This window comes from Gordonibacter pamelaeae (assembly GCF_003340385.1).
Taxonomy (GTDB): Bacteria; Actinomycetota; Coriobacteriia; order Coriobacteriales; family Eggerthellaceae; genus Gordonibacter; species Gordonibacter pamelaeae.
In genome coordinates this window covers 56,943-114,613 of sequence record NZ_PPTS01000008.1, presented here as the reverse complement: position 1 = coordinate 114,613, position 57,671 = coordinate 56,943, and the positions used below count along the sequence as shown (strand labels likewise).

Annotated in this window: 47 protein-coding genes, 2 tRNA genes and 1 pseudogene (2 of these 50 cut by a window edge); 33 read left to right on the top strand and 17 right to left on the bottom strand. The window is 66.4% G+C overall.

All coding sequences use genetic code 11. From position 1 onward, the window contains the following. From C1877_RS12820 to C1877_RS12810, 3 genes are all read right to left on the bottom strand, one after another. Positions 1–390 carry the 5' portion of an arylamine N-acetyltransferase family protein gene (locus C1877_RS12820; protein ID WP_015540126.1) on the bottom strand. 441 nt of this gene lie to the left of the window's left edge, so 390 of the gene's 831 nt are visible here — the first part of the coding sequence; its start codon is at positions 388–390; its stop codon lies off the left edge, out of view. 155 nt (positions 391–545) lie between these two features. Beyond that, entirely contained in the window at positions 546–2,117 is a 1,572-nt protein-coding gene (locus tag C1877_RS12815; RefSeq protein WP_015540127.1) for an LCP family protein, read from the bottom strand. Positions 2,118–2,224: 107 nt separating this feature from the next. Next, entirely contained in the window at positions 2,225–4,396 is a 2,172-nt protein-coding gene (locus tag C1877_RS12810; protein ID WP_015540128.1) for a MurT ligase domain-containing protein, read from the bottom strand. A gap of 693 nt (positions 4,397–5,089) precedes the next feature. Here C1877_RS12810 and C1877_RS12805 point away from each other — a divergent pair. After that, the gene (locus C1877_RS12805) at positions 5,090–6,259 is read left to right on the top strand and encodes a polysaccharide deacetylase family protein (RefSeq protein ID WP_156791042.1); all 1,170 of its coding nucleotides are present in this window, start codon (positions 5,090–5,092) and stop codon (positions 6,257–6,259) included. A 201-nt stretch (positions 6,260–6,460) separates the two neighbouring features. Then, on the top strand, positions 6,461–7,735 hold the full coding sequence (locus tag C1877_RS12800; protein WP_015540129.1) for an ArsB/NhaD family transporter: 1,275 nt from the start codon (positions 6,461–6,463) through the stop codon (positions 7,733–7,735). 28 nt (positions 7,736–7,763) lie between these two features. Here the strand turns inward: C1877_RS12800 and C1877_RS12795 are convergent, their stop codons facing one another. Both C1877_RS12795 and C1877_RS12790 read right to left on the bottom strand, forming a co-directional pair. Further along, positions 7,764–8,453: a metallophosphoesterase gene (locus C1877_RS12795; protein ID WP_015540130.1), complete on the bottom strand. Its 690-nt coding sequence runs from the start codon at positions 8,451–8,453 to the stop codon at positions 7,764–7,766. Next, positions 8,450–9,469 (bottom strand): NADPH:quinone reductase, encoded by a 1,020-nt coding sequence (locus tag C1877_RS12790; protein WP_244909860.1) that lies wholly within the window; start codon positions 9,467–9,469, stop codon positions 8,450–8,452. Before C1877_RS12790 ends, C1877_RS12795 begins: the two co-directional genes overlap by 4 nt. A gap of 299 nt (positions 9,470–9,768) precedes the next feature. Between C1877_RS12790 and C1877_RS12785 the strand changes: the two genes are divergently transcribed. Then, positions 9,769–9,844 (top strand) — tRNA-Thr (locus tag C1877_RS12785). 240 nt (positions 9,845–10,084) lie between these two features. Here the strand turns inward: C1877_RS12785 and C1877_RS12780 are convergent. Then, positions 10,085–10,315, bottom strand: coding sequence for a helix-turn-helix domain-containing protein (locus C1877_RS12780; protein WP_114569346.1), 231 nt, complete (start codon positions 10,313–10,315; stop codon positions 10,085–10,087). Positions 10,316–10,387: 72 nt separating this feature from the next. Between C1877_RS12780 and C1877_RS12775 the strand changes: the two genes are divergently transcribed. Both C1877_RS12775 and C1877_RS12770 read left to right on the top strand, forming a co-directional pair. After that, entirely contained in the window at positions 10,388–10,636 is a 249-nt protein-coding gene (locus tag C1877_RS12775; RefSeq protein WP_244909859.1) for a helix-turn-helix domain-containing protein, read from the top strand. A gap of 154 nt (positions 10,637–10,790) precedes the next feature. Further along, on the top strand, positions 10,791–11,042 hold the full coding sequence (locus tag C1877_RS12770; RefSeq protein ID WP_114569345.1) for a helix-turn-helix domain-containing protein: 252 nt from the start codon (positions 10,791–10,793) through the stop codon (positions 11,040–11,042). 38 nt (positions 11,043–11,080) lie between these two features. Here C1877_RS12770 and C1877_RS12765 read toward each other — a convergent pair whose 3' ends face one another. Further along, the gene (locus C1877_RS12765) at positions 11,081–11,842 is read right to left on the bottom strand and encodes a class I SAM-dependent methyltransferase (protein ID WP_114569344.1); all 762 of its coding nucleotides are present in this window, start codon (positions 11,840–11,842) and stop codon (positions 11,081–11,083) included. Between the two features lie 187 nt (positions 11,843–12,029). Continuing rightward, entirely contained in the window at positions 12,030–12,362 is a 333-nt protein-coding gene (locus tag C1877_RS12760; RefSeq protein ID WP_147274557.1) for a hypothetical protein, read from the bottom strand. 122 nt (positions 12,363–12,484) lie between these two features. Between C1877_RS12760 and C1877_RS12755 the strand changes: the two genes are divergently transcribed. The 9 genes from C1877_RS12755 to C1877_RS12715 all read left to right on the top strand — a co-directional run bounded on the left by C1877_RS12755 (position 12,485) and on the right by C1877_RS12715 (position 23,581). Next, on the top strand, positions 12,485–13,321 hold the full coding sequence (locus C1877_RS12755; RefSeq protein ID WP_114569342.1) for a tocopherol cyclase family protein: 837 nt from the start codon (positions 12,485–12,487) through the stop codon (positions 13,319–13,321). Positions 13,322–13,573: 252 nt separating this feature from the next. Next, on the top strand, positions 13,574–14,542 hold the full coding sequence (locus tag C1877_RS12750) for a DUF368 domain-containing protein (protein ID WP_114569341.1): 969 nt from the start codon (positions 13,574–13,576) through the stop codon (positions 14,540–14,542). A 55-nt stretch (positions 14,543–14,597) separates the two neighbouring features. Next, on the top strand, positions 14,598–18,089 hold the full coding sequence (locus C1877_RS12745; RefSeq protein ID WP_181813852.1) for a 5'-nucleotidase C-terminal domain-containing protein: 3,492 nt from the start codon (positions 14,598–14,600) through the stop codon (positions 18,087–18,089). A 65-nt stretch (positions 18,090–18,154) separates the two neighbouring features. Continuing rightward, a complete protein-coding gene (locus C1877_RS12740) occupies positions 18,155–18,640 on the top strand; it encodes a universal stress protein (RefSeq protein ID WP_015540136.1) in 486 nt (161 codons plus the stop codon). Between the two features lie 146 nt (positions 18,641–18,786). Beyond that, positions 18,787–19,479, top strand: a complete 693-nt coding sequence (locus C1877_RS12735) for a response regulator transcription factor (RefSeq protein WP_114569339.1) — start codon at positions 18,787–18,789, stop codon at positions 19,477–19,479. Next, positions 19,467–21,113, top strand: a complete 1,647-nt coding sequence (locus tag C1877_RS12730) for a sensor histidine kinase (protein ID WP_041239619.1) — start codon at positions 19,467–19,469, stop codon at positions 21,111–21,113. Before C1877_RS12735 ends, C1877_RS12730 begins: the two co-directional genes overlap by 13 nt. Before the next feature lie 57 nt (positions 21,114–21,170). Next, positions 21,171–21,932 (top strand): TVP38/TMEM64 family protein, encoded by a 762-nt coding sequence (locus C1877_RS12725; RefSeq protein WP_114569338.1) that lies wholly within the window; start codon positions 21,171–21,173, stop codon positions 21,930–21,932. Positions 21,933–22,159: 227 nt separating this feature from the next. Next, on the top strand, positions 22,160–22,534 hold the full coding sequence (locus tag C1877_RS12720; RefSeq protein ID WP_015540140.1) for a demethoxyubiquinone hydroxylase family protein: 375 nt from the start codon (positions 22,160–22,162) through the stop codon (positions 22,532–22,534). Positions 22,535–22,768: 234 nt separating this feature from the next. Next, positions 22,769–23,581, top strand: a complete 813-nt coding sequence (locus tag C1877_RS12715; protein ID WP_114569337.1) for a family 1 encapsulin nanocompartment shell protein — start codon at positions 22,769–22,771, stop codon at positions 23,579–23,581. Between the two features lie 263 nt (positions 23,582–23,844). Here C1877_RS12715 and C1877_RS12710 read toward each other — a convergent pair whose 3' ends face one another. Continuing rightward, positions 23,845–25,578 (bottom strand): ABC1 kinase family protein, encoded by a 1,734-nt coding sequence (locus C1877_RS12710; RefSeq protein WP_114569336.1) that lies wholly within the window; start codon positions 25,576–25,578, stop codon positions 23,845–23,847. Positions 25,579–25,714: 136 nt separating this feature from the next. Here C1877_RS12710 and C1877_RS12705 point away from each other — a divergent pair, with 136 nt between their 5' ends. The 15 genes and pseudogenes from C1877_RS12705 (at position 25,715) to C1877_RS12640 (ending at position 45,138) form a co-directional block, all read left to right on the top strand. Beyond that, on the top strand, positions 25,715–26,740 hold the full coding sequence (locus C1877_RS12705; protein WP_015540143.1) for a DMT family transporter: 1,026 nt from the start codon (positions 25,715–25,717) through the stop codon (positions 26,738–26,740). Between the two features lie 268 nt (positions 26,741–27,008). After that, positions 27,009–28,475 carry a DUF3375 domain-containing protein gene (locus tag C1877_RS12700; RefSeq protein ID WP_114569335.1) on the top strand — a complete coding sequence of 489 codons (1,467 nt, stop codon included), beginning with the start codon at positions 27,009–27,011 and terminating at the stop codon, positions 28,473–28,475. Beyond that, a complete protein-coding gene (locus tag C1877_RS12695; protein WP_015540145.1) occupies positions 28,475–29,185 on the top strand; it encodes a DUF4194 domain-containing protein in 711 nt (236 codons plus the stop codon). Before C1877_RS12700 ends, C1877_RS12695 begins: the two co-directional genes overlap by 1 nt. Next, on the top strand, positions 29,169–32,576 hold the full coding sequence (locus tag C1877_RS12690; protein ID WP_114569334.1) for an ATP-binding protein: 3,408 nt from the start codon (positions 29,169–29,171) through the stop codon (positions 32,574–32,576). Before C1877_RS12695 ends, C1877_RS12690 begins: the two co-directional genes overlap by 17 nt. Further along, positions 32,573–33,817, top strand: a complete 1,245-nt coding sequence (locus C1877_RS12685) for a Wadjet anti-phage system protein JetD domain-containing protein (protein WP_114569333.1) — start codon at positions 32,573–32,575, stop codon at positions 33,815–33,817. Before C1877_RS12690 ends, C1877_RS12685 begins: the two co-directional genes overlap by 4 nt. A gap of 30 nt (positions 33,818–33,847) precedes the next feature. Continuing rightward, positions 33,848–34,018: pseudogene (locus C1877_RS16040) on the top strand (AlbA family DNA-binding domain-containing protein); the annotation flags it as partial. Between the two features lie 55 nt (positions 34,019–34,073). Next, positions 34,074–34,508 carry a TetR/AcrR family transcriptional regulator gene (locus C1877_RS15805; protein ID WP_049784046.1) on the top strand — a complete coding sequence of 145 codons (435 nt, stop codon included), beginning with the start codon at positions 34,074–34,076 and terminating at the stop codon, positions 34,506–34,508. Between the two features lie 423 nt (positions 34,509–34,931). Next, entirely contained in the window at positions 34,932–36,185 is a 1,254-nt protein-coding gene (locus C1877_RS12675; protein WP_114569332.1) for an FhaA domain-containing protein, read from the top strand. A 54-nt stretch (positions 36,186–36,239) separates the two neighbouring features. Beyond that, positions 36,240–36,653 (top strand): FHA domain-containing protein, encoded by a 414-nt coding sequence (locus C1877_RS12670; protein ID WP_041239204.1) that lies wholly within the window; start codon positions 36,240–36,242, stop codon positions 36,651–36,653. Then, complete coding sequence (locus C1877_RS12665; RefSeq protein ID WP_114569331.1) at positions 36,653–37,873, top strand: Stp1/IreP family PP2C-type Ser/Thr phosphatase; 1,221 nt, start codon at positions 36,653–36,655, stop codon at positions 37,871–37,873. The genes C1877_RS12670 and C1877_RS12665 overlap by 1 nt, the downstream gene beginning before the upstream one ends. Beyond that, positions 37,870–40,668 (top strand): FtsW/RodA/SpoVE family cell cycle protein, encoded by a 2,799-nt coding sequence (locus tag C1877_RS12660; protein WP_114569330.1) that lies wholly within the window; start codon positions 37,870–37,872, stop codon positions 40,666–40,668. Before C1877_RS12665 ends, C1877_RS12660 begins: the two co-directional genes overlap by 4 nt. Before the next feature lie 91 nt (positions 40,669–40,759). Beyond that, positions 40,760–42,748, top strand: a complete 1,989-nt coding sequence (gene pknB / locus C1877_RS12655; RefSeq protein ID WP_015539387.1) for a Stk1 family PASTA domain-containing Ser/Thr kinase — start codon at positions 40,760–40,762, stop codon at positions 42,746–42,748. A gap of 199 nt (positions 42,749–42,947) precedes the next feature. Continuing rightward, entirely contained in the window at positions 42,948–43,646 is a 699-nt protein-coding gene (locus tag C1877_RS12650) for a LemA family protein (RefSeq protein WP_181813851.1), read from the top strand. 190 nt (positions 43,647–43,836) lie between these two features. Then, positions 43,837–44,970 carry a C40 family peptidase gene (locus tag C1877_RS12645; protein ID WP_015539386.1) on the top strand — a complete coding sequence of 378 codons (1,134 nt, stop codon included), beginning with the start codon at positions 43,837–43,839 and terminating at the stop codon, positions 44,968–44,970. A gap of 92 nt (positions 44,971–45,062) precedes the next feature. Continuing rightward, positions 45,063–45,138, top strand: a tRNA-Arg gene (locus C1877_RS12640). A gap of 52 nt (positions 45,139–45,190) precedes the next feature. Here the strand turns inward: C1877_RS12640 and C1877_RS12635 are convergent. Together C1877_RS12635 and C1877_RS12630 are read right to left on the bottom strand one after the other, a co-directional pair. After that, a complete protein-coding gene (locus tag C1877_RS12635) occupies positions 45,191–46,594 on the bottom strand; it encodes a sensor histidine kinase (protein WP_015539385.1) in 1,404 nt (467 codons plus the stop codon). Further along, on the bottom strand, positions 46,584–47,264 hold the full coding sequence (locus C1877_RS12630) for a response regulator transcription factor (RefSeq protein ID WP_015539384.1): 681 nt from the start codon (positions 47,262–47,264) through the stop codon (positions 46,584–46,586). The genes C1877_RS12635 and C1877_RS12630 overlap by 11 nt, the downstream gene beginning before the upstream one ends. A gap of 201 nt (positions 47,265–47,465) precedes the next feature. Here C1877_RS12630 and C1877_RS12625 point away from each other — a divergent pair, with 201 nt between their 5' ends. From C1877_RS12625 to C1877_RS12610, 4 genes are read left to right on the top strand one after another with little or no spacing between them, the layout of a single operon-like run. Further along, positions 47,466–47,693, top strand: coding sequence for a hypothetical protein (locus C1877_RS12625; protein WP_015539383.1), 228 nt, complete (start codon positions 47,466–47,468; stop codon positions 47,691–47,693). A gap of 21 nt (positions 47,694–47,714) precedes the next feature. Next, positions 47,715–48,653, top strand: coding sequence for an efflux RND transporter periplasmic adaptor subunit (locus tag C1877_RS12620; protein WP_114569328.1), 939 nt, complete (start codon positions 47,715–47,717; stop codon positions 48,651–48,653). Beyond that, positions 48,650–49,531 (top strand): ABC transporter ATP-binding protein, encoded by an 882-nt coding sequence (locus C1877_RS12615; RefSeq protein WP_231847594.1) that lies wholly within the window; start codon positions 48,650–48,652, stop codon positions 49,529–49,531. Before C1877_RS12620 ends, C1877_RS12615 begins: the two co-directional genes overlap by 4 nt. Further along, positions 49,509–50,669 carry an ABC transporter permease gene (locus C1877_RS12610; RefSeq protein WP_041239201.1) on the top strand — a complete coding sequence of 387 codons (1,161 nt, stop codon included), beginning with the start codon at positions 49,509–49,511 and terminating at the stop codon, positions 50,667–50,669. Before C1877_RS12615 ends, C1877_RS12610 begins: the two co-directional genes overlap by 23 nt. 125 nt (positions 50,670–50,794) lie before the next feature. Here C1877_RS12610 and C1877_RS12605 read toward each other — a convergent pair whose 3' ends face one another. The 6 genes from C1877_RS12605 to C1877_RS12580 all read right to left on the bottom strand — a co-directional run. Then, positions 50,795–51,748, bottom strand: coding sequence for a 4Fe-4S binding protein (locus C1877_RS12605; RefSeq protein WP_015539381.1), 954 nt, complete (start codon positions 51,746–51,748; stop codon positions 50,795–50,797). Continuing rightward, positions 51,745–52,485: a 4Fe-4S dicluster domain-containing protein gene (locus C1877_RS12600; RefSeq protein WP_227154782.1), complete on the bottom strand. Its 741-nt coding sequence runs from the start codon at positions 52,483–52,485 to the stop codon at positions 51,745–51,747. Before C1877_RS12600 ends, C1877_RS12605 begins: the two co-directional genes overlap by 4 nt. 37 nt (positions 52,486–52,522) lie before the next feature. Further along, positions 52,523–53,203 (bottom strand): TorD/DmsD family molecular chaperone, encoded by a 681-nt coding sequence (locus C1877_RS12595; protein WP_114569327.1) that lies wholly within the window; start codon positions 53,201–53,203, stop codon positions 52,523–52,525. A 135-nt stretch (positions 53,204–53,338) separates the two neighbouring features. Next, complete coding sequence (locus C1877_RS12590) at positions 53,339–54,217, bottom strand: dimethyl sulfoxide reductase anchor subunit family protein (RefSeq protein ID WP_015539379.1); 879 nt, start codon at positions 54,215–54,217, stop codon at positions 53,339–53,341. A 2-nt stretch (positions 54,218–54,219) separates the two neighbouring features. Then, positions 54,220–54,792, bottom strand: coding sequence for a 4Fe-4S dicluster domain-containing protein (locus C1877_RS12585; protein WP_015539378.1), 573 nt, complete (start codon positions 54,790–54,792; stop codon positions 54,220–54,222). Position 54,793: 1 nt separating this feature from the next. After that, positions 54,794–57,671 carry the 3' portion of a molybdopterin-containing oxidoreductase family protein gene (locus tag C1877_RS12580; RefSeq protein ID WP_114569326.1) on the bottom strand. 32 nt of this gene lie beyond the right edge of the window, so the window shows 2,878 of its 2,910 coding nt (coding positions 33–2,910); the start codon falls outside the window, past its right edge; its stop codon occupies positions 54,794–54,796.

Genomic DNA, 57,671 nt, shown 5'->3' with positions numbered 1-57,671 from the left:
CTCGGCGATATAGCGCTCATCGCCCAACGTGACGATGATGCCGCGATGCAGTATAGGGTAGACGTAGCCGCGATCCTTCAGGCTGCGCCCAAGGCAGGCCATGGTCTTGACGCCCGCATCCTGCAGCAGCGCATCGAGCAGCGCGTTGAGCTCGAAGCAGTAGCCGCCGCGATTGCCGACGATGATCTTCTCGAACAGGTCGGGGATGCCGAGCTTGATGGGACGGTGGAAATCGCACACGTCAAGGTTCTCGAAGGGGATGCGGCTCTGGTGCGCGAAGATGATGCGGTCCAGGTCGTCCTTGGAAAGCGGCGCCTCGGGGCGGGACAGGCCCAGCTTATCCCAGTACCGGTTCGCGTCCGGAAGCTTCTCGTACAGTTCCTCGTACATGGCGTCACCCCTCACGTCAGCGCCGCCGGGCCACTCGCGCCCGCAGCGGCGATCCCCATCGCGTGACGCTATTCTAAGGCAGGGGTGTTGGGGACGCTTCCTTCCCCAGGGTCGAATGATCCCGGAGATTCGTCCCCGAAGGCTGATTTTAGGGTTTACCAGTCCGCGCCGAGCACCACGAGGAAGTCGCCGTCGAACACGTACTCGCCGGTGTTCTGCTGGGCCTTGCCCACGCCGATGGCGTTCGCAATCGCGCGCGCCTCGGTGGCCTGGTCGCCCCGCTCGTAGATGACGATGGTCTGCGTGTAGTCGAAGCTGTCGGCGTTGCCCGTCTCCACGGTGTAGCCACAGGCCTCCAGCTTCTCGGCGGCCTCGGCTCCTGCGCCTGCAAGCCCGTTGCCGTTCTTCACCACCACGGTGCTGGACTTCTTCTCGTTCGAAGTGGTGGGCGCGGCGTCCTTCTTCTCTCCCTCGACCGCACCGGAGCCAGTGGTGGCGAGCACGGTTCCCGACGTCTCGTCGATCTCGTCCTCCTCGGTGGGAGGCAGACCCTGGTCGACACGGGACATCATGGTCTTCCACGCCTTGGCATCAAGGTGCTCGTACCAACCCCCGTTGATATAGGCGGAGGTCGTGGGCTCCATGGCCGTGTAGATGTCCTTCTCGGGATCAAGCCCGCGCATGCTCTGGGCAATGGACAGGATGTCGGTGATCTCGAGGTCGGTGGTCACGTACTGAGAAAGCGCCTGCACGGAGCCCACCATGGTAGCGGCATCGGAGGTGAGGATCTTCTTCGCGATGGCCGACAGCACGAGGCGCTGGTTGGCCGCACGGTAGCGGTCGCCGTCGCCGAACTCGTCGTAGGCATGCCGCGCACGGCACAGGATGAGCGCCTGGTCGCCGTTGAGCGTCTGCAGGCCCTCGTCCACATGACCGCCGGCATCCTCGTCATCGATGGTCATGGGCACGTCCACCTCCACGCCGCCCAGCGCGTCCACGATGTCCTTGAAGCCGTCGAAGTTGATCTCGGCGTAGTGGGTGATGGGCACGCCCGCCAGCTTCGACACCGTCTCCACCGTGTACGACGCGCCTCCGATGGAGTGCGCCGCGTTGAGCTTCTGCTGGCCGTACTCGCCCATGTCCACGAGCGTGTCGCGGTGCAGCGACACGAGCGCCACCTTCTTGCCCTGCGGGTCGATGCGCGTGACCATCATGCTGTCCGAGCGGAACTGGTCGCCCGCGTACTCTGCGGACGCCTCGCGGTCGGACGAGCCGTCGGTTCCCATGAGCAGCATATAGAAGGGACCGCCCTCGTAGGGGTGGGCCGCCTCGGCGGCTGCGAGCGTGCGGGCCAGATCGTCGTCGATGCCCTGGTGAAGGTTGTTCGACACCGTCTGGTAGTACGCGAACGCCGCGCCGGCCCCGCCCAGGCACAACACCAGCACCACGGCCACCGCGACGAGCGCGATGCGCTTGCGCTTGGCTCGCTTGCGGCGTTGGGTGTACTCGGCTTGGGAGACGCGGCGGGTGTAGGGGTTGTCATCGTGCGTCGAGCGCGGGGAGGGGGTGCGCGAAGAATCAGAAGAGCGTCCGTACGCCGACGGATCGAACGAATCGCGGCGCGTGTACGCACCGTTGCGGGAGGCCCTGTCGGGGCGGCCGTCGAATTCCGTGGAGTTGGACGACCGGCGAACGGGGCGGCGCTGATTGCTTCTTCTGCTGTTCATGAAGAACTATTTTGAAGGGCGGAACGCACGAGGGCAAGGGCTGGCCGGCGTCTCTAGGAAAAAGCCATAGGGACTTGACGGGAGGCGCGGCACGGCGACGCCCTGCGCTAGCCCGCGTTCAGGCGGTTGCGCACGTACTCGTTCGCCGCGTTCTCCACGGCGTCGTCCAGCGGAGCGAGCTCCGGGGCGGGCACGCCGGCCCGCCGTGCGCGGCGTTCGAGCGCGCGGATGAGCAGGGCGTCGGCCACCTGCGGGTTCTTCGGCAGCAGCGGGCCGTGCAGGTAGGTCCCCACCACGTTCTTGTAGCGCACGCCGTCGCGCTTGTCGCTGTCGTTGTTGCCGTGGCCCGTCGATGACGCCACGTCGCCGAACGCCTCCACGCCGGTGCCGAGGTGCGTGCGGCCCGCGTGGTTCTCGTAACCCACCACAGCCTGATCGGCCAGCGGCGAGCGCAGCGCGATGTTGCCGATAAGCCGGTTGCCCGAGCCGCCGGGTGCGCGCTCGGTGGTCATGTCGACCAGCCCCAGGCCCTTGACCACTTCCTCGCCCAGCAGCCACTCGTGCCCGAGTATCTGGAAGCCGCCGCAGATGGCCAGCAGCACGCCGTCGTCCTCCACGTAGGCGTGCAGGTCGTCGCGCATGCGCATGAGGTCCTCCGAGGCAAGCCGCTGCTCGCGGTCAGGGCCCCCGCCCAAGAACACCAGGTCGACGCCCGCCAGGTCCACGTGCTCGCCGTGGTTCACGCGGCGCACCTCCACGGGGATGCCGCGCTCGCGCGCCCGACGCTCGAGCACCTTGACGTTCCCGCCGTCGCCGTACAGGTTGAGCAGGTCGGGGAAGAGGTGCGCGATCACGAGCGGGGCGGCGTCGTCCTCAGCCGCCTGGACGCCTCCCGACCCGGAAAGACCCTCGGACGGCTTAGGGGAGAGCGGCGCCCCGGCCGCCTGTCCCCCGTCCGCAAGCCTTCCCAGCTCGGCATGCACGGGCGGAAGCGCGGTGTAGTTCGCTATCACGTAGGCGCGCGCGTCGGCCGGCAAACCGTCCAGCTGCGCGAACATGCCGGCTGCGTCGTCAACCAGCGCGGCATCCAGACCGGCGTACTTCAGGCGCACCTGCACGTCGTTCTTGCGGATGCCGCCCGCGAACACGCGGAGGCCGGACTGGCCGGCCAGCTCCTCGAAGTCGATGTCCCACAGCCACGACACGTCGCGACCGTCGCCCTCCTTGTCGTTCACGAAGAAGGCCACCGCCTTCGGCCTCTCGTCCTGCAGGATGATCTTGATGTTCTGGTTGAACCCGGTGGGGTTCTTGGCCAGGTTCAACAGCGTGCGGCGGCCCGCCACCGCGAACTCCTGCAAGCGGCCGTTGCGCGGGTCGAACGCGTCGATGGCACGCTGCAGCGCCTCGGCCGGCACGCTCACGAGATCGGCCGCGGCCCAGGTTGCCAGCAGGTTGTACACCATGTACGCGCCGCTGAACGGCGCCTCGATCTCGGCATCGCCCCGAGGCCCGTGCGCGGCGAACGACAGCCCGTCGGCGCCCAGGTGCACGTCCCGGGCGGCACAGTCCAGCGAGGGGCGCGCGAACCCGCAAGCGGGGCAGCAGTACGAACCCAGCTGCCCGTACTGGCGGTACGCGTATTCCAGCATGGCGGAGCAACGCTGGCACATCTGCGCGTCGGCTACCGTGTTCTGCGGCAGGTGCAGGTCCTCGTCCACGCCGAAGGCGACCGTGGGGTTGCCCACGCGCTCGGCGATGGCGGCGCACAGCGGGTCGTCGGCATTGAACACGAGCGTGGTCTTCGGCGACGTTGCGAGCGCACCCGCAATGCTCTCCTGGATGCGGTCGATCTCGCCCACCCGGTCCAGCTGGTCGCGGAACAGGTTCAGCAGCACCACGTAGTTCGCCTGCAAGTGCGGCAGGATCTTCGCCAGCCACAGCTCGTCGCATTCGAACACGCCCCAGTCGGCCTCGCGGGCGTGCAGCAGCGCCGTGGCCACGCCGGAGTCCAGGTTCGCGCCCGTGCGGTTGCACACCACGCGTTGCCCGGCGGTTTCAAGCGCGTCCGCCAGAAGGTTCGTCACCGTGGTCTTGCCGTTCGTGCCCACCACGCACACGGACCCCTTCTGCAGGCGCGGGGCAAGGTCGGCGATGACGCGCGGGTCGGCGTAGAGCGCGATCTTCCCCGGGAAGTTGGCGGCGGGGCGATGGAACACGTGCTTCAAACCCCACGTGGACACGGCGCTGACGGCGCGCGCGGCGGCGAACTGCAAGCCCATGGGCAATCCTTTCGGTTCGAGACGCGCCCAGTATAACCCTTATCGCCGGCGGGTCCGCAGGCACCGCGGCCCGCCGTCTCGTTCCCTCCATACAAATATCAGTAGAAAGGCCCGCCGACCCTCCGCGACAAGGGTTCGAACATGCTAAGGTGTTAAATTGGAGCATATGAGCGGTTCGCCGGCGGCGAGACGTTCTTCGCGCGCTCGCCGGGCGCGCGTTTCCGGTAGAATGAAGCGGACGACGACAACGACGAAGCACGGCGTTCGATCGCCATGGGGGCAGAGATGTACGACGAATTCGGAGAACACCCCTCGCACAACGCGGACAGCGGGCGCATGCCGCGACCGGAGGGCCGCGAGCACGCGGATGCAACGCACCGCCGCATCCCCGAAGACTCCCCAGCGCGTCAGGCGCGCGCCGGCGTTGCACGCACGCATGTTTCCGCGCGGGACGACGATGCCGCGCCAAGCCAGCGCGCTGCAGGACGCCCCGTCTCCCGCACCTCGTCCCGAGTGGGAGGGCGCCCCTCCCACTCGGGACGCATTCCCCAGCAAAGCCGCAACAGCCAGCGCTACAGCCCGTCGGCTAGCGCAGGGGCGCGGCCGCGCCGGACAGGCGGCGCCTCCCGCGGCAATGGGCGCGGAGCGCAGGTCGACCCCGCCGCGGCCCCCTACCAAGATCACGACCGCTATATGCGCATCGCGCAGAAACCCGAACGCCCCGGCCGGCGGCTTGCGGGCGTGCTCGCCGGCGTTGGCTTGGTGGCCGTTGTCATCATCGGCGTGGTGCTGTTCGTGCAGAGCCTGCCCGCCAACGTCACGCTGAACGGGGCGAGCGTCGAAGTGCACGGCGGCAAGACGCTCGGCGACGCCCTGTCCGCCAGCGGCATCAAGCCCCAACCGGGCGACCTGCTGGCCGTGGACGGCAGCGTGCTGGAGGCAGGCAAGGGGGAGCCGTTCGACGCCACGGTGAACGGCGAGAAGGTCACCGAGCTTGACGCCAAGCTGGCCTCGGGAGACGTCGTGGAGATAGGCAACGGCGGCCCGATCGAGGAACCGTCCGACTCCGTGGAAACGACCATTCCCTGGACGGTTGCGCAAGAGGGCAACGGCGCCATACACCTGGTAGAGGGCGAGGGCAAGGACGGCGTTAAGGCCACGAAGACCGGCAAGGTGTCCGGCATCACGGCCGAGCAGGTCGTACAGGAGCCCAGCAACATCGTGCGCCGCAACGTATCGCCCGACGTGGGCGACGACAAGGTGATCGCGCTCACGTTCGACGACGGCCCTTGGGGCGAACAGACCGGCCAGGTGCTCGACGTGCTGGCCGAGCATGGCGCGAAGGCCACGTTCTTCACCGTGGGCAACCGCATCGAGCAGGACAACGGCGACGCCTTCATCAAGCGTGCGGTGTCGGAGGGCCATCAGGTGTGCACGCATTCCTACGACCACGCCGCCGGCAGCGGCCAGGGCGTGAATCTGGGCTTCATGACGCCCGAGGAGCAGAAAGCCGAGGTGGAGAAGGGGCGCGCCGCCATCGAGGCCGTCACCGGGACCGAGGCGAGCCGCATCTTCCGCACCCCCGGGGGCAATTTCGGCGACGACGTGGTGAAGAACATCGGCCCGCTCATCAAGGCGGAGATCGGCTGGAACATCGACTCGAGCGACTGGCGCAGGCCGGGCGCGGGCGCCATTGCGAACCAGATCGAGGATGCCTGGCCGGGAGCCATCGTCCTCATGCACGACGGCGGCGGCGATCGCTCGCAGACCATCGAGGCGCTCAAGCTGGCGCTTCCCCGCCTGAAAGACCAGGGCTACCGCTTCATCACCATCGACGAGCTCCTCCAATACCCCTTGTCGTAGCAGCGGAGCCGGAGCTCGCCTGCCGCACCTCCAACCGGGCATCGCGGACAGCACGTCGCGGACGCCGTCACGCGCAAGGCGATTTCACCCTGTCGCTTGCTTCCCGATATTGGTATAGTGAGGTGATCTGGCCGCTTGACTGCTTCGAGCAGGCGGGGGCGGGGTGAACATCGTACAGCCCGGTTCGCAGGGGGAGCTCGCATGGACGTAAGCCAAATCGTATCGATCGCGGTGTTCGTCGTGGTCATGTTCGCCATCATGACGGAGAAGCTGCATCGCTCGCTTGCCGCCATCGTGGGCGCCATGCTGGTGCTGGCTCTGCACGTGCTGCCGTTCGACGCGGCCATGGAGCACATAGACTTCAACACGCTCGGCGTGCTCCTGGGCATGATGCTGTTCGTTTCGGTGGTGAAGCTCTCGGGCATGTTCGAGTTCCTGGCCATCAAGGCCGCGCGGCTCGCCAAGGGCGAGCCATGGAAGGTCATGCTGCTGTTCGTGCTGCTCACCGCCGTGCTGTCGGCGTTTTTGGACAACGTTACCACCGTGCTGCTCATCGGCCCCATGACGCTCACCGTGTGCAAGCTGCTCGACGTGAATCCCATACCGTTCTTCATGACCGAGATCCTCGCGTCGAACATCGGCGGCACCGCCACGCTTATCGGCGACCCACCCAACATCATGATCGGCTCTGCGGCCGGGTTCACGTTCTTCGACTTCATCCTGTACGATGCACCCGCCGTCGTGGTCATCCTGGCCGCGGTGCTGGTGGTGTTCTACTTCCTGTACGGCCGGAAGATGCAGGTGAACGAGGAGCATCGCGCGCGCATCATGGAGCTGGACGAGCACGCCATGATCAAGAACAAGCGTCTGCTGAAGCAGAGCTACGTCATGATAGGCCTGGTGGTTGTGGGCTTCATGGCGCACGGCGCGCTGGGGCTGGAGTCGAGCGTCATCGCGCTCGGCGCAGCCGGCATTATCATGCTCATCTCGGGCGAGAGCATCGAGGAGGCGCTCGCGAACGTGGAGTGGACCACGCTCGCATTCTTCGCCGGCCTGTTCGTCATCGTGGGCGCCATGGCCGAGACGGGCGTCATCGAGATGCTGGCGCACGCGCTCATCGACGCGACGGGCGGCAACGTGTTCGTGACGATGCTCGTGCTGCTCATCGGCTCGGCCGTCATCTCCAGCTTCCTGGACAACATCCCGTTCGTGGCCACCATGATTCCCATTCTCTTGGCCATGGAGTCCTCCGGCATGGACGTGACGCCGCTGTGGTGGGCCGTGTCGCTGGGCGCCTGCCTGGGCGGCAACGGCACGCTCATCGGCGCGAGCGCCAACGTGGTGCTCTCCGACATCAGCAAGAAGAACGGCCACGAGATCACGTTCGTGCAGTTCCTGAAGACCGGCTTCCCCATCATGCTGCTGACCGTGGCTATTGCAGGACTGTACCTGGTGGTGAGGTTCCCGCCGGCGTAAGGGCCGCGCACCGGAGGCGCGGGCGGCGTCAGAGCGGCACGATGTCCTTGTGGAGGAAGCGGAGGCGGCCCTCCTGCTTCTCGATGTGGAAGTGGCCGCAGTACCAGCGGCGGTAGCGAAGGCGCTGCTCGATGCGTTGGAGCCAGTCCTCCATGGAGGTGTCCACCGTGGACTGGTCGATGGATGGCAGCAGGGCCTCCTGCGGGACGAACGCGGCGGGGCAGGTGTGGGAGAGCACGGTGTCGATGCGCCAATGGCGGCGATCGAGGGCCTGTTCCACGTGCTCTTTCTCGGCTTCGGTGAGCTGCTCGTCGGGGAACCAGAGATGGCCGTTCGCCAGCCGGTGCCGCTTGTCCACGCTGTAGGCGCCGCCGATGGCGATGGCGGAGCGGCCCTCGAGGTCGAACACGCTGCCGTCACGCGCGAGCAGGAGGGTGGGGTAGGCAGGGTCCACGTACGCCTCGCCGCCGCGCCACGGTTGCAAGCGGTAGTCAGCGAGCGTCGCCGGATTGCGATCGCGGTTGCCGCGGATGCAGAGGAAGGTGACACCCGCCCGGGCGGCGCGGGTTTTCACGGCGTCGTCGCGCTCGTCGCCGAAGTAGTCGAAACCGGTGTCCCCCAGGCAGACGATCACATCGTCGGGGCCCAGGCTGTGCTCGCGCGCGAAAGCGCGGACGTGCCGGTAGCTGCCATGGGTGTCGCCCGTGACGTAGATCATGCGCAACTGCCAGGCATGACGAGCACGATCTTGCCGTCCTTGCCGCGCTCGGCGACGGCGCGATGGGCGTCGGCAGCCTCCTCCAAGGGGAACGAACGCGCGACGATCACCTGCATCCCGCCCTCCAACGCGGCGGACAGCGCGTGCATCGCCAGATCAAGCTCGTCGGGACGCAGGTTGTTCACGCCCATGCCGCGCACGTCGAGGTCGGCCTTCATGAGCGCGCGGGGATCGAAGTCGAACGAGCCGCGGCTGCCCACGACCACGATACGCCCGCGCGTCGCTGCCACTTTCGCATCCTTCATGAGGTTGGCTTGCGCCGCCATGTCGATCACGACATCGACGCCGCGGCCCTGGGTAGCCGCGAGAATCTCATCCAAGTAACCCTCGGCGTGGTGGTCGAAGGCACGCCGGGCGCCGAGGCGCTCCACGAGCTGCCGGCCTCGGACGTCGCCGGCCGTGCCATGCACGACGGCCCCGATGCGATGCGCAAGCTGCACCGCGAGGGTTCCCACCCCGCCGCTCGCACCGTGGACGAGCACCGTTTTGCCGGGACGCACCCGCGCACGCACGAACAGCGCGTCGGCCGCAGCCAGCCCGGGAGTGCCGAGGCCCGCGCCCTGCTCGAACGGAACAGCGTCGGGGAGCGGGGCCACGGCGGAGGCGTCGCAGACGACGAACTCGGCATAGGTGCCGGTGCAGCGGCGGGCGCGTGCCGCCGCCACGAACACGCGCTCCCCCACGTGCGGAGCGCCCGAGGGGAGGTTCGCCCCGCACGCGTCGACGATGCCAGCGCCGTCGTTGCCTGGAACGTAGGGCAGTTCGGGCAGCTGGGCGTACTGGCCCGCGCGCAGATAGGTTTCCACCGGGTTGACGCCGGCAGCGCACAGGCGCACGCGCACCTCGCCCTCATGCGGCTCGGGCACGGGTATGCGCTGCTCCACCAACGCATCCGGCCCGCCGAACGCGCTCACCACGATCGCCTGCATGTCTGGCCCTGTGCTCGGTTTCGCCATCGGACCGCTCCTTCCGCCTTCGTTAAGACCTCTTTGCCGTTCGCAGCCCGATCGTAGCGCGGCATGCGCGCCCTTCTCCGCGTCGAGCGGTCGGCTTGCGAAGGTCGTTACCGGCCTGGCAGCGAGCCGGAACGCCTCGGCCGCGCCCTCTTGAGCCACGCCCCTGGCAGCAGCGCCCAAATGCGCACGAAGGCATGCGATGTTCCAAGATAAATTTAAGGATTGCTCGCAACGGCCTATTGCAGGTCGGAGCACCTTTCGGTATACTGCGTATTCGCGCTTCGCAAAGAAGCCGTGACGCCAACGTGGCTCAGCTGGTAGAGCAACGCACTCGTAATGCGTAGGTCAGCGGTTCGAATCCGCTCGTTGGCTCCAGAAAAAGTGCAGGTCATCGGGGTAAAACCCGGTGACCTGTTTCTGTATCTGGGAGTGGAATTTTGCCGAACTTGACAATCCCGTGAATATCGCAGCATGGCGCTAGATGCCCTGCACCACTTAGCGGTTCGAATCCGCTCGTTGGCTCCAAAAAAGTGCAGACGGTCTTCGTCTGGCCTGTTTCTGTTTGACCATCAACGTATTGCGTTCGGCGCTTTCTTTATTTCAAACTTGGCTATTTCATGCATGTTCAAACATCAAGCTGTCAGACGTTTGCCAGACGAACAGCTCTCCAGGTTCACAGCCTATCGCCTCGCATAGCATCTCGATGGTCGAGATCCTATACCCTTTGTACCTTCCACTTTCAATGCCTTCAAGCTGTTCCAAAGACAAGAGGGTTCTTTCTGATACGTCTTTCATGTCTAGCCCTCTCGACTGAAGAGCTGGGCTGATTTTGAAGGCTAGATTCATGTTGCTCCTTGCATTGCGAGTCAATAGCGCTTTCAAGTCGAAACACTCAATTATCAGTGATCACAGATAAACATGGCTATTTTACCGCATATCTTGAGATTCATGGAAGCTCAAGAACGCAAAGTGAAGCTAGGAGCACGCGTGCGAGAACTGCGAGAGGCCCAAGGACTCTCGCAGAAAAAATTCGCGCTCATGATCGGCACGGGACAGTCGTACTTGAGCGACATTGAAGCAGGGCGGATCAATGTGGGTTATGACCTTCTTTGCCGAATAGCAGAAGGGCTCGACGTAAAAGTTGGCGACCTTACCGACAAAGCGTAACAGCATTTGGGCAGTCCTGCATTGGCGTCGGCGTTGATATCTACAAACGTTCACCCGATCTTACCGGCTGAAGCGTGTCTGTTTTAGATCAATCGGTGCGAATATCAGTGATCGCATATAAAGGATATCGAGTTGCTTCATATCGTGGACGGATATGGATGCTCAATCTCGAAAAGAACTTCTCGGGTCGCGAATAAGAAAATACCGCGAAGCCGAGAATATCACCCAAGAACGCTTTGCCGACATGGTCGGCACGGCTCAATCGTACTTGAGCGATATCGAGGCGGGACGCGTCAACGTGGGATTCGACTTGCTGTGTCGCATTGCCGAAGGTCTCGATGTGTCGCTCGGCGCTCTGGGCGATAGAGACCCGGACAAATGGCAGGAGCGCGCTAAGTCTAAGTAGACGATCCGGCGAGCATGGCCCGCCGGTTCATTATCCCGTTACCTCTTTCTGCCGAGATAGAACACGTAGCCGTAGTGTTGCTTGTACTCCTGGTAGAGCTCGACCTCATGGCGGTTGTCGGCGACGAAGGCCTCCACGGTCTCGTTGCCGGGGTAATTCCGCAGCAGGCCTTCGAGCGCCGCTTCGCGCGGGGTGAAGTACTCGTCCGTCCAGCACGTCTCCGGCAGGGCAAACGCGGCGACGAACTGGTAGCCGCATCGCTGGAGCGCCTCGATGTTGCTGGCCACCGAATCCAACCTGCTCCCGGCGTCGGTCCAAAACCGCTCGATGACGGCGGGGCGCTCGTCCGTGAGCCAGGAGGGACAGGTGACAGCAACATAGCCTCCCTGTTTGAGGAAGCCGCGCCAATACGCCAGACCCTTCTCGAAACCTATGTTGTCGATAGCACCTTCCGACCAGATCAGGTCAAGCGACTCCCTCTGGAATGGCAGGTCGTCCATCGAGCCGACGACGCCCCGCACCCGGTCGGCGACACCTTGCTCGCAAGCCTGCCCGTTCAGGACGTCGACGAAGGCTGGAAACAAGTCCAGGCCGACAACCGACCCCTTCAGGTGCTGCGCGAGCAGCAGCGTCTGGGCCCCGGTGCCGCAGCCCAAGTCAGCCGCGTTCGCAATAAGGTCGAGATCGCCGAGGAAGGCGAGAGCCCTGCCTGTCTCCTCGGCGCAGCCGGGGCCCTGCCTCTCCAGCCCGGTGTGCGCTTCCACCAGCAGGTCGATCGGGGACGGCTGCTTGCTCTCCATGTTGAACGCCTTTCTTCACGTCGGGAACAAACCGATTGCCGGCCGGCTTTCAGCCGCCGGCAGCATGCTCTTCGAAAGCGGCGACCTCCGAACCTGCCGCCGCAACCTACCTTACCACAGGCGTTCCTGGCGGAGCCTCCCAGAGCGAGGGCTTTCCCTTCCGTAACCTGCCTGCGTGCAAGCTGCGCTACCTCCGATGACCGTGATGGAGCTTGCGGGAACGCAGCGTGCTCGCGGCAATGACCAAAGCGGCAACGGTCACGACCGCAAGGGAGCCGATGCCCGCTTGCAAGTTCGCCAGATGAAGCGCGGGCACTCCCTGAAGGATGCCCAGCGTGTAGGGCATGAGCCAGAACAGCCAGACCACGATGCTGAACGTATGGAACCGCTGCTTTGCCCGCTCGCTGCCCCTCAGATAGGTGAAGGTAGCCCAGGTGGCATGGGCCGCCATGAGCACGATGGCCAGCACGCCGGAGGCGGCGTGCATTCCCAGCGCGGCGTTTTTATGAACGTTGTTCACTATTGCCGCCGTCCAACGCCTCTTGCGGTCATCGCTTCGCGAACGGGGGCGTGACGGCTTCGCGACTGCGGCGGAGGCGATGCTATCATCGTCGCTCCCCGATGCCGATGCGAGGAGCGTGCATGAGACCGTACTACGAAGGCTGGTACATGAAGCAGCAGCAGGGCGGCGACATCCTGGCCGTCATACCCGGCCGCGCCCAGGACGAGGCGTTCATCCAGGTGGTCACGGCGGACGGCGCCTATTACCTCCCCTTCCCGCTGGAGGACTTCCGCCAAACGGGAACCCGCAGCATGCGCGTGGGCCGCAGCCTGTTCTCGCCCATCGGCATGATGCTGGACGTGCGGGCGCCCGGCCTGGAGCTGGTCGGGCGCCTGCGCTACCGCGAGCTCACGCCGCTGCGTTCCGACATCATGGGGCCGTTCGCCTACCTGCCCATGGAAACGAAGCACACGGTGTTCAGCATGCGCCACCGCGTGGCCGGGGAAGTAGAGCTGAACGGCCGCACGCTGCGCTTCGAGAACGCCAAGGGCTACATGGAAGGCGACCGCGGGCACAGCTTCCCCCGCGGCTACACCTGGATACAGAGCACCGACTTCGGCTGCGCGGCATCCGTCATGCTCGCCCTGGCCGAGATCCCGCTCGCCGGCCTGCGCTTCACCGGCTGCATCGGCGTGGTGTGGATTGCGGGTGTGGAGCACCGCTTCGCCACGTACCGCGGGGTGCGCATCCGCGAGGCCAGCGACACGGCCGTGGAGGTGCGGCAGGGCGACATGACGCTCCGGGTGGAACTGCCGGAGGCGGGCGGCCACCGCCTGCAGGCGCCTGCGCAGGGCTCCATGGCGCGCCCGATCCGCGAGAGCCCCGCCGTGCCCGCACGCTTCCGCTTCGTGAAGGGCGGCCGCACGCTCCTGGACAGCCCCGATGCCTGCACGAGCTTCGAGTTGGTGGCGCCGTAGCCATCGTTCTGCGCGAACAGGAGCCCCGTCGAAGCCTCGCGCACCGTGCCCGACGCGCGCGGCTCCCCAAAGGCGTCGGCCCAGCAAACTTGTGGGCAGCTTATGGGGAAGCGGCCCCAGCCCCCTCCCCTTTGTAAGATTCTCGCAAAATCCCCCGGTCCTTCGCCCCCTGCCCGCTATCCTGCACCAGACGCAGCGATCGCGTTGCGCCGCCACGCCGCGGCGCCCACGACACGGCGCGAAAGGCCCCTTATGCGCAAGGCGAAAGAGCTCCTCATCAACTTCATCCGCGGGTTCTGCATGGCACTGGCCGACAGCGTGCCCGGCGTGTCGGGCGGCACCGTCGCGTTCCTGCTGGGATTCTACGACCGCTTCATCGGCTCGCTCGACGACCTGTTCCACGGCAAGGGGCCGGCGAAGGTCGCGGCACTCTCCTTCCTGGTGAAGCTGGCGTTCGGCTGGATCATCGGGTTCGGCCTGTCGGCGGCGGCCCTGACCAGCTTCTTCGACTCGCACATCTACGAGGTCAGCTCGCTGTTCATGGGATTCATCGTGTTCGCCATCCCCATCGTGGCGCTGGAGGAGAAGCGCGTGCTGAAGGGCCGCGCGCGCAACCTGGCGTTCGCGGTGCTGGGCGCGGCCCTCGTCGTGGCCGTCACGCTGCTGAACCCCACGGCGGGCAGCGGCATGAGCGTGGCGGTTGAGCATCTTGATGCAGGACTCTCCGTTTACGTGTTCTTCGCGGCCATGGTGGCCATCACCGCCATGGTGCTGCCGGGCATCTCCGGCTCCACGCTGCTGCTGATATTCGGCCTGTACGTTCCCATCATGGGGGCGGTGCGCGCCGTGATGGGCCTCGATATGGCGTACCTGCCCATCCTTCTGGTGTTCGCCGCAGGCGTGGCCGCAGGCGTGCTGGTGTTCGTGCGCCTCATCCGGCGCTGCCTGGAGCGGTTCCGCTCGCAGACCGTGTACGCCATCCTCGGCATGATGGCGGGGTCGCTGTATTCCATCACGCAGGGACCCCTCACGCTGGCGGTGCCGCAGCCGGCCATGGAGCTGGCGACGTTCAGCCCGCTGTTCTTCGCGGCGGGCGGCCTGGTGGTGGGCGGCCTGCAACTGATGCGCAGGCGGCTGGAGGACCCGGCCGATGCCGGGGGCACGGCTCCGGAAACGAAACCGTCCGAATGCGAGCCGAACCGCCAGCCCGACCTTCCTTAAGGCGGATTGGCAGTGTAGGATAGGGGCAACGCTCTCCCTCTGGGAAGGAATGCCCATGAACACGCCGCCGCTCAGCCTGCTCGGCCGCCTTGGCCGCATCGGGCGGGTAGCCCTTGTCCTCGCGTTCGCCTGTGCGCTGATACCGCTCACCGCCCATGCGGAGCCCGCAGTATCCACGAAGCACCCTGCCGGCACCATGGTGCAAACGGAGCGGGGACCTGCGTTCATCCCGTTCGACGGAGCGGCGTACAACGCGAGCGAGGGTGCCGCGACATTCGCCGCGCTACCGGAGAAGTACGACCTTCGCAACGTGGACGGCGCCTCGTTCGTCACGAGCGTGAAGAACCAGGGCGTTTACGGCGACTGCTGGGCATTCGGCACGCTGTCGTCGCTTGAATCGAACTTGCTCAAAACGGGCAAGGCCGCGAACGTCGACCTTTCCGAGCGCCATCTTGCCTGGTTCACCTACAACGGCACGGATATGAGCGACGATGCGAGCCTGTGGGCGGGCAAGGACACGTTCCTCGTCGACGAAGGCAAGGACGCCTACACGCAGGGTGGCGGGCGATTCAAGGCGGCAGCCACGCTCATGCGCGGGTATGGCGCCGTCGAAGAGGCAGCCGCCCCGCATCAGGCGGATGAAGGCATGGGGGCCGTCGACGACGGCTTGCGCACACGCTCGGACGTGCGGGCCCAAAACATCTCCTTCCTGCCGGAGGTCAACGTCTTCACCCGTATCGGGACAACCGAAGCTTACGACTACACGCGTGACGCATCCGCCGTCGACGCCGTCAAGGCCGCTCTCATGGAGCGCGGCGCCGTGGATGCGGCATACTACACCCACTATCAAGGCGACAAGTCAACCTACTACTGGAACTGCGAGGAGAGCGCGTATTACTGCGCATATGAATACGATCAATACGAAACAGCCACGCAAGTGTCGAACCACGAGGTGTCCATCGTCGGCTGGGACGATACCTTCGAGAAGGAGAAGTTCCCAACGACCATCTCCCTCCCCTTCGGCGACTACCAGTACCAAGAGCCGCCTGCGGGCGACGGCGCATGGATCGTCAAGAACAGCTGGGCGGACGACTGGGGCGACGGGGGCTACTTCTACCTGTCCTACTACGACACCACCTTGTGCGACTTCACGTCCTACGAGGCCGAGGACGCGACGTACGCGGCAGGGAGCACCGACCACGCCTACGACGGCATCTACCAGTACGACGGCGCGGGCATGGGCGACGGATGGTGGCACAGCGACACGCCCATGCGGTTCGCCAACGTGTTCGAAGCACGCGGTTTTGAAACGGTAAGTGCGGTGAGCACCCTCGTGAACGAGGCCGGTAGCACCATCGAGCTGACCGCGTACAAGAACCCCTCGTCCACCGTCGACAAGACCGAGCGGCTCGATCCCACGAGCGGCGAGCTCATGTGGAGCACGACCCAATCCCTGGACAACGCGGGGTATCTCACCTTCGAGCTGGGCGATGCGGCGTTCGAGGTGGAGCCGGGCGACACGTTCTCGGTCGTGTCCTCCGTTCAGTTTGCAGACGGCTCGTACCAGATATCCGCCGAATGCGACGACGGCTCGTACGAAGTCGCGTACACGAAGTGCGAACCCGGCCAGAGCTACTACACCGACGAGCTCACCGGCATCGATGCCTGGTACGACCTCGCCCTCGACGACATGGGCGGCGAGGGCGCCAGCGACAACTTCTGGTTCAACAACGCCACGTTGAAGGCCTATACCGTGGAAACCCCCGAGCGGCCCTTCGCCATCCTCCACACCAACGATGTGCACTGCGGCGTGGACGAGACCTTCGACAAGGAAGGCGACGCCACCAGCATCGGCTACGCGGGCGTCTCGACCATCAAGAAGGAGGCCGAGACGACCTACGGCGTGGGCAACGTGGCGCTCGTGGACGCGGGCGATGCCGTGCAGGGCAAGCCCATCGGCACGCTCTCCGAAGGGTCGTACCTGGTGGACATCATGAACCAGGTAGGCTACGACGTGGCCGCGCCCGGCAACCACGAATTCGACTACGGCATGGACCGGCTGCGCTTCCTGGCAAACCGCTCGAACGCGGCGTACACGTCGTGCAACTTCGACAACCTTGCGACCGGCAAAACCGAGTTCGCCCCCTATGTGATGGAATCCTACGGTCCCACGAAGGTGGCCTACGTGGGCATCACCACGCCCGAGACGCTCACCGCGTCGAACCCCGCCCACTTCAAGGATGCCGACGGCAACCTGGTCTACGGCTTCTGCCAGGATGAGACAGGGCAGACGCTCTACGACCGCGTGCAGCAGACCGTCGACGACGCGCGCGCCGCCGGGGCCGACTACGTGGTGGCGCTCGCGCACCTGGGAGAGACGGGCGTCGCAGCACCGTGGCGCTCGAGCGCCGTAATCGCGCACACCTCCGGCATCGACGTCGTCATCGACGGCCACTCCCACGAGCAATATGAGAAGCGCATCGCGAACAAGGACGGCGAGGAGGTGATGCTCGCGCAGACCGGCACGCAGCTGCAAACCTGCGGGAAGATCGTCATCGACCCCGTCAACGACATGATCTCGGCCGAGCTCGTGAAGCCGCCCGTCAAGCAGGACGAGGACACCGCCGCCTTCATCCAGAACATCGAGGACGAGCTGGGCAAAACGCTCGATGCGGTAGTGGCCCGCTCCGAGGTGAAGCTGCGGGCATACGAGGACGACGGCTTCACCTGGGCGGTTCGCACGCGCGAGACGAACCTGGGCGACCTCGTGGCCGACGCGTTCCGCACCGAGCTGGGGGCCGACATAGGGCTCGCGAACGGCGGCGGCATCCGCTCCGACGTGGCGCCGGGCGAGGTCACGTACGGCGACGCCATTGCCGTGCTCCCGTTCGCCAACGCGCTTTGCATGGTGGAGGCCTCGGGCCAGGCTATCGTGGACGCGCTGGAAATGGGCGTGCGCAACCTGCCCGAGCCGAGCGGCTCCTTCCTGCAGACCTCGGGGCTCTCCTTCGAGGTGCGCACCGACATCCCCTCGCCCGTGAAGCTGGACGCGCAGGGCGCCTTCGCCGGTGCGGACGGCGCACGCCGCGTTCAGAACGTGCAGGTGAACGGCCAGCCCATCGATCTTGACGCCACCTACACCGTGGCCTCCATCACGTACCTGCTGCGCGACGGCGGCGACGGGTTCTCCATGTTCGAGGACGCGAACGTGCTGGTGGCGGAACAGGGGCTCGATTACGAGGCGCTCATCTCGTTCATCCAGAACGACCTGGGCGGCGTGGTGGCCGCAGACTCCGCCTACGCGAACGAGAACGGCGCCGGGCGCATCGCGGTGAAGGGCGGGCCAAGCCCCGTGCCAGGGCCGAGCCCCGCCCCCGTACCTGGCAACGCGCACGCGCTGGTTCCCACCGGCGACTCCACAGCAACCACGGCAGTGCTCTGCGCCGCAGCCCTCTCGGCCCTCGCGTGCGCTTGCGGATCGGGCCTTGCAGCGCGGCGTCGCGAACGCGTGGAAAACCCGGCACGGCTGCGGGAGGACCTGCGATAACCGCCCTGCTATACTGAGAGCGACGTGATTGCGCCCCCGACGGGCGCCTGGCGAGAGGAGCGGCCATGCTCTACGACAACATCATGGTTCCCTACGACGGATCGGAATCGGCGCAGGCGGCGCTGGCCGAGGCCGTGCGCTACGCCCGCGAGGACCCGGGAGCCGCGCTTCACATCGTGCAGATCGTCGACACGGAGCAGCTGGTCATAGAGAAGCTGGAGAAGGAAGGCCGCAACACCCCCGACGAGCTGTCGTCCGTGCTGCTGCACGCCCACTACGACGAGGCCCTCGCCGAGGCGGATGCCGCATTGCGCCGGCAGATCGGCGGCCTGCTGAAAGGCCTGATGAACGAGATAACCGTCGACCTCCTGGACGAGACGGTGCCCGGCGAGCAGATCGTGGCCTTCGCCGACGAGCATGCCTGCGACCTCATCGTCATGGGCTCGCGCGGCCTGGGCGCCCTGCGCGGCATCCTGGGCAGCGTGAGCAGCCACGTGCTGCGCGAGGCCGCCGTGCCCGTGCTCATCGTGAAGCAGCGCGCGGAGCGGTAGCGGGCCTTCGCCCGGATCGCATGAGGCGGGATACGGGACGATGGAGGAAGCCGGCCGTTGATGGTTTGTCGACATTCTCGTGCTATGCTCGGCCTCCGAGCGCTCCAACACGAGCGGCCGACCGACATCCCGAAGGAGAACCTGCCATGACCGAGTGCGAGCACCGGGCAACGCTGCTGGTTGCCGACGACGAGCCCGAGATAGTGGAGATGCTGGAGGAATATTTCGCCGGCCGGGGCTTCCGCGTGCTCACGGCCGGCAGCGGCCAGGAGGCGCTTGAGCAGGCCGTGCACGGCCCCGACCTTGTGCTGCTGGACGTGGGCATGCCGCGCTTGGACGGGTTCGAGGTGTGCCGCCGCCTTCGCGAGCACCTGACCTGCCCCATCCTGTTCCTCACGGCGCGCGTGGAGGATGTCGATGCGCTCGAGGGCTTCGCCTGCGGGGCCGACGACTACGTGCTGAAGCCGTTCTCGCTGGCTGTGCTGGGCGCGCGGGTGGACGCCCACCTCGCGCGCGACCAGCGCCAGCAAGTGCGCGCCGAGGTGCGCTTCGATGGCGACCTTGCCGTGGACTACCGCACCCGCACGGTAACGGTGGCGGGCGCCCCCGTCGAGCTCACCCGGCGCGAGTTCGATATCGTGGCGTTCCTGTCGAAGCACCCCGGGCAGGTGTTCGATCGCGACCGCATCCACGAGCGCGTGGGCGGGTGGGAGAACGAGAGCGATTCGCAGGTGGTCACGGAGCACATACGCCGCATACGCAAGAAGCTGGCTGCGGCCGGCACCGAGCACGACCCCGTGGAAACCGTATGGGGCATGGGCTACCGATGGCGCGTATGAGAAGCTCGCGCACGGGGCGCATCGCGCGCCTGCGCGAACGGTGGCATAACGCGTCGCTCAAGACCTCGTTCATGGTGTACATGCTGGGGTTCCTGGTGGCAGCGCTCGGCTTGTCCACCGCCACCGCATCGGTATTCGCCGCGCTGCATAACGAAGTGACCGCCGACGCCTACGAGATATCGGGGCTCTACCTGTACGACGCCGAGGCGAACGCGCTCGTGCCCGCCCGCTCGCTCGCCATCGACCAGGCGGGCAACGAGCTGTTCGTGCAGCGCGCCGACGATGGGCGGGAAACGATACCGATAAGCAACCCGCCGGCGAGCCTGCACGTGGAGAGGATCCAAGCCTACACGTATTCGTACCGGGTGGAGACCGGCGAGGAGGGCATGCTCGTTCTCGAGGAGTACTTCGCAGGCAGCAGCGAGCTTTCCTCCTACGAGGGCGAGGACGGCATAGCGGTGCAGGACGTTCCCGCCTACGACGCTCGTGCCCGCGAGCTGTTCGACGAATGGGCCGCCGAGAACGCCAACAACCCGTACGGCGCGTTCCTCGACGAGGGGACCGGCAACGGAGCGGCGGACGACGGGGCGGGCTCATCCCGTTTCGGCGACCTGCTCGTCTCGCCGATAGGCTACTACGTCCACTCTGCTCCCTCGGAGGGAGCGAGCGTGCTGTCAACGCTGTTCGGACTGCTGATGTTTTTCATGTTCCCGTTGTGGTTCGGCGTGTGCATCTTCGCGGCGGCACGGCGGTTCTACCGCATGCGGCTGGCGCCGGGGCTCTCCACGCTCGACGCGGCGGCGTCGAAGATCGCCGATCAGGACCTCGACTTCTCCGTGGCGTACGACCGGGACGACGAGCTGGGCCGGCTGGCCGCGTCGTTCGAGACGATGCGCGCGTCGCTGGCCGCCTCGCAGCGCGCGCTGTGGCGCACGGCCGAGGAGCGCAAGCGCCTGAACGCCGCGTTCGCGCACGATCTGCGCACGCCGCTTACCATCCTGAAGGGCAAGGTGGAGCTGCTGGAGGCGCACCTGCAGGCCGGCGACGCCACCCCGGGACAGCTGGCGTCCTCCGCGGCCTCGCTCGCTGCGCAGGTGGAGCGCTTGGAGCGTTACGTGACGGCCATGAGCGGGCTGCAGAAACTGGAGGACCGCACCGTGCGGCCGGCTGCCCAGCCCTTCGATGCCGTGGCGGGCGCCGTGGACGACATCGGCCGGTCGCTCTGCGCGCCGAACCGGGCGTTCGCGCTCTCCGTCAGCGCGCAATGCAATGCCGAGCGCCCCGAGCTCGCCGTCGACCGCTCCCTGGTAGAGGAGGTGGCCGAGAACCTCGTGGGCAACGCCGCCCGCTTCGCCGCCGCGCACGTCGAAGCGCGGATGGACGTGCGCGACGGGTTCCTCGTGCTCACGGTGGAGGACGACGGGCCCGGCTTCTCGCCCGCGGCGCTGGAGCAGGGATGCGCGCCGTTCTTCAGCGAGTCGCCGTCGAAGGACCACTTCGGCCTGGGCCTCAACATAGCTGCGCTGCTGTGCGACAAGCATGGCGGCAGCTTGACGCTGGGGAACCGCGCCGAGGGCGGCGCGCGCACCACGGCGCGCTTTGCCTTGAATTTTCCAGCCGTTGACGACCAGTAGATATTTGCCCCGTAGCATCGGAAGCGTACCGAACGCACCCGAGAAACGGAGCATCCCATGGAAGACACCGCGACCTCCTTGGCCCCCGTCGTTCCGCGCCCGGCGCCGGCACCCGGCGATACCGCCCGGCACCAGGCGATCGTGCGGAAGCGCATTGCCGTCGTCGCCGGCCTGCTATGCGTCACCGCCGCCATCGCGGCGCTGTGCGTGCGCTTTGGGCCTGAGCTGCTGGCGTTCGTGGGCGACGCGCCGCGCTTCCGTGCCTGGGTGGACGATGCCGGCGCCATGGGGCGCGTCCTGTTCGTGGCGGCCAACATGGCGCAGGTGGTGTTCGCCTTCCTGCCGGGCGAGCCGCTTGAGCTGGGCGCGGGCTACGCATTCGGCTTCTGGGAGGGCACGCTATGGTGCCTCGTGGCCAGCGCGTTGGGAACCGCCCTGGTCATGGTGCTGGTGCGCGCCTTCGGCATGCGCCTCGTGGGGCTGTTCTTCCCGCCCGAGAAGATAGCGTCGGTGCGGTGGCTGCGCGACGCGCGCCGCTTCGAGCTGCTGCTGTTCCTGGTGTTCCTGATCCCCGGCACGCCGAAGGACCTGCTCACCTACGTGGCCGGGCTGGGAACGAGCCCCGTCTGGCGCATCGTGGCCCTCACCACCGTGGGCCGCATTCCCTCCATCGTCTCGTCAACGCTGGCCGCCGGCGCGCTGGGCGACGGCAACTACACCGTGGCCGCCGTCACCGTCGTGCTCACCCTCGCGCTCGTGGCGGCGGGGGTGGTGGCCTACCGCCGTCTGGCCGCCCGGCAGGCAGCGGAGCAGGAATAGCCGTACGGCATGCGCGCCGGCCCCCTCCGGGCGGCCGAATTGTGCTTATTGAGAGAAGTTCTCAATAAGGAAGATTATTTTTCGAGACTTTTGCCGACTTCCGCAGTACCATATCCTCCAAGGTAAGAGAGACAACCGCCGCTCGGCGGATCGCCTGCTCGCCCGAGCGCTTCGCGCTTCGGACGGTCGGCCGCACCGCCGCGGCACAGCGAAAGAGAGGGACCATCATGCCCAACTTCCCGAACCCGTTCTCCGGCAACGTCGACCGCAAGATGACGAACGCGGAGCTCATGCAGGCCCTGCGCATCGACATCGCGGGCGAGCTCGAGGCCATCTTCCTGTACGAGGCGCACTACCTGGCCACGGACGACCCGGCGGCCAAGGCCGTGCTGGCCGACATCCGCGACGAGGAGAAGGCCCACATGGGCGAGCTCATCACGCTCATGCGCCATCTGGACCCCAAGGAGACGGAGTTCTTCCTGGAGGGCGAGGGCGAAGTGCAGGAGCAGCTGGCGGAGCTCGGCATCGTGACGGACGGCGAGATCGCCCCGGCGCCCGAGGCGCCCGCAGCCGCCCCCACCGTGGGCGACTTGTCCGAGTAGCGAACGCGCACCCCGAACGGGTGTTTCACGTGAAACACCCGTTCGGGCCTGGGACGGCCCTCCTGTCGGACGTTCGCTCGGCGCCTTTTCCGGCATTCGCCCGCCCGACGACTGCCGAATGTTTCACGTGAAACATTCGTTCGTAATGGGGAGGCCGCACGGCGCGCTCGTTCGGCCTCCCGACGCAAGCCATTGTTTCGCACATCGTTTTTTCATTGAGCGAAAGGATCCACCATGGACTACTTGGCACGAGAATCAGCCGACCTTTCGGTCGAGCTCTGGAACCGCATCGACGACACCGTCATCGGCACGGCGCGCAAGCAGCTTTCCTGCCGCCGCTTCCTGAAGGTGTTCGGACCGTTGGGCCCCGGCGCCACCACCGTCGCGGTTGACGGCGTGGGCAAGGAAGAGGTGCTGGAGGACGGCATCGGCCGCATCGTCGGCCGCACGCAGCTCGAGCTGCCGCTGTTCTACGAGGACTTCACCCTGCTCGGCCGCGACCTGGAGCTGGCCGCGCAGACCGGCCTGCCCGTCGACCTGTCCGCCGCCATCGCCGCCGCCAAGAAGGCCGCGCGCCGCGAGGACGACCTTGTGCTGAACGGCAACAAGGCCCTCGGCGTGGACGGCCTGCTCACCGTGAAGGGCTCGGCGAAGGTGAAGAAGGGCGACTGGAAAACCGGCGAGAACGGCTTCTCCGATGTGGCCGCCGCCGTTTCGCAGCTGGCCAAGACCGGCTACCTGGGCCGCTACGCGCTGGTGGTGGCGCCCGATTTGTTCCTGGACCTGCAGCGCCTGCAGCCGAGCACCGGCATGCTGGAGATCGACCGCATCCAGAAGCTCATCGGCGACAACGTGTTCATGACGAGCGCCCTCGCCCCCGGCAAGGCCGTGCTCGTATGCGCCGAGCCCGAGTACCTGGACCTGGCCGTGGGCCTGGACCTCTCCGTGGGCTACCTGGAGCTCGCCGACTTCAACCACACGTTCCGCATCATGGAGACGGCCGCCCTGCGCGTGAAGGACCCCGCCGCCATCGTCGTGTTCGCGTAACGCGCGATTCGTGTCAAAACCCTACCACATTTGGGAGGGTTTTGACACTCTCGGGACAAGGGAACCGTCCCCTTGTCCCGCTCCAAAAACGCACAGGTTGGCGCAGTAAGTCAGCGAGAAGGGCCGTGGTGCCCGAGATTCGCGGGATCGCAAAGGCGAAGCGTACTTCGGTACGCGAGCTTTTGGGATCGCGCGAAGATCGGGTGCCACGACCCTTCGCAGCGTCGGCAGGTTCCGCCGGCCGCCAAGCCGGCGGAACCCCCTCACTCCACTTTCTCGTCGTTGCGTTGCTGGTGGCGGGTGAGCAGGACGCGCCAGATGACGTAGACGCCCAGCACGAACGCGCCCAGGTACCCCAGGATGCCCAGCAGCGGCACACCGAGCAGCTGGGGCTGCATGGCCGTCTGGGCGATGAGGCTCGATCCCACGAACAGGCCGGCCGAGATGAGCGCCATGGCCACGATGCCGCTCACGGAGTACAGCGCCGCGGTGAAGTCGGCCGGCACATGCAGGTCGGCGCCCACCTTCACCTGGCCGCGGTCGAGCATGTCCAGCGTGTGCGACACCTGCGTCGGCAGGCGCGTGGCCGCCTCGGCGGAAGCGGCCGTGGCGGCGAACAGGCTCTTCGCCTTCGCCTCCAGTGCATCGACGTTGAACACCTGGCGCTTCACATGGTCGGAGATGATCTCCACCACGCTCGTGTCGGGGGCGATGTCCACCAGCACGCCCTCGATGGTCACCATGCCGCGCGCGAGCATGGTGAGCGACGGCGGCAGCGTGAGGTTCTGCGTGCGCATGACCTCTATGACGTCGAGCAGCGCCGTGCCCACGTTGATGTCGGCCAGGTCGACCGATGCGTACGAGTCCAACAGCGCGCTTATCTGGCCGAGCAGCAGCCCATGGTCCACCGGGCCGTGGGCCTTCGCCAGCGCCAGCAGCGCGTCCTTGAGCGCGAACGGGTCGTTCTTGGCCACGGCGGCGAACAGCCGGCCCACGATGGCACGCTCGGAGGCGGAGAGCGTGCCCGTCATCCCCAGATCGATCCACACGATGTCCTCGCCGCGCACGAGGATATTGCCCGGGTGCGGATCGGCGTGGAAGAAGCCGTCGTCGATGACCTGCGTCACGTAGCTCTCGGCCAGCCGGCGCCCGAGCGCGGCCGGGTCGTCGCCCTGGGCGCGCAGCGCGGGAAGATCGTTGATGTGGGCGCCCTCCACGTACTCCATGACCAGCACCTCGTCGGTGCTGAACGCAGGGTACGGGCGGGGGCTCTCGACGTGGGGCTGGCTTGCCAGCTCGGCGCCGAAGCGCTCCAGATTTCCCAGCTCCACGGTGAAGTCCAGCTCCTCGGCCGTCGTGCGCGCCAGCTCGTCCACCAAATCGCCCAGCGTGAGCATGATGCCGTCGGTCACGTGCGTGAGGTCGGCCAGCGCCAGTGCGTGCCGGATGAGCGTGATGTCCTCGGCCATCTGCTCCACCACGTTCGGGCGCCGCACCTTCACGGCCACGACCGGCCCCTGGGCCGTCGCAGCGCCTTCGCCGTTGCCGCCCGCCGCAGGTCGCTCCTCCTGTGCGCCCGCCGCCACCGGGTCGCCCAGCCCCTGCGCCAGCCGGGCACGGTGCACCTGCGCCACCGAGGCCGAGCCCAGGGGCTTCTCTTCGATGTCGGCGAACGTCTCGCGCCACGGATGCCCGAGCGATTCCTCGATCGTCTGCACGATCACCTCGAACGGCACGGGCGCCACGTTGGCGCGCAGCTGCTTGAACGCGTCGGCGTAGGCCTTGGGTATGATGTCGCTGCGGTTCGAGGCGATCTGCCCCATCTTCACGAACGTAGGCCCCAGATCCTCGAGGATGGCCGTGGCCTTCTCGGGCGTCAGGCCGGAGAACGCGTGGTGTGCGCGCAGTATCTTCTCTATCTCGTGCATGCGGCGACCGGATGTGTTGTCCTTGATGGTGATCTGGGCCGCGCGCAGCACTTCGCGGAACGTGGGCATGCCTCTCCTCCTTGTCACGGCAACCGCTCCATCGTAGCATGCGCCGCCTGATCGAAGCCCCCGCTCCCCTCCTTCAACAGCAAGCTGAAACCTAGACGCCGCCGTTCCGGGGCAGCCGTGGTATGATGCAGCGGCAATGGCCCGTATCCTGAAAACACCCGCTCCGCTGCCGCTTTGGACGTACAAGGCGTTCTTGCTGGTGGCTGCCGCCATCTGGGGCCTCGGCACCGTCGTCATCAAGTCGACGGTGGACGCGTTCCCGCCCGCGTGGATCGTGGGCGTGCGCTTCACGGCCGCGGGCATCATCCTGGGCGTGGTCATGCTGCCCCGCATCAGGAAGCACCTCGACGCCGAGCACCTGTGCAAGGGCTCCGTTCTGGGCGTGATGGTGTTTCTGGCCTACTGGAGCAACTCCACCGGGCTCACCGACACCACGGCGTCGAACAGCTCGTTCCTCACGTCGCTCTACTGCGTGATCATCCCGTTCCTCGGCTGGGCGCTCCGTGGGCCGCGGCCCACGCGCTTCAACCTCGCGGCCGCCATGGTGTGCGTGGCGGGCGTGGAATGCGTGTCTTTCGCCGGCGCGGACGGGTTCTCGCTGCGCTTCGGCGACCTGGTCACGCTGCTGTCCGCCCTGTTCCTGAGCTTCCACGTGGTGTACACGGCGAAGTTCGCGCCCGGGAGCGACATGACGCTGCTCACCGTCATCCAGTTCTTGGTGGCGGGCTTACTGGGCCTCGCGGCCGGCCTGGCGCTCGAGCCAATGCCGAACTTCGCGGCGCTCGGCGCCGACACATGGACGAGCCTGGCCTACCTGGCCGTGTTCGCCTCCTGCGTGGCGCTGCTGCTGCAGAACCTGGCGGTGGCCCACGTGGATCCGGCGCCCGCCTCGCTGTTCCTGGCCACGGAGTCGGTGTTCGGCGTGCTGTTCTCGGTGCTGTTCCTGGGCGAGCTGCTCACCGCCCCGCTGTTCGCCGGCTTCGCCCTCATCTTCGCCGGCATCGTGGTGAGCGAGTACCTGCCCCAGCGCGCCGCACGGAAGGCGGGTGCGGCCGGGTCGGGGTCTGCGCAGGTGGAAGCAGCCGAAGCGCGGCTCGAAGCGCAGGCGGCGCCGACAACCGTTCGGCCCTTGCCGGACGATGCGGACCCCCTGTCCAATTAGCCGGGCATCTCGCAAAAATTCGGAGTCTGTACTCTGCTTTGCATAAAAACCCACAACCAAATGCCATCATGGAAACTGTCGGTCGATGTGATCAACTGAATTTTTCCGATGAACGGCATAATTATTCAGCATTACCGCGCATCTGTACCAGCTTCGCCCCACGCAATGTGGCCGCTTCCGCTACACTTACTCTATCGACGATGGATCTGGTTGGCGTTGGGAAGCGCAGCTGGCTCCATTTCGGCCGCAAATGATCGGAAGGCGCGCGATGGCGGTGGTTTCGAACACGTTGGCGTTCAAATCCCTGCAACAGGACGATGCAGCCTGGAAGCTTCTGAACGCCCAAAACGCGGCGGTCGTGATAGCCATCTTGGACGAGCACTTGGGCGGGGAAACCTCCAAGCGAACGGTGACAGATCTGGTCGGCCTCGTGGACGCGGACCTCGAGGAGCTGCGGGAGCGGGTGCCCGGTATCAGCATGACGCGCTCGGCGAACGAGTACTGCGAACAGTGGCGCCGCGACGGATACCTGATGCGCAAACCAATGACCGGCAGTCGCCAGGAAACCTACGAGCTTTCAGGTGGAGCACTCGCTGCCATTTCCTTCGCCAAGGGGCTGTCCAAACCTCATCGCACAGCAACGAAGTCGCGGCTGTCCACCATCCTCGACCGCATAGCCGATCTCTCGCTAGCCACCGATCCCGACTACGAGCGTCGCCGCTCAGTGCTGTTGTCCGAGAAACAACGCATTGACGAACAGCTCGCGGCTCTCGATCAAGGCGAGCTGGAGGTCATGGATCCCGCCCAGGCGCTCGAGCAGGCGAGGGATATCCTCAACATGGCGCAGGAGATACCGCGCGACTTCGTGAACGTGAGCGCCGACTTCGAGCACATTAACAAGAGCCTGTACGCGCAGATCATCGGCTATGAGGACGGTTATCAGGAAACGCTGGCCGACGTGTTCGCCGGCGTCGACCATATCGCGCAATCGCCTTCGGGACAGTCGTTCCGAGGCTTCTACGATCTGTTGCGGAACCTGGAAGCTTCAGAGAAGCTACAGGACGACATTGACCTCATCCTCGACTGTGATTTCGCCCGCGAGCTGGACCCGGAGGAGCGTCGCTTCCTCAGGCATTTTTTACAAACGCTGCTCGATCAGGGACGCGAGGTCAACGAGACCATGACCGGGTTAGCGCGCGGCTTGCGCAGGCTCGTGCAGAGCCAGAGCTTCCAGCAGGACCGCGTGCTAAAACGGCTGCTCGACCGGGCGCTCGGCACGGCCGGCACGCTCACCGAGCTTTATCGCGGCACGCACGCGCTCCCCCTGGAACTGGAGCTCACCAAGACACCCATCGCGCCGATATCACGTCTGGAACTGCGCAGCCCCGCCGCCGCGACCGCCCCGCCCATCGAAGACGCAGTGGTCGAGGAGGCGCGGCCGATAACGCTCGCCGAGCTGCACGAGCAGGTGCGCGAGGAGGAGATAGACTTCGACGAGCTGACGGGCAACGTGAACGCATGTCTGGAAGCGCGGGGCGAAGGAGCGACCATCGCCGAGGTGCTCGCGGCCCATCCCGCCACCCAGGGCATCGCCAGCGTGGCGGGACTCATGATGCTCGCCGCCGACCAAGGCATGCGCGCCGGCGGAGCGGAAACCGTCTGCTGGCGGTCGAAGAGCGGGCAGATGCGTAAGGCGCGCATCGAAAAGTTCCTGTTCACCAAGGAGGTTCGCTGATGACCGACTTCGCACCCGACCCCTACGGCATCGCCGACGAGGACTCTCCCGACGTCGCCTTCAATCTGGCGGCCGAAGCGCCCCTCGATGACAAGCGCCTGTGGCCCGAGGATACGGGCACGCTCCCCTTCGACGCCCGCTGCGCTCTCCTACAGCTTGTGCGAGGACCCTACCTCCACGAGAAGCGGGACGCACCGCTGTGGCGCGCGCTCCTCAACCACCGCGCGGCGCTGGCCTCGCGTTTGGCCGATCTGTTCCTAGAGCTATGCGTCGACCAGGAGGCGGGCGTCGCGTTCGCACACAACGTCTCGACGGACGAACGCGAGGTGCCGAAAGCGGCGCGCAGCAACGCAATGACGCTGCTCGACACCATCATGGTGCTCACCCTGCGCAAAGAGCTACAGATGGGCGGGGCCAACCGCGTGTTCATCGGTCAGGGTGAGCTGTTCGAGCAGCTGGCCCAGTACCGCAACCTAACCAAGCAGGACCAGTCGGGCTACCAGGACCGGCTGAAGGCATCGTGGAACCGACTGGTCGACTACCGCATCCTCATCAGAAGCGACGCGGAGGACCGCTTCGAGATTTCACCCGTCCTCAAGCTGATATTCGGAACCGAGGAGGCCGAGGCGGTCAACGAGGAGTTCGAGCGCATGCTCGAACTCGCGCAGCCTCTCGCGGAAGGAGGCGATAACAATGCTGAAGCCGAGTGACCTTCCCGACGTGCCTTATCCCGGCCAGTGGCGGCTCGCCCGCGTCGACATGGCGAACTGGGGAACGTTCAGCGGATACCAGAGCCTCCCCGTCGACCGGCGCGGCCTGCTTCTGACCGGCGCGTCGGGCTCGGGAAAGTCCACCATCCTCGACGCGGTGTCAACCGTACTCACGCCACCGAGCCACCTGCATCTAAACGCCGCCGCCAACAGCGGCAACCAGCGCGACAAAGAACGCTCCATCAGCAACTACGTGCGCGGCGTGTGGGGTCGGCGCTCCAGTGCGGCCGGCGAACTGGCCCATGCCTACCTACGTCCGAAACAGGCAACATGGAGCGGCGTCATGCTGCGCTACGAGGACGGCTTCCCCTACGGCGAGCTCGAAGGATCCGAACGGCGACGCCACGAGCCGGTCAACCTGCTAGGCATCTTCTTCCAGAAGTCGAACACCGTGGGCCGCGAGGGGCTCAAGAAGTTCTACGCGGTGGTGCGCGGCGACTGCGCACTGCACGATTTCGCGGCGTACGGCATGAACGAGGCCGATATGTCAAAGTTCAACAAGGACTTCAAGGAGACGGGCCGCGCCTGGAGGGATCATGCCAGTTTCGAGGCGCACCTGTGCGGAGTGCTGCGCATCAGCAGCCCGAAGACGCTCATCCTGCTGCACAAAACGCAGGCGGCCAAAGACATCGGCTCGCTCGACGACCTGTTCCGCAAGTACATGCTCGACACACCCCGCACGCTCGAGCTAGCCGACGCGGCCGTCGAGCAGTTCCAAGAGCTCTCGCAAGCGCACGAGGGTGTGGTGGATCAGCGCAGGCAGATGGAGTGCCTGGAGCCGCTGCTCGTACACGACGAGACGCACGCCCAGGCACTGGCTGCAGAGGTCGAGGCGCGCGGTTTGCTGGACGCGCTCAACCCGTTCGCCGACGAGACAGCCGTCGAGCTTCTGGAGCAGCAGCTCGAGAAGAGGGCGCGCCGAGCGGATGCGCTCGTCCAGGACGTTGCCTCGGCCAAAGCCGAGCAGAGCTTCGCCAAGCAGGCGCACGACAGCGCCATGGCGCTGCTGAGCAAACGGGGCGGCGTCGCGCTCGATACGGCGCACATGCAGGTGGACGAGCGGAACCGCCAGCTGCTCTACGTGCAGAAGAACCGCGATTCACTGAAGCAGGATCTCGCCACGTGGGACGGCGTCGCACTGCCGGCAACGCGCGAGGAGTTCGAGGCCCTGAAGCGCCAGCTGTCGGCGAAAGCGCAGGAAGCCCGCTCGTGGCTGGACGGCAACGAGGACGAGAAGGTGTCCCGTTTCGGACGGGTGGGCGAGCTACGCGAGCGCCGTACCGATATCTCGGAGGAGCTTCGACATCTGCGCAGACAGCGGAGCAACATCCCCTCGAAGCTGCACGCCATCAGGACATCAATCGCCCATCAACTGGGGCTCTCCCTCGCCGACCTGCCGTTCGTCGGCGAACTCATCGACGTGAACCCCAACGAGGCCGCATGGCAGCCAGCCATCGAGCGGCTGTTGGGTGGACGGGCCCGCACGATGCTCGTTGAACGGCGGCACGCGGAGGCCATTAACGAGTTCCTCGAAACCCGGCACCTCGGTGAGCGGTTCGAGTACGACGCGGTGCCCGACCGGGTGTCGGTCCCTGGCGTGGCCCTCCACGAGAAGTCGCTCGTGCGGAAGGTGACCGTGGCGAACGTGCCGAACCACGAATCCTTCGCGCTGTGGGTGAACAAACTTCTGCGCGAGCGCTTCAACTACGTGTGCGTCGATACCCCCGCCGATATGGAGCGACACCCCAAGGCGCTCACGCGCGGCGGGCAGACGAAGTCCGGCGAGCACCATGTGAAGGATGACCGGCGTAACATCGCCGACCGGAGTCGCTGGGTGCTGGGCAGCACGAACGACCAGAAGATCGAGCGGTTCGAGGGCGACCTGGCCGAATGCGAACGCCTTCTCACGGCCGCCCGCGCGGAAACGAACGACATCACGGCGAAGGAGCTGCGTCTGCAAGCGATCTGCCGCCTGGACGAGAGCCTACGGTCGAAGCCCTGGGACGACTACGACGAGGCGCAGGCCAAGGGCGAGTGCGAACGAGCCGAGGCGTTCTACCGAGAACTCGAGCAAAGCGACGAGTTCCGCGAGGCCGAGGCGTTGCGCGCGAAGGCGGAGGCACGCCTCGAGGCGGCGAACGAGGCCGTCCAGAAAGCGCTCGTCGCCCAACAGGCGAACGAGGAGAAGCTGAAGGACATCGAGGACCAAATCCACGACCTCGAGCAGCGCGCCAAACGCGGGCGGGACGAGGGCTCGCCGCTTTCTGCGGAGACAAAAGGGCAGCTCACCAAGCTGTTTGAGGAAACCGAGCAGGGCTTCCGCTCATCGGTGTCCTCGGTGTACCAAACGGCGAACCGTGTGCAGCGCGCCCTGGACGAACGCGCCGGCAAAGCCGTGCGCGCGCAGCAGAACGCGCGGCGGAAGGCCGAGCTGGTGTTGCAGCAGTACAAGATGAAGTGGCCCGCCCAAGCCGCCGACCTCAGCGGCCGGTTCGAGGATCGGATCGCCTACCTTGACCGATACCGGCAGATCAAGGCCAGCGGCCTGCCCGAGTACGAGCACAAGTTCCTCGAGGTGCTCAACAGCTTCAGCCAGGACCAGATCACCGTCATCGCTTCTGAGATCCGCAACGCGTTCCGCGAGGTGAGGGAGCGGCTCGAGCCGGTCAACCGCTCGCTACTGCTGTCCGAGTACCGTTCGGGCGTGCACCTGCAGATCGAGGTCAAGGAGAATCGCGGGCCGCGGGTGGACGAGTTTTTGGCCGACTTGAAGGAGATCACGAAGGGATCGTGGAGCGAGGACGACCTCGCTTCGGCAGAGCGGCGCTACGAGCGCACCGCCGCCGTCATGAAGCGCCTCGGATCGAGCGAGACAGCCGACCGCACCTGGCGCATGGCCTGCTTGAACACGCCCGACCACATGAAGTTCATCGCCCGCGAGGTGACCGAGGATGGCAGCGAGCTGAAGGCCCACGACAGCGACGGCGGCCTCTCAGGCGGCCAAAGGCAGAAGCTCGTCTTCTTCTGTCTCGCCGCCGCACTGCGCTATCAGCTGGCCGACGAGGATCAGCCCATCCCCTCCTACGGCACCATCATCCTCGACGAGGCGTTCAACAATTCGGACCGCTTCTTCGCCGAGGATGCGCTCGCCATCTTCGGGGCGTTCGGCTTCCACATGGTTCTGGCCACGCCTGGCAAACTATTGCAGACGGCGGAGGACCATATCGGATCCATCGTGGTAGTCACCTGCGAAGACGAGAAGAGATCGAGGCTTTCGCCCGTAGTTTTCGAAAACGATGCACTGGCAGCAGAAGGGAGGGAAAGCCGATGAGTGACGTTTGCATGATCACCCCGGATGAGGCGGCGGCAAAGGCTCTGAAGCGCTTCGAGCGCGACTGCCGCGCATGGGCGGCCGCCCTGTTTGCATCTTCCTGTGGAAGTGCGGGAGAACGACCCCAAGCCTATTCGATCCCGCTGCATCCGCCCACCGAGAAACAGGCGATGGCCGACCGCAACGCCGCGCGTGCCTGGGCGAGAACGTGGCACTCAAGCCCGCTGGCAGGCGACGTGCAGTGGACCTCCCGCAACTGGGGGAGCATCGGGCAGCAGACGATCCCCGTACGCTTAACACTGGAGAGTCCAAGCGACATCGCACGCGCGGCCGGCGCCGGCGCGCTGTGGGAGCGGATGAGCGAACGAACGCTCCGCCTTGCAGAGCGGTATAGCGAACGCTGGTCGAAGGCGTGCCCCTCCACCGATCCCGATGCACTCGTAGCGGCAGTGCGCGCTGTCGCCGGCCGCTGCTGCGAGCTCGAAGAGCGCGATTGGGAGATGCTGCTGCTAGCGCTCGACTGGCTCGTGGACAACCAGGACGCGACCTACTTCGTGCGCCAGCTACCCATCCGAGGCATCGACACAAAATGGATGGAGGGCCATCAGGGCTTGGTCAAGCCGTTGCACCGAGCGCTGACCGGGCGCGACCCGCAATTCGCACGGCAAGCGGGGCAGTTCCGCGTCCACGTGCTCGACGAGCGTCTGGCACCGGGCGATCTGACCGACCTCGCGCTATCGGTTGAGCAGCTGGGCAGGTGGCCTCGCCTGCCCGATTGCGTTCTCATCTGCGAAAATATGGTGAATGTGCTCGCACTTCCCCCGCTTCCGGGAGTCATCGCCATCCACGGCGGAGGATTCGCCGTCGGTGAGCTGGCAAGCGTGCCGTGGCTTTCCCACGTGCCGCTTCTCTACTGGGGCGACCTCGACAGCAACGGCTTCGCCATCCTCAACCAGCTGCGCAGCCATCATGGGCACGTCACCTCGCTGATGATGGATGCGCCCACGCTCGATCGCTATCGCGACCTCTGCGTGGAAGAGCCGACGCCGAGCAAGGCAACCTGTTCGCACCTCACGCCGTCCGAGCAAGAGGCCCTCGCACTCGTCCTCGCCGGGGATGAGTCCTGCAACCTGCGCACCCTGCGCCTCGAGCAAGAGCGCATCGAATGGGCTTGGGCCTGCGAGCAGATCAAGCGAAGGGTCGAATATACGGCACCACGAAACGAACGCCCAGAAGAATAATGAGGCGGAGCAGCGTGGAAGGACGATCCTATGAGCCTCGGGCACGAAACGGAGCAGGTCGAGTTCAAGAAATTCACCTCTGAGCTCAAAGAGGGCGCAGTGTCCGTCGTTGCCATCCTAAACAAACACGGTCGAGGCGAGCTGTACCTCGGCGTGAAGCCGAATGGAGACACGTGCGGTCAAAACGTCGCAGAATCAACACTCAGGCAGATCAGCCAAACCTTGGGCAAACCGGCGGGTTGCGGAAGAGGCCGGTGTGCCCTTGGGCTCGACCACCCAGTATTTCAAGAGCATCGACGAGCTGCGCCGCGAGGGCCTGGCCGAGGTCGCCCGCAGGATAGAATGCGAGTACGACGAGGCGTTCCGCGTCACCGAGCAGGGAATCCAGAACGCGACGGCGCTTGCCGACTTCATCAACGAGTACCTCTCGGACCGCCAGCGGGTGCACGCCGATGCCGCCCTCTACGCAGCGGCCATCGAAGACCCCGAGGTCGAAGATATCACGAGGAGCGCCTTCGAGTCGTTCCTGCGCCGATGCGAGCCCTTCATGGACGAGCAGCGCGCGAAGATCCTCTGCGCGTTCATGGAAGGCGCCATCATCAACTCCTGCTTCATGGGACTCCCCTACGACCGAGAAACCATCCAGAAAGCCGTGAGCCTCATTCTGGAAGAGGATCACACGGCCAGGTAAAGCCCCCGGTCCAGGCAGCACGGAGCGCGGTCGGGCCGGCCTCCCTCGCCCGCCGCGCAGCCATCCCACGCGGCATCGCCCGTTCTCGCCGTGCAGTGCACCGCGCCTGACGTCGACCCCCTTCCGCGGTGCAGTGCGCCGCACGCGGCGAAAGCGCGGCTTGCCCCATTTTCGCGCCCTCTTTTCTTGAAGGTTCTCGCTCTTCAGAATAATGACGATTGCGTAAAGGATGCCGAGAAGGCAACGGGTTTATGGCAAGATGGAGCATTGCATAGTCATATGCAGGGACACACGGCAACCAGGGTCGCGCAGGCGCGAACCGTTGATGCACGCACGATGCCCGCCCCGCGCACGATGCGACGCACGGCGCCGCCCCCGCGAGGCAGCCCACCCGGGCCGGGCGCGTGCGATAAAGGAGACGCAATGGGCTTTCTTTCGAGGTTCGAGGGCAAGATGGAGGACACGTTCGAGGGAGCGGCCGACCGCATGGCCAACGCGCCCATCTCGCCCGTGCAGATTGCCAAGAAGGCCGAGAAGCAGATGCGCCGCGAGAAGATGGTAGGCGCCGGCAAGCAGTACGCCCCCACGCTCTACACGGTGCTCGTCAACCCCGACGACGACCAGCGCCTGTTCGGCTACTACCCCACGCTTGCCGGCGAGACGGAGACGTACCTGGCGGCGAAGGCCGCGGACGAGGGCCTGGTCATGGACGGCCAGCCGCTCGTGCGCTTCATCGTGGACGACGGGTTGAAGCACGGCAAGTTCGACGTCATCGCCGAGCCGGTGGCGGCGCCCATCATCGCCCAGCTGCGCGCCGAGGAGATGCAGCGCTACGGCATCGGCGGCGGTCAGGCCCCGGCCGGCTACGGCGCCCCGGCGCCCGCGCCCGGCTACGGCGCCGCGCCCGCGCAGCCCTACGGCTACGGCCAGCCCGCGCCCGCAGCTCCCGCCGGCGGTTACAGCGCCCCGGCGCCCGCCTATCAGCATCCCCAGCCCTACCAGGATATCGACGCCGGCTTCGACGAGTTCGGCGCGCAGAACGCCTACGGCGACTTCGACCCGAACGGCAAGCCGCCGCTGCCCTACGTGCCCGAGGACGAGATCGACTACTCCATCGACTACGGCGAGTACACGTTCGACAGCCAAGACTTCGACGACTACCGCCAGAACGGCCGCTCGCAGGGCGCACCCGTCTCCGGCGCAGCGGCCGCAGCCGCCCCCGTCGCCATGGGAGCGGCCGCGGCCGGCATGGCCGGCGCCGCCGCAGCGGCGGCCCCCTACGGCGCCCAGCCCGGCGCAGCCGTACCCGCCGGTGCCCCCGTCGCCGCCGACACGGTGGTGTTCGCAGGCGGCGCGGCGCAGGCGAGCCCCGTGCCGAACCAGGCCGCCGTGCGCGCCAGCCTCATCGACACCACGAACAACCGCACCTACTCGCTGGCCTCGGCGCGCCTGCTCATGGGCCGCGAGTCGAAGAACGACATCGTCGTCCACGACATCAACGCCAGCCGCACCCACGCCGAGCTGCGCTTCGAGCCCCAGGGCGTCTGGACCATCACCGACCTGGGCTCCACGAACGGCACGCTCGTCAACGGCGCGGAGATCGCCACGCACCCGCTGCGCGAGGGCGACCGCATCACCATCGGCATGACCAACTTCGTGTTCACCCAGGCCCAATGACGCGAAAGGCGCACGCGTGATAGTTGTTAACCGCACAGAGCGAGGGGTGTACTCGTGATCGACGTCGTACTGCTGATCGGACGCCTGCTGTTCGTAGCCTTGCTGTACCTGTTCCTGTTCGCCCTCATGAAGACCGGCATCGGCCTCGTGCGCGGACAGCGCAAGAAGGAGCGCACCTGGAACCTGTCGGTGGAGCGCGGGCCGAAGGAGCTGCGCGGCGTGTCCATCGTCGTGCGCGGCCCCGTCATCGTGGGCCGCAGCCCCGGCGCCGACATCGTGGTGGGCGCGGGCTACGTGTCCGGCCGCCACGCGCGCTTCTCCCTCATGGGGCAGAACCTGTTCGTGGAAGACCTGGGCTCGACGAACGGCACCGCCGTTAACGGCCAGGTCATCGGCGAACCGGTAGCGCTCAAGAACGGCGACGTGGTCAACGTGGGCGACGTGGCCATCCGCGTGAGGTTCGCCTGATGGCCGCCGAGCGCCCGTACAAGTCCACGCCGCACACGCGCAAGGGCGCCACCACCACGTTCGGCAGCCGCACGGACATCGGCTGCTTGCGCGACCACAACGAGGACAGCCTCGTGGTAACGCCTCCCCTGTTCGCCGTCGCCGACGGCATGGGCGGTCACGCCGCCGGCGAAGTGGCCTCGGAAATCGCCGTGAACGTGCTGGCCGAGCGCGCTCCTGCGCATCCCGACTCCGAGGCGCTCGGACGCGCCGTTGAGGAGGCGAACCGCGCCGTCATACGCGCCGCCCACGAAGGGCGGGGCCGCGAGGGCATGGGCACCACCATGACCGCCGCCATGCTGGAGGGCGAGCGCCTGATCATCGCCCAGGTGGGCGACTCCCGCGCCTACCTGCTGCACCAGGGCAAGCTCCAGCAGCTCACGCGCGACCACAGCCTGATGGCCGACATGATAGAGGCCGGCCAGCTCACGCCCGAGGAGGCGCGCTCACACCCCAACCGCTCCGTCATCACGCGCGCCTTGGGCAGCGACCCGCACACCCAGCCCGACCTGTACGAGATCAACGTGGAGACGGGCGACCGCCTGCTCATCTGCTCCGACGGCCTGTCGGGCATGGTGTGCGACAACGAAATAGAGTCGACGCTCGCCCGTGTACGCGACCCGCAGCGCTGCGCATCGCAGCTGGTGAACGAGGCTATCGCCAACGGAGGCCACGACAACGTCACCGTCATCGTGGCCGACGTCACGGGCTTTGCCGAGGTGCGCCGCAAGAAGATGGCGCGCAAGACGAAGCTCTCCATCGCGCTCGTGCTGGTGCTGTTCGCCGCCATCGTGGGCGGCGCGGCCTGGGGCACGAACGAGTACCTGCACAACGCCGCCTACCTCGCCGACGACAACGGCAAGGTGGCCATTTACCGCGGCGTGCCGGGCGACGTGTTCGGCCTGACCTATTCCGAGCTGGTGGAGTCGACCGACGTGTCCGTGAGCGACCTGCAACCCGGATTCCAGGAACGGCTGAAGGAAGGCTGGCGCGTGGACAGCGTGGAAGCCGCCGAGGCCCTGGTCAAGGAATACCGAGAGGACATTGACGCCAAGAGCAAGCCGGCCGGGGACGAAGCGGCGAACGCCGACGCCTCCGCCGCCGACGCGGCCGGCAGCACCGGCGGCACGCACGATGCGAACCCGCCGGCGCCTGCCAACTCGCAAGGCGGTGCCGCATGACGCGCCGCAACCTCGAGCTCGTCCTGCTGTGCGTGGCGGCGCCCATCGTGGTGCTGCTGTTCGCCATGCTGGCCATAAACCAAGGCCAGAGCCTGAACGCCACCACGCTGGGCGTGCCCATCGGCATCTTCGTGGCGTTCGTCATCGCGCATTTGGCCGTGCGCAAGTTCGCGCCCAAGGCCGACCCCGCCATCTTGCCCATCTCGTTCGCCCTATCCGGCATAGGCATCGCGTTCATCACGCGGCTCGCGCCCTATGCGGACAAGTCCAGTATCGCCATCAACCAGGTGATGTGGCTGTTCCTGGGCGTGGCGTGCATGGTGCTCGTGCTCGTGCTGTTCCGCAACCTGGACAAGGTGGCCAACTACAAGTACACGCTCATGATCGTGGGCTTCGCGTTGCTGCTCTCGCCGCTTCTGCCGGTCATCGGGCAGGAGATCTACGGCAGTCGCATCTGGATCGGCATTCCCGGCGTGTTCTCGTTCCAACCGGGCGAGATAGCCAAGATAGCCATCGTGCTGTTTCTGGCGGGATACCTCGCCCAGAACCGCGAGATGCTCTCCGTGTTCACGTGGCGTGCAGGCCCGTTCAACCTGCCCGACATCCGCACGCTGCTGCCGCTTCTGCTCATGTGGCTGGTCGCCCTGCTCATCGTGGTGTTCGAGAAGGATCTCGGCAGCGCGCTCGTGTTCTTCTTCGTGTTCCTCATCATGCTCTACGTGGCCACGGGCAAGAAGTTCTACCTGGTGGTGGGCCTTGGGCTTATCGCCGTCGGCGGAGTAGGCGCCTACCTGGCGTTCGGGCATGTGCAAACGCGTGTGGACATATGGCTGGACCCGTTTGCCGATGCGCAGAACACGGGCTACCAGCTGGTTCAATCGCTCTACTCCATCGCCGACGGCGACCTGTTCGGCGTGGGGCTCGGGCGCGGCCTGGCCGGCGGGGGCAACGGGCTTCCCCAGATCCCCGTCGCGGAAAGCGACTTCATCTTCACCGTTATCGCCGAGGAGATAGGGCTTCTGGGCGCGGCCGGCGTGCTGCTGCTGTTCCTGTGCTTCGCCATCCGCGGCTTCGTGACGGCGGCGCGCGCGAAGAGCGACGTCAGCTCGTTCGTGGCGGTCGGCCTCACGTCCATCGTGGTTCTGCAGGCGTTCATCATCGTGGGCGGCATCACGCGCCTCATCCCCCTGACCGGCATCACGCTGCCGTTCATCAGCCAAGGCGGCTCATCGCTTCTAGCCAGCTTCATCATCGTGGGCTTCCTGCTGCGCTGCGGCGACGAGGGCACGGGCGTGGGCGAGGAAATGGCCAGCGCCACCACCTCGCTGCATGCGAACAGCGTGCTCGGGCGCGTGTCGCTGGGCAAGCGGCTCACGCACGCCATGATCATCCTGTCCACCCTGTTCGCCCTGCTCGTGGCCAACCTCACCCTCATCATGGTGGTGCAGGCGAGCTACTACCAGAACATGCCCGGCAACAACCACACGATGGCGAAGGAGTCGCGCACCGAGCGCGGCACCATCTCCACCTACGACGGCGTGATCCTCGCGCAGAGCGTGCAGCAGGAGGACGGCACCTACGAGCGCGTCTACCCCGCCGGCAACCTGGCCACCCACGTGGTGGGCTACGCGTCCACCCAGTTCGGCACGTCCGGCATCGAGGCCGCCGAGAACGACACGTTGAAGGGCCAGCAGAACTACGCCAGCTGGACCGACGTGCTGAACTCGCTGGCCGGCATCGGCGGCGTGGGCAACGACGTCACGCTCACGCTGAACTCGAAGATACAGCAGGCGGCCCAGGACGCGCTCTCCGGCTACGCCGGCGCGTGCGTGGTCATGGACCCCGAGACGGGCGCCGTGCTGGGCATGGCGTCGTCGCCCACCTACGACGCGGCCGACTTCGCCGCCGAGATCGAGAAGGCCAACGCCAACCCCGATGGCGAGAGCACGCTGCTGAACCGCGCGATACAGACACTGTACGCCCCCGGCTCCACGTTCAAGATCGTCACGCTGGCAACGGCGCTCGAGGACGGCGTGGCCAGCGAGGACACCGTGTTCTCGTCGCCAGGCACCATGGACATCGGCAACGCGCCCGTCACGAACTTCAACAAGAACTCCTACGGCGACATCACGCTCGCCCGCGCCACCGAGCTGTCCAGCAACACCGTGTTCGGCCAGCTGGGCGTGGAGATGGGCGCGGAGAAGCTCGTGGACGGCGCCGACAAGTTCGGCTTCAACCGCAAGATCGACTTCACGCTGAACACCGCCACCTCGCTCATGGCCGAGCCCGACGAGATGACGAAGTGGGAGCTGGCCTGGTCGGCCGCCGGCGAGCCGGTGAACCCCCAGAACCACCCCAGCCCCGCCGGGCCCCAGGCCACCGTGCTGGAGATGGCCCTCGTGGGCTGTGCCATCGCCAACGACGGCGCCATCATGAACCCCTACCTGGTAGAGGGCGTCTACAACGCCAACGGCGAGCGCAGCTTCACCGCCACGCCGAACAAGTTCCTGCAGGCCGTGAGCAAGGAGACGGCCAACCGCGTGAAGGACGTGCTCAAGGGCGTCGTCACGGACGGCACGGGCACGGCCGCCGCCCTCCCCGGCGTGGAGGTGGCCGGCAAGACCGGCACGGCCGAGAAGGAGAACGGCAACGACAGCTGGTTCGTGGGAATGGCGCCCGCCGACAACCCGCGCGTCGTGGTGGCCATCAACCTGGAGCTCGCCGACGAGGGCATGGGCACCGAGCGGGCGCAGAATGTGTTGAGAACGGCCCTGCAGGTGCAAGGGCTTTTGTAAATAAGGTATGCTGGTGGCAATCGTATCAACATCGACACGCAGTACCGCCACGGGGCATGTGACCTAAAGGAGCAGAAACGTGACCGGAAACATGACAGGCAGGGTGTTCAACAACCGCTACCAGATAACCGAGCGCATCGGCATCGGCGGCATGGCCGAGGTGTACCGCGCGCAGGACAACGTGCTCGGGCGTCTGGTCGCGGTGAAGGTCATGCTGCCCCAGTACGCCGCCGACCCCAACTTCACCAAGCGCTTCAAGCAGGAGGCCGCCGCCGCGGCCAACCTGCAGAGCCCCTACATCGTGAACGTGTACGACTGGGGCCAGGACGACGGCACGTACTACATCGTCATGGAGTTCGTGCGCGGAAGCGACCTGAAGACGGCCATCAACGAGCGCGGCGCCATCAACCAGCGCAAGGTGGCCGAGATAGGCTCGCAAGTGTGCCAGGCCCTGTCGGTGGCGCATAATTTGGACATCATCCACCGCGACATCAAGCCGCAGAACATCATGGTGCAGCCCGACGGCAACGTGAAGGTCATGGACTTCGGCATCGCGCGCGCCAAGAACTCGGTCATGACGCAGACGTCGTCCGTGCTGGGCACGGCGCACTACATCTCGCCGGAGCAGGCGCAGGGCAAGGAGCTCACCGCCGCCAGCGACATCTACTCGCTGGGCATCGTGCTGTACGAGGCCGCCACGGGCAAGCTGCCCTTCGACGGCCCCGATGCCGTGAGCGTGGCCATGAAGCAGGTGAACGACCTGCCGGCCCCGCCACGCGAGATCAACCCCGACATCGACCCCGCGCTCGAGGCCATCATCATGCGCACCATGGCGAAGAACCCCGCCGAGCGCTTCGCCACCGCGCAGGACATGCGCTACGCGCTGAACGACTACCTGGCCGGACGCCCCGTGAACGTGGGCGGCGGCTTCACCAGCGCCGAAACGGCCGTCATGGGCGGCGTGGTGGCCCCCATGGCCGCGGCCGACGGCACCGCCGTCATGCCCGCCGGCATGGGCGCGGGCGGCGTGAAGCCCGCGGGAACCCCCGGCGGCGCGAAGAACTACCGTTCCGACGACGGCAAGAAGAAGAACAACAAGAAGACCATCGGCATCGTGGTGGGCGTCATCGCCGCGCTGGCCATCGTAGGCCTTGCGGCGTTCGCCCTCATGGGCGGCTTCGCCTCGGGCGACCCCGTGCCCAACGTGACGGGCAAGACCGTCGAGGAGGCCACGGCCATCTTGAAGGAGGCGGGCTTCGAGCTGGGCACGACCGACCAGAAGTACGATGACAAGGTTCCGGCCGGGCAGATAGTCGGCCAGGACCCGAAGGCCGGCGACAAGCGCGAGAAGGGCTCGAAGGTCAACGTCACCGTATCGCAGGGCGTGGCGCAGATCACCGTGCCCGACGTGAAGGGCCTCGACGCGGAAAAGGCGAAGCAGGCGATCAAGGACAAGGGGCTCGTGCCGAGCGCAGGAACGCCAGCCTATTCCGACACGGTTGAAAAGGGCCTGGTCATCAGCACCAATCCCGAAAGCGGCACCAAGGTTGAAAAGAACTCGACCGTGGAGTACATCGTATCGCTCGGCTCCGAGGGCGTCGAAGTGCCCAACGTGGTGGGCCAGCGCGAGGGCGCCGCAGTCGCAGCGCTGAACGATGCCGGCTTCTCCGTGACGACCGACTACGCCAACAGCGATACCGTGGCCGAGGGCCTGGTCATCAGCCAAAGCCCCTCCGCCGGCGAAAAGGGCAAGGAAGGCGGCACGGTGAACATCGTGGTGAGCAGCGGCAAGGCGAAGCCCACGAAGTTCACCGTATCCGCCTCGGTCTCGGGCGAGGGCGGCTACGTGTCGCCGTCGTCCATGGAGGTGGACGAGGGCGGCAGCATCACGTTCCAGGTGACGCCCAACAGCGGCTACACGGTGTCCTCCGTCACCGACACGAACGGCAACAGCTACAGCGTGTCCCCGAGCGGCGGCAGCTTCACCGTCAGCAACGTGAAGAACAGCATCGCCGTCACCGTGGTGTTCGCCAAGCAGTCGACACCCGACCCGACGCCGACGCCCAACCCGACGAACTAGCCGCCACTTATCGTCCCGTGCGCACGTTCGGGGCTTCCTGTACCGAAACATGAGCGGGCCGCCTTTTTGGGCGGCCCGCTCATGTTTCCGGGTAAGACAACGCTTCGCCGTCAAGCTGCCAACGAGCAAATCCCCACCTCGTCCTGCATGCGAGCTAGCCCTACAATGGGCGGATCACCCGTGTGAAAGGACCGCCAGGATGAACCTCTCCCTCATTGCCATCGTCCTCGTGGGCCTTGTCGCCGCGCTCTGCGGGCTCGTCGTAGCCAACCTGAAGGCGCAGCAGCGGGACGTGCAGGCTGCCTGGAACCGCTTGGACGGATTGCGCCGCCGCGGCATGGAAGCGGTGCCGGCGTTCGTCGCCGCCGTCTCTCAGGACGAGGCTGCCGCGCAGCGCGCAGCCAGCAGCCCCTCGGTCGTACGCCGCGCCCTGGACGACGTTGCCGCGGCCTCGCGCGCCTCCGCCTCTGCGGAGGACCCGCATGCGGCCGCAGCAGCAGACGACCGGCTCGTACAGGCCATCGAGCGCGTCTACGCGGCGGCCGAAGTCGAACCGGGCTTCGTGGCGAGCCCTGCCAGCCGCAAGGCCAGCGCGCAGCTCGATGCGGCCATGGAAACCCTCGCGTACGAGCAGCAGATCTACAACAACGTGGCCACCATCGCCGCGAATGCGCAGCGCTCCTTCCCCGCCCTCCTGTTCGTGAAGCGCCTGGGGCTGTCCGAGCCGCAGCGCTACGAGTCGGAAGCGGCCGCCCGGCGCGCCGCGCTCGACTGGACGCGCGGGAGCCTCCCTTCGCTCGCCGACGCCTCCCCGCATGTCATGAACCCCCAGATGCTCTGGGTCTCCTCCATGGCCGACGCCGCCATGGACGACCGCACCGACGAGCGGCGCCGTTAGGGGGAGGGGGGGGGTCGGCCGCGCCGTGCCGCCCCACCTCACCGCGCCATTCCCCTGCGGCCCTGCGGGTCCGCGGACCTCTCCCTCGAATCTGGATAATTGGCAGGTATTTTCGTCATACATGGGTTGCGTGGTAAGATAGAGGGCACATTCGCTCGGACATGCCCCAGGCCCGTCAAGGAGGTACCGCATGCAAGAGCCCTCACCCGCCCTTTCGCGGCGCACGTTCGTAGGGGGAGCAACCGCCCTCGCCGCCGCATCCCTCGCCTTCCCCCAGGCCGCGTTCGCCGTGACCGCTGCCGAGAAGCAGGCAGAGGCCGACGCCGTCCGCAACCAGCTGGTCGGCCTGAACGCCGATCTCGAGGCAGCTGCCGAGCGCTATTACGGCGCACTGGACGAGCAGAACGCCGCACGCACGGCCATGGAGGCCGAACAGGTGAAGATCGACGAGGCCACGGCCCAGATCGCCAACCTGCAGGATCACCTGGGCACCCGCGCCCGCAGCATGTACCGATCGGGCTCCGCCACGTTCCTGGACTTCCTCATGGGCGCCACCTCGTTCGCCGAGTTCACCCAGAACTGGGATATCCTGAACGGCTTGAACGAGAACGACACCCAGATGGTCGCCGAGACCAAGACGCTGCGCGAGACCGTGGAGGCCTCGAAGGCCGAATACGCCAAGCAGGAGAAGATCGCCGCCGACAAGGCCGCCGAGGCCAAGGCCATCAAGGAAGAGGTCGAGGCGAAGATCGCCCAGGCCGACGCGCTCATGAACTCGCTCGACGCCGAGGCACGCGCCCTGCTCGAGGAAGAGCAGCGTGCCGCCGCCGAGGCAGCCGCCGCGCAAAAGCAGGCCGAGATGGAGGCCGAGGCGGCACGGGAGGCGGCGAACAGCGGCAACGCCGGAGGTGGCGGAGACGGGGGTACCGGCGGCGGCAACCCGCCGAGCGGCGGAGGCGGCAACGGCGTGGACATCCCGTCACAGGGTTCCGTGGTCGATTACGCCATGAGCCGCATCGGCTGCCCCTACGAATGGGGGGCGGAAGGCCCGAACTCGTTCGACTGCTCCGGCTTGGTGACATGGGCGTATCGCCAGATCGGCATGTACGTTCCGCATCAGAGCGAATCGCAGTACAGCGCCGCACGTCAACGCGTTCCCGTCTCCGAAGCCCGCCCCGGCGACGTGCTCTGGCGCTACGGCCACGTGGGCATCGCCGTCAGCTACGGCGGCACCCACTACGTCCATGCGCCCGACCGGGGCCTGCTCGTGCGCGACACCGACCCGCTCTCCTGGTCGAAGTTCACCTGCGCCCTGCGCTTCTAGTACCGCCGACGGGAAAACGGCCCGACGCCTGCCAGCGGCCCGGACCATTTCTCTGGGCCAAGCGCTGTCGGGAATGCTACAATAGCTGCCGCGCCTCCGTAGCTCAGGGGACAGAGCACCGCTCTCCTAAAGCGGGTGCCGCGCGTTCGAATCGCGCCGGGGGCACCATCGATTTCTCGCGACGCCGCCTTGAGCGGCGTCGTTTCCGTTACAGCGGGCATCAGCGCGCCCTCGCCTTCGGAAGTACGACCGTAACGCACGTTCCCCGCGGCTCGTTGGCCTCGATGGCAACAACACCGCCGGCGTGCTCCACAAGGGCGCGGGCAATGGACAGCCCGAGGCCGCTGCCAGGCGTGGTGCGCGCCGTATCGGCGCGGTAGAAGCGCTCGAACACGCGGCCGCGATCCGCCGGGTCGATGCCGCATCCGGTATCCGCCACCGAAAGCGTTACCCGAGCGCCCCGTTCTTCGCAGCGCACCGCCACGGAATCGCCTGCCACCGTGTACTTGAGCGCGTTGTCCAAGAGGATGCCCAGCACCTGCCGCAGCGCATCCGCCTCGATGCGCACCTCGCCCGCCGGCCGGACGGCTACCGTCAGCGTTTTGCCGGCGACCTCCGCCACGTCGGCGTACAGGCCAGCCACATCCTCAACGATGCCGCCTACCTCGAGGGGCGCCGCCTCGCGCTCATCCTCGGTGCTCGCGTCTGCCGACGTCAGCGTCATAAGGTCGTCCACGAGGCGCGCGAGGCGCTTCGTCTCGTCCGCCACCGCGCCCACGTCCTCGAAACGGTCCACGATGCGGGCTCCCGGCTCCGCCAGCAACCGCTCCTGCGCGGCAAGGATGATGGCCAGCGGCGTGCGCAGCTCGTGCGAGGCGTTCTGCACGAACTCGGTCTGGCGGTTCATGCTGGCCACGATGGGCTTGACGGTCCTGCGCGACAGCAGGAAGCTCACCGCCGCCGCCACGGCCACGGCCACGGCCAGGTAAACGACGAGCACCCGTGTGAAATGCTCGAGCAGTGCCATCTCGGAATCCACGTTCACCAATACCTGCACATACGCCCTGTCCGAAACCTCCCCCTCGGCAATCCCGCCGCTCCCCATGGCGTAATTGATGCCGCGGTACACATGGCCCCCCGCCCGCACCTCGTACGCGCGATCCAAGTCGCCAGGGTCGAACGGGATGTCGTCGAAATAGGCAGGGTAGCTGGCGTAAAGCCCCTCGGTACCCGCCGCCTTGCCGTCGGCATGGCGCCACAAGTAGATGAGCTGCGGATTCGAGGCCACGTACGACCGGTTCAAGATAGCAATGCCGCCCTCGTCGGCATCGTCGGCCATCGACTCCTCCAGCCCGGCGCCGACCCCTTCCGCCTCAGCCGAAAGGTTCCCGTCCGACAGCACCTCGTAACCGTCTCCGCCGTCCCCCGATTCCCAGTCGGCCATGGCCGAGGAGGTCAGGATGCGCAGCTCCGCCAGCTGGTTGTCGGCGGGCTGGTAGATGCTGGAGCTCACCATCTGGAATATCAGCACACCGAACAGCGAGAACAGCACGGCGAACGCCGCGAAGAAAAGCAGGGTGTTCCGTGCGAGCAGGCGGCGAACGCGCCGCTCCTCAAAGCCCATCGTCGTCCGTCCACACGTAGCCCGCCCCGCGTATCGTCTTGAGGAAGCGGTCGTACCCATGCCCCTTCAGCACCTTGCGCAGCGCGCTCACGTATACCTCCACCACGTTCGACGACGTGTCGTTCATGAACCCCCATACCCGGTCGAACAGCTGCGTTTTGGACACGAGCTGCCCCTCGTGGCTCACCAGGTACTCAAGAACGTCGTACTGCTTGCCCTTGAGCACGACCGGCGCACCGTCGACGGCAGCGCGCCTCGTGTTCGGGTCGAGCGTCAGGCCGCGGAACCCGAAGGCGTCCAGCGTGCGCACGCCCATGCTGCGCCGGATGATAGCCTCGACGCGCAGCACCAGCTCGTCGCGGTCGAACGGCTTCGCCAGGTAATCGTCGGCGCCCAGTTGCAGGCCGCGCACCCGGTCGTCGCGGGCGTTCTTCGCCGTCAGCATGAGCACGGGCGTGTCCATGCCGTCGGCGCGCAGCCGCTCCAGCACGCCGTAGCCGTCGAGCGCGGGAAGCATGATGTCGAGCACCACGAGGTCGTATACGTTCTGCTGCGCGAAGAACAGCCCTTCTTCGCCGTCGAACGCCTGGTCGAAGGCGTAACGCGAGCCCAGCGCCGCGGCGATGGCGCGGGAGATGGCGCGATCGTCTTCGATGATGAGTATCTTCATGCGGCCATTCTAGCATCGGCTTCCTTAAAAAGCGCTGAAACGTGGTGCTTTGCGCAGGGGGCTGCGCCGGGCTGCCGCGCCGAGGCGCGCATCCCTGCGCCCCGGCGCCCTCGCTGGCGAGGCCCTTCTGATGTTTCAGGAAGTTTTAAGGCGGCCTCCGCTAAGATGCCCACGCATTCGACAGCTAACGGAAGGAGAACCATGAGCGCCAAGACCATGAAGATCGTCATCGGCGTGCTGGCCGTCGCCCTTGTGATCTTGGGCGGGCTGGCCGTCCTGAAGAACCTCGGGCCGCAGCTCGGCGGGAGCGGGAACAGCCTCCAAGGAGAGCGTGAACAGGCTCTCGAATCGGGCCTGGCGGAGCCGGACACCGCCGGAAGCGCCTCCGTCGACTACGAAGCCTTGACCGACGCGAGCGACGGCGAGTAGGCCGGCAACAAGGAGCATCCCATGCCAGACAACAGCAAGCAACACCGAAAAGCATCAGGCGGTCTGATCGCCTTGGCGGCGGTGCTGGCCCTCGGGCTCGGCGCGGCCGCCTGGTGGCTCGCAGCGGGCGAGGAGGCGTTCGGAGGCGCCCTGGGCAGCCTGGCCTCCCCGGGGCAAACCGACCCCGCACCTGTTCCCACCGCTCTTGTGACCAGGGGTAATATCGAGAAAACCATCTCCGGTACCGGCGAGGTGAAAGGCAGCGCGTCCGAGAGGCTCAAACCCGCCTCCTGGCGTTACTTCAAGTCCTTCGACGCGCCGCTGAACAAGCTCGTGCGCGCCGGGGAGCCATTGATGACCTACACGAGTGGCGAGGTCATGTCGGCGCCGTACGACTTGGTGGTGAAATCCCGCACCGTACCGAAGGCCGGAGAGGCGCTTTCCCCAGACGACCACTTCGCGGAGGTGGAGCGCATGGACACCGTCCATGTGGAGATGCCGGTTGCCGAAAGCGACCTGGCGAGCCTGGCCGAGGGCCAGGAGGTCGACGTCGTCGTGGGCAGCCAGGGAACGCGCACGGGCGCGATCTCGAACATCAACCAGGTAGGAGCCTACCAGGCCAGCGGCTCGAAGTTCACCGTGACCGTGGAGGTGCCCAATGACGGCAGCATCTGGCTGGGCATGTCGGCCACACTCTCGGTCAAGGTTGCGCAGGCAACCGACGTGCTCACCGTCCCCGTAAGCGCCGTGCAGGGCGACGGCGACGCCAAAACCGTGACCGTGAGGGAACCTGACGGCTCGCTACGCACCGTCGGTGTGTCCACCGGCCTGTCGGACGGCTCGAAGGTGGAGGTGGCGGGCGAGATCAGCGAGGGCGATGCCGTCGTGCTCCACGAATCCGCAGCCATGCCGGGTGGGAGCGCCGGGGACACCATCGTGACCATGACGGAGACCGCATGACCGCCGGAACAATTTGCCCGAGCTGCGCCGAGCGCATGGCCGCAACCGGCAATGCCCGGGCCACGGGCGCGGTACCCTGGAAGGCGCGCAGCACGAGCAGCCCGGTCATACGCATGGAGGGGCTGGGCAAGCGCTACCCCATGGGCGAGGGGGAGGTGCGCGCGCTGGAAAACGTCGATTTCGCCGTGCAGGAGGGCGAATTCGTGGCCATCGTGGGCCCTTCCGGCTCGGGAAAGTCCACCCTCATGAACATCATCGGGCTGCTGGACGTGCCCGACGACGGAACCTACTGGCTGAACGGGCTCGACGTTGCGGAACTGGCGGACAACGCGCTGGCCGACCTGCGCAACCGCACCATCGGGTTCGTGTTCCAGAACTTCAACCTGCTGGGCTCGCTCACGGCGCTGGAGAACGTGAGGCTGCCCTTGTCCTATCGCGGCACGAGGCCGCGCGAGGCCAACGCCTTCGCCCGCCGTTACCTGGCGAAAGTCGGTCTCGAGGGACGCGAGCGGCATCTTCCGCACCAGCTCTCGGGAGGACAGCAGCAGCGCGTGGCCATCGCCCGCGCGCTGGTGGGCAACCCTTCCATCTTGCTGGCCGACGAGCCCACAGGAGCGCTGGACTCGCGCACGAGCATCGAGATCATGGGGCTGTTCGAGGACTTGCACCGCGAAGGGCAGACCGTCGTCCTCATCACCCACAACCCGAACTTGGCAGCCCGGGCCGAGCGTACGGCGAGCATCGCCGACGGACGGCTGCAGGAAGGCAAGGGCTCCGGCTCGAAGACGGCAGCTGACGAGGCCGCGCGTCGGATAACGCTGCAAGCCCGAGGCTTTGCAGGGGAAGGAGGCCGACGTGCGACGGACGCGATCAGCTAAAACCGCGCTCTCCAGCATCGCCCGCAACCGGTTGCGCACGGCCCTCACCATGCTTGGGCTGGTGATAGGCATCTCGTCGGTCATCGTGCTGGTGGGCATCGGCGAAGGTTCGAACCGGCAGGTGGAGGAGCGCATGAAGGCGTTGGGAGGCGACATGGTGTCGGCCTACGTGTTCAAGGACTCGCTCGGCTACGATGACATCGCCGCCTTGCGCGGACTGCCGGGCATGGGGTCGGTTGCCCCTTCGAAAGGGGTTGGCGGCGACCTGACGGACGAGGGGCGCTCCACGAAGCGTAGCACGGCAGAGGTCTCGGACGAGCACTACCTAACCACGCGCAGCCTTCGGCTCGCAACCGGGCGCAACCTGTCGCCCGTGGACCGCGAGAACCGCTCCAACGTGTGCGTAATTGGGGCCAGCACGGCAAACGACCTGTTCGGGACGATGGACTGCCTAGGCAAAACGCTTAAGATAGCGGGGGTGCCGTTCGTGGTCGTGGGCGTGCTGGAACCTATCGGCCAGACCATGGGCCTCAACGCCGACAACCTTGCACTCGTGCCGTTCTCGGCCCTTCCAAGCCTGGGAGAGGAGACGAAGATCGAGACCGTGTATGCACGGCCCGCTCTCGAAGGAGGCGTCGACGCGACGAAGGCGGCCCTGTTCGACTACTTGTCGGGCGAGAGGGGGCTGTCGCCCAACCAGTTCGCCGTCGTATCGCAGGACGACATGCTAAACGCCTCCAGCGAGATCAACCAGACCATGACGCTCATGCTGGTTGGCATTGCCAGCATCTCGCTCGTGGTGGCGGGCATCGGCGTGATGAACGTGATGCTGGTGTCGGTGACGGAGCGCACCCGCGAGATAGGCATCAAGAAAGCGCTCGGTGCGCGAAGGTCCGACATCCTGCGGCAGTTCCTGATGGAGGCGCTGCTGGTGAGCCTCATGGGAGGCGCGGCGGGCATCTCAGCCGGGCTGGCATTCGGCATGCTGGCGAGAAGCATGGGGTTGGCATTCTCGGCTTCCTGGGACGTCGTTGCCGTTGCCGTGGCCGCCAGCACCGCCATCGGCCTGGCGTTCGGCATCTTCCCCGCCTACCGGGCCTCCCGCCTCACGCCCATTGAGGCGCTGCGCCAGGAATGAGGACCTGCTGCAGCAAGGAGCAAGGGCTCGCTGGGGCGAGATTCGTGGTTATGGCCTAACCTTTTGTCCATGACCTATTTGGTAAGGGAGTGTTTCACGTGAAACACTCCCTTTATACGGAAAGGCTAGCGAACGGCGAGGTTGTCATCGCACTCTTCGAGAGAGCTCGAAGCGGCGGAGGCAGGCTCGTCAGCCGAAGGGGGCTCGTCGGCTCGAGCGGAGTTCGAAACGGGAACGGAAACGGGAGCATCTGGCTTCCGCGCGCCGAGCGAGAGGGAGATGGACCTCGTCGGGCAGTTCTCCAGGCAGTCGCCGCACAGCGTGCAGGCTTCCAGCACAAGTCCGTCGGCGGCGGCCACGTCGATGTTCTCGGGGCACACGGTCGAGCACGTGCGGCATCCCTCGCTCGAAATGCAGGTGTTGCACGACGCCTGCGGGCGAACGCCGAAACCCAGCTTCGTGCGCGCCTTCTCCACCAGGCCGAAGAAGAATCCCAGCGGGCAGATGGCCGCGCACCAGCGCTTAAACAGGAACAGCTCGGCCAGCAACATGAGCGGGAACACGATCAGCTCCCAGCCCGGCTGCAGCAGCACGAACACGCGGTTCAGGGCCCAGAGCGTCCCGAACACGAGCCCGATGGGGCACAGCAGGCAGAACACCGGGAACTCCACGGCGAACGACACGACCAGCAAGACGGCGAGCACGACTCCCTGCGTCTTGAGGCTCGCACCCGTTGCCGAGGCGCACGTGGCGCAGCCGGCCTTCGGCGCCTCGCCGCTGCGGCCGTAGAGGCCGCGCGGGGTATGGCCGCCGAAGATGTTCTTGAGCAGCTGCGAAGGGCAGAGCCACGAGCAGAACGCACGGCCCAGCAGAAACACGATGGCCAGCACCGCCAGCACGCCGGGCAGCAGGTGCCACGGAACGCTCTGCGACGCCACCGCTATCTGCGCGAAACCCACGGGACACAGCACGCACAGCGTCCCCACCGCGGCTCCGCCGCCAAGATGGGCTGCCGCCACGGCCGCCACGAGAACGGCGGCTGCCACGAGGATGCGGACAGCCCTCGTACGCGTCTTCATGATAGGTCTCCTGCCTCGCGCGTCGCGTCCGGCCCGTCGGGGTGGACGCCCTTCGTATGGGGCGGCATCGCGTCCGCCAGCGCGACAGGGACCGTGCGACCGGCCAGCAGCTCCTCGCTGGAGACTGCGCCCGCCGCCCGCGCCGCCTCGCTCGCGCGCGAAACCACCACGATGCCCTTGTTCTCCACACTCGCGTCGTAGGCGCGCAGCGAGGACGAGGGGCACACCTGCTCGCAGCGCCCGCACCCGTCGCAGAAATCGGGGTGCACGACAGGGCGGTCGTGGTCGTCCAGCGTGATGGCGCCCTCCACCGGGCACTCGTCCTTGCACACGGTGCAGCCCGACCAGTCCCAGGCCACGCAGGCGTCCTTCACGACGAGCGCCACGCCCAGGTCGCGCTCATGCGCGCCCCCGTACGAGAGCGCGCCCGTGGGGCATGCGTCCACGCACTTCATGCAGAAGTCGCAGCACCCCTGCTCGAACGCGAGCGTGGGCGTGCCGTAAGCCACCAGGCTCCCGGCCAGCGGCACCGGCGTGATGATGCCGTACGGGCACGCCTGCAGGCAGCGCTGGCAGCGGTTGCACGCCGCCGTCAGCCGCGCATTCGACTCTGCCCCCGGCGGGCGCACGAAAGCGGCGTCGGCCTGCCTCGTCACCGCGCCGAACCCGCCGACGCCCACCATCGCCACGCCCACGGCCCCGGCGGCGAGGAACCCGCGCCGAGAAATCGTCTCCATTCCCATCATCCCCCATCACCTGCCCAAAGGCAGCTTGCTAGTCTCCCACCACCTCGGCCAGCGCCTCGGCATCGGCGGCCAGGTACGCTTCCGTGAACGTGGCCAGGTGCGCGTAGAAGCCGCTTTCGGCGGACGCCTTCATGTCGCGGGCGAAGGCGGGCACCCAGTTCAGCAGGTGGGCCCGAACAAAGGCACGCTGCTCGGCCAGCGCCGCCTCCGCGGCGGCCTCGTCGCCGGCGCGCAGGGCCTCCACGGCCCGCTCGCACAGGCGCACCATGAACGCCAGCTCCACGGCCAGATGGTCCTCGGGCTCCGTGAAGCCGGGGTCCTTCGCGAAGCCGGCTGCGCGGTAGAGGCGCAGCACCTCGCTGTAGGCGTCCTGCATCATGAGGCCGCCCTCGCTCGTGTACACCGACTCGTAGGGGAACGCCTTCTGCGCCGAGCGCGGGCCCATGCCGAAGAACACGCGGTCGAACACCACGGCCAGCAACTCAAGCTGTCCGTCGTCGCACCCCGCCAGGTCGGTCTGCAGCGCCGCGAAGCCTTCGGCGAGCGCCGGGTCGTCCGACTCCACGCGTGCCGCCTCGGCGAGTTCCGCTGCGAACGCCGTGTCCAGCTCCTTCTCGTAGCAACGCAACAGCAGCGCGTACACGCGCGCGCGGTTCTCGCAGAAATCCACCAGGTTCTCCACCAGCTCGGCTGACATGACCTCTTCCATGGTTGATGCTCCTTCTTCGTTGTCGTCGGCCGTCCCCCGTAACGGAACGCGGCGGGGAGGGAAAGCCGCATTCCGCCACGGGGGAGGGTCGAGGGGTTGGACGCGCCCCGTTGCAGAGGCGCGCCCTTCCTACGATCAGTGATAGATGAACTGCTCGACGCTCGTGCCCACGCCGTACATGATGACGCGCAGGACCACGGCGCCCACGGCCGAGCAAGCGCAGGCCGCGAACATATAGCCGGCCAGCGTCGACGGCTTCACCGTGCCGGTGCCGCCCTCGCCCTTCGTGGCCTTCACGCAGGCCAGCGCCGTGAGGGCCGTCGGGGCAACCAGCCCCACGACCACCACGCCCAGCCAGAACATCACGGCCAGGTCGCCGGCCAGCAGGCGCTCGATAGAGCGCGACGGTGCCTGGTACGGCGCCACGGCGATCCACACCACGTAGGCAACCGACGTCACCACCATGATGACGACGCCCGCCAGCGCCAGCTTCAGCGCGAAGCCGCCCTCCTCGGACGCCTTGCCGCGCAGGAGCACGAGCCCTGCCATGAGCGTCATGCCCATGGCCAGGCCGCCGCCCAGGTACATGAGGGGCAGCGCCGCGCTATCCCACGCGGGACGCGCCGCGATCAGGTACGAGGCGCCGGCCACCAGTGGCAGCACCAGGCCCAGCAGCGCGCCCAGCACGCCGAGCACCTTCGACACGCCGGGGTAGTCCTTCTTCGCCAGAATAAGGTACACGAGCGACACGATGCCCATGATGGCGACGATGAACAGCTCTTTCGACAGACCCGAGCCCAGGTTGCCCAGCAGGTGCGTCGCGCGCTCCGGGTGCCCCATGTGCAGCACCGACACGCAGCCGCCCACGGCCAGGCACACGAAGGCGATGAGCGCGCCCAGGAAGCGCACGTCCTTGAACTTGCCCTTGAGCTCGCCCACGCCCAGAAACACGAAGCATCCCGAGGTCACGCCCAAAAGGACGCTGAAGATCAGAAGGGGCCACTGGATATCCATGCTTACTCATCCCCTTTCCAAGAGAACTTGTCCAGGCCATACGTCACGCCCGGGTGGTTCCCCACGTCCTTGAGCTTGTGCGTGCTCTTGCGGGCGATCATCTTCGACACGTCGGACTCGGGGTCGTCCGCGTCGCCGAACAGGCGCGCCTGGCCGGGGCAGTGCTTCACGCACGCCGGTTTCTCGCCCTTGTCGATGAGGTGGGCGCACATGGTGCACTTCTCGATGACGCCCTTGTCCTTGCCCTCGTCGTAGGCGCGCACGCCGTAGGGGCAGGCCATGACGCAGTACTGGCAGCCGATGCACTTGCTGTGGTCGACCAGCACCACGCCGTCCTCGCGCCTGTAGCTGGCACCGGTGGGGCACACGCTCACGCACTCGGGGTTGTCGCAGTGCTGGCACGCCACGGGCAGGTAGTACATCTCCAGGTCGGGGTACGTGCCGAACGGGCCCACCGTCAGCACCTTGTTGTAGTAGGTGCCCAGCCCCACGTTGTTCTCCTGCTTGCACACCACGGCGCAGGAATGGCACCCGATGCAGCTATCCAGGTCGATAGCGATGATGTTGCGGGTCATACTACTTCACACCTCCCTTCACGGTCACTTGCCTAACGCCGTCGGCCTGATCGTCGGAGGCGATCGCGTCGGCGCTCATGGGCAGGAATATCTTGAGGTCCTCCTCGGTCATGCAGATGTTCTTCGGGGCGCCCTCCTCGGCCTTGTATATCTTGCACAGGCCGCCGTAGTTGTCGGTGCCCACCGCCGGGTCGTAGGGGCCGTTGTTCTCGAACAGCACGTTGCAGTTCGAGTCGATGGCACCGTGCAAATCGTCGGTGGCCTCGCGCTCGGGGAACCACCAGTCGTGCTCCACGTGGATCATGCCGGGCTTGATGGCCTCCGTGAGGTTCGCGCGCTGGCGGATCTTGTCCACGTACGTCTCGATCCACACCCAATCATCCTGCGCGATGCCGTGCTCGGCGGCGGTGGCGGGGTTGATGTCCACGGTCGGGAACATGTGCACCTCGCGCATCCACGGGCTGTTGCGGTACTCGGTGTGGAAGAACGCATGGGAGCGCCCGCCCGTGATGAGCGTGTACGGGAAGTCTTCCAGCAGGTCGGGGCGCGCGAGCGGCGTGATGGGCGGCTCGATGTACAGCGGCAGCGGGCCGTTGCCGTACAGCAGCAAGTCCTCGCTCCACATCTCCATCTTGCCGTTGTCCGACTGCGGGTGCGCCGGGATGACCTTGCCGTCCGGCGTCTTCGTGCCGGGGAAGCGGTAGACCGAGCCCATCTTGTTGCCACGGTACATAGTGTTGAAGCCGGGACGGAAGTCGCTCGTCTTACGCATGAAGCCCGTCTCGTACTTCGGCGCCTGCTTCACCGTGGCCATCTCCACGCCGGTCACGCTGATGCGCTCGCGGAACTCCTCGAAGTTCGCGCAGGAGAGCTGCGGCGGAAGCGTCTCGGGGCCCTTCACCATGTAATCGAAGAACTCGTACTTGTCCTTCCAGTACATGTCCACGTCCATGTACTTCGCGAACTCGAAGCAGATGTCCATGTCGTCCTTGCACTCGCCCAGCGGCTCGTGGAACGGCTGGCGGATGAGGTAGGTGTGGCTCGTCGGGTAGCCGTGGCCGGAGTGAGCCCACTCCACGCGGTCCACCTCGTTGGGGTGCGCGGCCGGCAGGATGATGTCGGCGAGCTCGCCCGAGGGGGTCATGTAGATGTCCACGTTCACGAAGAAGTCGAGGTTCTTGAAGCCCTCGATGATCTCGTGGCCGCCCTCGATGGAGAGGATGGGCTCGGACGTTTGCTGCCAGTAACCATGGATCTGGAACGGGTCGCCCTTTACCATGGCCTTCGTGGTGGCCGCGCCGAAGCCGCCCTGCTGGCCGTAGATGACCTGGCCGCCGGAGTTCTGCGTAGTCTCGCGCAGCTCGCCCGTGGCGTCGTCGGCCACGAGTATCTGCTGATAGCCGGTGTTCTGGCACACGGAGAGCTTCTTGATGTTCTTCGCCGTCTCCATGCGACGCTTGCCCATGCGGCCTTCCTTGTTGGGAACGACGTCGAACATGAACGAGTCGTAGCCGGTGGCGGGCTCGCGGCCGATGTTCTGGCCGCCCTTCGAGTCGAAGTTGCCGGCCAGCGCCATCATGATGGTGAACGCCTGCGAGATGCCGGACGTGTTGATGGAGAACTCCACCTTCTGGCCGCGGCAGAAGCACGCGTGCGGGCTCGCGTCGATATAGGTCTGGATGGCCTCGCGGATCTTGTCCTCGGGCAGCTCGCAGAACTCGGCGGCGCGCTCGATGGTCCACGGGGTGACGTGCTCGACGAGGATATCCCAGCTCGTGCGGTACGTCTTGCCATTGATCTCGCGGCTGCCGGAGAGCGCCGGCTTCGCGTCGGCCACGATGTTGCCCTCGGCGTCGAGCCACTGGAAGGCCTTCGGACCGCCCACGCCCTGCTTGTTCTGCCAGTCACCGGACCAGAAGATCAGCTGGTCGTGCGCCTCGTCCCATGCGGGGTACAGCTCCTCGTTGCCGCCCTCTTTGATCATGGATTCGCGCAGCTGGTAGCCGGTGCCCTCCTCATCGATGAAGAACGGAGCGTTGGTGCAGAAGCGTGCGAAGTCGTTGGCGCACTTGTCCGAGTGAATGATCTCGTTGATGAACGCCAGCACGAGCGCCATGTCCGAACCCGGACGGATGGGCAGCCACAGATCGGCCTTGCTGGCCGTGCACGTGTAGCGAGGGTCGACGCAGATCACCTTCGCGCCGCGCTCCTGGGCGCGCTTGACGGTGAGCCAGTCGTAGTAGCCGCGGCTGCGCTCCTGGCGGCACCAGATGAGGATGCAGTCCGTGTTGTTGCCGTCCCAGCCGGTGTACTGCGTCTCGTCGCCGTAGAGGCGCTGGCTGGTGAAGTACGAGCCCACCCAGCACAGGTTGCCCACGCCGAACGTGGCGGTGGAGCCCAGCTCCAGCCACAGCTTGTTGATGGCCTGGAACTGCAGCATGTCGCGGCCGGTGCCGTACTGGTGGGCGATGGTGTGCCAGCCGTACTTCTCGCCGATCTCGGTGTAGCGGTCGGCGGCCTCCTGGTAGGCTTCCTCCCAGGTGATGCGCTTCCACTGGCCGGAGCCCTTCTCGCCCACGCGCTTCTGCGGGTAGCGAACGCGCAGCGGGTTGTACAGCTCCTGCGGGATGGCGAAGGCGCGGCCGCACAGCGTTCCCTCGCTGAACAGGTCGGGATTGCCCTCGATCTTCGTCAGGCGGCCATCCTTGACGTGCCCGAACAACGCGCAGCGGCCATAGCACTGGCGGCACGCGCTCGGGATGATCTTCACGTCATCGGACGACGTCGCCTTCGCGCCCTCTGCCGCATCGTCCGCGAAAGCCGTGGCAGCCTGCGAGCCCAGCAGCAGCGTCGAAGCGGTCGCGGCGGCGGTTGCCTTC

Coding starts and splice junctions, on each gene's coding strand:
- C1877_RS12720 (WP_015540140.1), top strand. CDS start 22,160: ATGCCCAACTTCCCGAACCCGTTCTCCGGCAACGTCGACCGCAAGATG.
- C1877_RS12815 (WP_015540127.1), bottom strand. CDS start 2,117: ATGAACAGCAGAAGAAGCAATCAGCGCCGCCCCGTTCGCCGGTCGTCC.
- C1877_RS12810 (WP_015540128.1), bottom strand. CDS start 4,396: ATGGGCTTGCAGTTCGCCGCCGCGCGCGCCGTCAGCGCCGTGTCCACG.
- C1877_RS12775 (WP_244909859.1), top strand. CDS start 10,388: ATGGCTATTTTACCGCATATCTTGAGATTCATGGAAGCTCAAGAACGC.
- C1877_RS12590 (WP_015539379.1), bottom strand. CDS start 54,217: ATGGATATCCAGTGGCCCCTTCTGATCTTCAGCGTCCTTTTGGGCGTG.
- C1877_RS12715 (WP_114569337.1), top strand. CDS start 22,769: ATGGACTACTTGGCACGAGAATCAGCCGACCTTTCGGTCGAGCTCTGG.
- C1877_RS12800 (WP_015540129.1), top strand. CDS start 6,461: ATGGACGTAAGCCAAATCGTATCGATCGCGGTGTTCGTCGTGGTCATG.
- C1877_RS12635 (WP_015539385.1), bottom strand. CDS start 46,594: ATGGGCTTTGAGGAGCGGCGCGTTCGCCGCCTGCTCGCACGGAACACC.
- C1877_RS12710 (WP_114569336.1), bottom strand. CDS start 25,578: ATGCCCACGTTCCGCGAAGTGCTGCGCGCGGCCCAGATCACCATCAAG.
- C1877_RS12665 (WP_114569331.1), top strand. CDS start 36,653: ATGGCCGCCGAGCGCCCGTACAAGTCCACGCCGCACACGCGCAAGGGC.
- C1877_RS12675 (WP_114569332.1), top strand. CDS start 34,932: ATGGGCTTTCTTTCGAGGTTCGAGGGCAAGATGGAGGACACGTTCGAG.
- C1877_RS12770 (WP_114569345.1), top strand. CDS start 10,791: ATGGATGCTCAATCTCGAAAAGAACTTCTCGGGTCGCGAATAAGAAAA.
- C1877_RS12780 (WP_114569346.1), bottom strand. CDS start 10,315: ATGAATCTAGCCTTCAAAATCAGCCCAGCTCTTCAGTCGAGAGGGCTA.
- C1877_RS12730 (WP_041239619.1), top strand. CDS start 19,467: ATGGCGCGTATGAGAAGCTCGCGCACGGGGCGCATCGCGCGCCTGCGC.
- C1877_RS12700 (WP_114569335.1), top strand. CDS start 27,009: ATGGCGGTGGTTTCGAACACGTTGGCGTTCAAATCCCTGCAACAGGAC.
- C1877_RS12620 (WP_114569328.1), top strand. CDS start 47,715: ATGCCAGACAACAGCAAGCAACACCGAAAAGCATCAGGCGGTCTGATC.
- C1877_RS12790 (WP_244909860.1), bottom strand. CDS start 9,469: ATGGCGAAACCGAGCACAGGGCCAGACATGCAGGCGATCGTGGTGAGC.
- C1877_RS12745 (WP_181813852.1), top strand. CDS start 14,598: ATGAACACGCCGCCGCTCAGCCTGCTCGGCCGCCTTGGCCGCATCGGG.
- C1877_RS12650 (WP_181813851.1), top strand. CDS start 42,948: ATGAACCTCTCCCTCATTGCCATCGTCCTCGTGGGCCTTGTCGCCGCG.
- C1877_RS12755 (WP_114569342.1), top strand. CDS start 12,485: ATGAGACCGTACTACGAAGGCTGGTACATGAAGCAGCAGCAGGGCGGC.
- C1877_RS12605 (WP_015539381.1), bottom strand. CDS start 51,748: ATGAAGACGCGTACGAGGGCTGTCCGCATCCTCGTGGCAGCCGCCGTT.
- C1877_RS12615 (WP_231847594.1), top strand. CDS start 48,650: ATGACCGCCGGAACAATTTGCCCGAGCTGCGCCGAGCGCATGGCCGCA.
- C1877_RS12690 (WP_114569334.1), top strand. CDS start 29,169: ATGCTGAAGCCGAGTGACCTTCCCGACGTGCCTTATCCCGGCCAGTGG.
- C1877_RS12660 (WP_114569330.1), top strand. CDS start 37,870: ATGACGCGCCGCAACCTCGAGCTCGTCCTGCTGTGCGTGGCGGCGCCC.
- C1877_RS12750 (WP_114569341.1), top strand. CDS start 13,574: ATGCGCAAGGCGAAAGAGCTCCTCATCAACTTCATCCGCGGGTTCTGC.
- C1877_RS12740 (WP_015540136.1), top strand. CDS start 18,155: ATGCTCTACGACAACATCATGGTTCCCTACGACGGATCGGAATCGGCG.
- C1877_RS12805 (WP_156791042.1), top strand. CDS start 5,090: ATGCGCATCGCGCAGAAACCCGAACGCCCCGGCCGGCGGCTTGCGGGC.
- C1877_RS12645 (WP_015539386.1), top strand. CDS start 43,837: ATGCAAGAGCCCTCACCCGCCCTTTCGCGGCGCACGTTCGTAGGGGGA.
- C1877_RS12705 (WP_015540143.1), top strand. CDS start 25,715: ATGGCCCGTATCCTGAAAACACCCGCTCCGCTGCCGCTTTGGACGTAC.
- C1877_RS12765 (WP_114569344.1), bottom strand. CDS start 11,842: ATGGAGAGCAAGCAGCCGTCCCCGATCGACCTGCTGGTGGAAGCGCAC.
- C1877_RS12625 (WP_015539383.1), top strand. CDS start 47,466: ATGAGCGCCAAGACCATGAAGATCGTCATCGGCGTGCTGGCCGTCGCC.
- C1877_RS12735 (WP_114569339.1), top strand. CDS start 18,787: ATGACCGAGTGCGAGCACCGGGCAACGCTGCTGGTTGCCGACGACGAG.
- C1877_RS12600 (WP_227154782.1), bottom strand. CDS start 52,485: ATGGAGACGATTTCTCGGCGCGGGTTCCTCGCCGCCGGGGCCGTGGGC.
- pknB (WP_015539387.1), top strand. CDS start 40,760: ATGACAGGCAGGGTGTTCAACAACCGCTACCAGATAACCGAGCGCATC.
- C1877_RS12685 (WP_114569333.1), top strand. CDS start 32,573: ATGAGTGACGTTTGCATGATCACCCCGGATGAGGCGGCGGCAAAGGCT.
- C1877_RS12695 (WP_015540145.1), top strand. CDS start 28,475: ATGACCGACTTCGCACCCGACCCCTACGGCATCGCCGACGAGGACTCT.
- C1877_RS12795 (WP_015540130.1), bottom strand. CDS start 8,453: ATGATCTACGTCACGGGCGACACCCATGGCAGCTACCGGCACGTCCGC.
- C1877_RS12585 (WP_015539378.1), bottom strand. CDS start 54,792: ATGACCCGCAACATCATCGCTATCGACCTGGATAGCTGCATCGGGTGC.
- C1877_RS12630 (WP_015539384.1), bottom strand. CDS start 47,264: ATGAAGATACTCATCATCGAAGACGATCGCGCCATCTCCCGCGCCATC.
- C1877_RS12595 (WP_114569327.1), bottom strand. CDS start 53,203: ATGGAAGAGGTCATGTCAGCCGAGCTGGTGGAGAACCTGGTGGATTTC.
- C1877_RS12725 (WP_114569338.1), top strand. CDS start 21,171: ATGGAAGACACCGCGACCTCCTTGGCCCCCGTCGTTCCGCGCCCGGCG.